Below are 57,671 nucleotides of genomic sequence, written 5' to 3'. Positions count from 1 at the left end.
TGCCTGAGCAGGTACGTGAAGGCCGACTGGCTGAAGAACAGCCTGGCCCTGCACGCGAAGCTGCTGTCGAACCCCAAGAACTACGAGCTCGGCCACAACCACGGGCTCGACCAGGACATCGGCCTGCTGCGCATCGGCTGCCGCTACGGGAACCCGAAGTGGAAGAACCTCGCGGTCAGCCGCATGGTGAAGTCGATGAAGCTCGACATCGACGGGCAGGGCGCGCTGCGCGAGCAGGCGCCGCGTTACGCCATCTACGTGCACGACCGGCTCAGGGTGGCGGTCGACACGATCAAGGACTGCACGATGAAGGTCCCCGCGGCGCTGGCCACGCGCTGGGAGAGCCTGCCGCGGCACATCAGCGCCGCCACCCAGCCCAACGGCTACATGGTGCCGATCGGCGACGGGCCCGCCGACGTCCAGCCGGCCGCCTTCGACCACGCCGACTCGACCGTGCAGGTGTTCAACGCCGGGTACGTCTTCGGCCGCACCGCCTGGGGCGACCCCAAGTCGGCCTACTACTCGATCCGCTTCGGGCCGGCGCTGAAGTTCCACGGCCACGAGGACCACATGGGCGTGACCTACTACGCCCAGGGCCGCTCGATCCTCACCGAGGCGGGCTTCATCTCGTACGAGAACACGCCGTACCGGCGGTGGACGCTCAGTCCTGAGGCCCACAACGTGCCGATCCTCGTGGGCAGGAAGTTCCGCGGGCACACCCCCACGGCGCTGGTGGCCAAGTCCGTGCGCAAGGACCGGCAGACGTTCACGTTCACCGACAGGGCGTACGGCGTGCCGCGCAAGCGGTCGGTGCTGGTGAACCACCGCGAGGACGTGATGGCGGTGCTCGACAGCGGCGGCGGGAAGCTGCGGAACCTGTGGCACCTCGATCCCGGGCTGAAGGTCGTGTCCAACTCGGGCGGGCAGGTCGTGGTGGGCGACGGCGGGTGGAAGGCGTCGATCGTCCAGCTCGCGATGCCGTCGTGCAAGCCGGTGGGCGGCCAGCGGGTGGTGCGCGGGCAGACCTCGCCCTACCAGGGCTGGATCTCGCCGGGCTACATGCGCAAGGAGCCGGCGCCGGTGATCGTCTCGCCCGTGGCGGAGTCGTTGCTGACCGTCGTGGTGCCCGGGACCGACCGGCCGGAGGTCAGCTGCTCGGGACGCACTCTGACCGTTCACACCCCGGCCGGTTCGGTCACGCTGCGCGCGAGTTCTTCCGGCACCCTGTCGTAACCTCCTCCCCCGGCAGGAGGGCGGCGGGCGGTTATCCGTACACCGACGGAGAGCCGCCCGCCAGTTGCTTGGCCTGGTCGGGCACGTGGCCGAGCTTGTCGACCTCGTGGGCCAGCCCCTCCAGGACCGCCCGCAACTGCACCTGCGTGACGTCCGCGAACGTACGCAGGTAGGCGATCCTGCGCTCCAGTTCCTCGGCCTCGGCGCTCTGCAGCCCGTTGCCGGAGGCACGGTAGGCGCCGACCGCCTGGTTGGCGGCCTCCTCGGCCTGCCGCTGCGCCTCCATCAGGAGTTCCTCGTACTGCTGGCGGGCCTGGCTTACGATGCGCCGCGCGTAGTCCTCCGCCTCCGCGATCTGCGCGTCGGCGGTCTGCTGGGCGCGGGACAGGATGTTGATGGCGTCGACGTTCAGGGTCTGGGGAGCGGCGGCCTGTTCCGGGTTCATGCCGTGTTCCTTGTACCACTGCTTCATGCGGTCGATGTACGCCCGCAGGTCCGCCTTCTCCTTGTCGCTGGCCGCCATGTCCTCCGCGACGCGGTAGAGGAACGAGCGCACCTCGTCCTCGCTGTAGCCGCGGCGCCCGAGCGATGTGCGCGTGAACTCCTGCTTGCGTACCCGATCCGGGGTGAGGGGCTGGCGCTCGCCCGCCGGGCTTCCCCAAGGCATGTCCGCCGTCATGACTCCCGACCTTTGTCGCTCGTGAACTCGTCGAAGTGGATCTGCTCGGTTGGCACACCGGCGTCAAGCAGCCGTCCGACGGTCGCCTGCGCCATCTCCTCCGAGCCGCAGACGTAGACGTGCTGGCCACGCCATCCCTGCAGCGCGACGTCCACGGCATAGCCGCGGGTGCCCCGGTAGAAGGGGTCGTGGGAGACGACCGGCACGACGTTGAGCCAGGGGTGCTCTGCGGCCATCTTGGCCAGCGCCTCGTAGTCGTACAGTTCCCTGGAGTTCCGGGCGCCGACGACGAGGTCCACCCTGCGCGTCGGGCCCTCGTAGGCGATCTGCTCCACGAGCGCCTTGAGCGGCGCGAGGCCGGTGCCGCCCGCGATCATGAGCAGGTCGCCCTGGACGTCCGGGGGGAGCGTCAGCCGTTCCCCCACCGCCGCACCCACGCGCAGCATGTCGCCCCGCCGCGCGCCCATGACGAGCGCGGAGCTGAGCACGCCGCCGTCGACCATGCGTACGTGCAGGTCGATGGTGTTGTCCTGGCGGGGCGCGTTGGCGAACGAGTAGAACCGCCAGATGCGCGGGCGCATGGCGTAGGAGATCGACGCCGACTGACCCGGCCGGAAGGGGTACTGGTAGTTCAGCCGGGCGCGGATGACGGCGATGCCGAGGGTGCGCATGTCGTGGCTGACGATCTCGGCCTCCCACCAGGGCGGGGAGGTCTTCGACGCGTCGTTCGCGGCCTCGACCATCACCTGGGCGACCAGGTTGTACGCCTGCGTCCAGTCGTGCGCGAGCTGAGGAGTCCACCGATCGCCCAGGAAGTGCTCGAGCGTGGCGAGCAGCGCCTGGCCGACGGCGGGGTAGTGCGTCGCGGTCACCGCGAACTTGCGGTGGTCGCGGCCGAGCTGCTGCAGGACCGGGACGACCTCTTCGATCCGGTCGACGTTGCTGATGACCTTCCCCAGCGCGGCCACGAGCTTGTCGCGCTGGCGTGCCATCGACACGGGGAACATGTCCCGCACGTCCGGGTTCATCAGGAAAAGAACCGAATAGAAGTACAGCGGCACCTGGTCGCCCGACCGGGAGACAAGGTGCCAGCTGTCCTTGAGAGCCTGCGTATCCACTCAGCCAGCCGTTTCCGTTGGCTCGGCGACGATGGACGACTTCACCTTGCCGAGGACGAGACCGACGTCGCGCAGGATGTCCTCGCCGACGCCGCCGGCCTGCAGGACCGCGAAGAGGTGCTCGCCCACCTTGTCGTAGTGCTCCGACGTGATGCCCATGCCGGCGTGGGCCTCGCCCAGGTCGCGGCCCTCGTACGGCTCGGGGCCGCCGAGGACCGAGCACAGCAGCATGACCATGTGCCGCTTCAGCCTGGGCATGTCGATACCGGTGAAGTACGGCTTCAGATCGTCGTCGCCGAGAACGCGCTCGTAGAACTGCTCGACGACGTCGCGCACCACTGGTGCGCCGCCGATCTGGTCATAGTAAGACGGCGAGGTGATCACAAGACCCTCCCATTCCGGGTGCACCAGCGGGGGGAATGACTGCGGGCCGAAAGTTTTCGAACTCCGCGCAGTCACGCGGCTGGTCATGGTGACAGTCGGTCGCTCGGCTCCCACGGCGCCGGCCGCCTCCGACAGAAAGATCAGAAGCCGACGGCAGGCGCCGCGACAGTACGGGGTTCGGTGCGCAGATACTTCTTGCCTTCACCCTCCGTTGAGCCAGAGCGGGGCGCTGAGGCCGGAACCGCGGCCGGGGTGGCCGATCGTGGCAAAGACCGCCTCAGGGCTTCGCCTATCTAAGCACCAACTAGACTAAATGTCACTAAAACCGCAGCATCCACGAGCGCAACGTGAGCGCCACTCGTACCACGGCAGGGAGGGCTCAGCGGCTGGTCAGGCGCTGTGCCCGGCCCGCAGCAGGCCGTATGTCACCGCCTGCTCGAGCGCCTGCCAGGACGCCTCGATGACGTTCTCGCCCACCCCGACCGTGGCCCACTCGCCGGTCGCGTCGCTCGACGTGATGAGCACTCGGGTCACCGCGTCCGTGCCGTGCGTGCCCTCCAGGATCCGGACCTTGAAGTCGATCAGCTCGACCCCGGCCAGCTCGGGGTAGAGCTTCTCCAGCGCCAGCCGCACCGCCCTGTCGAGCGCGTTGACCGGGCCGTTCCCCTCGCCGGTCGCGATGATCCGCTCGCCCTTCGCGTGGAGCTTGACGGTCGCCTCGCTGACCACGTCGCCGCCGGGGCGGCGCTCGACGATCACCCGCCACGACTCGACCGTGAAGTAACGCCGGTGCTCGCCGTCGACCGTGTCGCGCAGCAGCAGCTCGAACGACGCGTCAGCGGCCTCGAACGTGTGCCCCCTGGCCTCCAGCTCCTTGACCCGCTCGACCAGCAGCCTGGACTGCTCGCCGGTGAGCTCGTAGCCCAGCTCACGGCCCTTCAGCTCGACCGAGGCGCGGCCGGCCATGTCGGAGACCAGCATGCGCATGTCGTTGCCGACCTCGGCGGGGTCGATGTGCTGGTAGAGGTTCGGGTCCACCTTGATCGCCGACGCGTGCAGGCCCGCCTTGTGCGCGAAGGCCGACGTCCCGACGTACGGCTGGTGGGAGTTCGGCGTGACGTTGGTGACCTCGGTGATCGCGTGGGCGATGCGGGTCATCTCGCGCAGCGACTGCGGCGGCACGAGGTCGAATCCCCGCTTGAGCTGGAGGTTCGCCACCACCGTGAACAGGTTGGCGTTGCCGGAGCGCTCGCCGTACCCGTTGGCGCAGCCCTGCACGTGCGTGGCGCCGGCCTTCACCGCGGCCAGCGTGTTGGCGACCGCGCAGCCGGTGTCGTCGTGGCAGTGGATGCCGATGCGGGCCCCGGTGCCGGCCGCCTCGTACACCACGTCGGCCAGCTCGTCGGGGAGCATGCCGCCGTTGGTGTCGCACAGCGCGACCACCGACGCCCCGGCCTCCGCGGCCGTGCGCAGCACCTCCAGCGCGTACGCGGGATTGGAGCGGTAGCCGTCGAAGAAGTGCTCGGCGTCGAGGAAGACGCGCTGGCCCTCCGCGGTCAGGTGGGAGACCGTGTCGCGGATCATCGCGAGGTTCTCCTCCAGCGTGGTGCGGAGGGCCAGTTCCACGTGGCGGTCGTGGCTCTTCGCCACGAGCGTCACGATCGGCGCGCCGGATTCGCGCAGCGCGGCCACCAGGGGGTCGTCGGCGGCCTTCACGCCCGCCCGGCGGGTCGCGCCGAACGCGGCGAGCTGCGCGTGCTTCAGGTCGAGCTCGGTCCGAGCCCGCCGGAAGAACTCGGTGTCCTTGGGGTTCGCACCCGGCCAGCCGCCCTCGATGAAGCCGACGCCGAGGCCGTCCAGGTGACGTGCGATGGCCAGCTTGTCGGCGACCGTGAGGTTCAGCCCCTCCTGCTGGGCGCCATCGCGGAGCGTCGTGTCGTACACGTGGAAACGATCGTCGGCCATCTCTGTGTCTCCTTCGCGGGGTTGCGTCTCGCCGCGCGCTTATCGGCCCCAACCGGAAAGGTCGCTCAAACAAAAAGACCCCTCACGGACGTGAGAGGTCTGCGCGCCGGCGATGTCCTTCAGCCGGCGCGCCTGCCGATAATGAGCAGACCGTAGTACATGGTGCTGAGCAGTTTGCCACAGCCGGTCACCCTCTGGCACATCGATCTCATAGTACGAGATATCGGAGAGTGTTCACGCAGGTCAGGAGGGTCGACATCTAGTGTGATGACCATGAAGGCTGCCAATTTCATCGAACCGGCCGTCGCCGCGTACGCCGCGGCGCACACGAGCCCGCCCGACGACCTGCTCGCCGGCCTGGCGGAGGAGACCCACCGGCTGGTGGGCGACCGGATCAGCATGCAGATCGCGCCGGAGCAGGGCACCCTGCTCACCATGCTGGTCCGGCTCAGCGGCGCCCGGCGGGCGGTCGAGGTCGGGACCTTCACCGGCTACTCGTCGATCTGCATCGCCAGGGGCCTGCCCGCCGACGGGCGCCCGATCGCCTGCGACGTGAGCGAGGACTGGACGGCGGTGGCCCGCCGCTACTGGGAGAAGGCGGGCCTCGACGACCGCATCGACCTGCGCCTCGGCCCGGCCGCGGACACGCTGCGGGCCATGCCGCCGGGCGAGGTCTTCGACTTCGCCTTCATCGACGCCGACAAGGCGGGCTACCCGGTCTACTACGAGGAGATCCTGCCCCGGCTGAGGTCCGGCGGCCTGATCGCCGTGGACAACACGCTCCAGCACGGCGACATCACCGATCCCGCCGCCGGAGGCAACGTGCCCGCGATGCGGGAGTTCAACGACCTCGTGGCACGCGACTCCCGGGTGACGAGCGTGCTCCTGACCGTCGCCGACGGGCTCACTCTGATCAGGAAGAACTGAACTCCGGGTCTCAATGGACGTACGGCAATGATGGGGTAATAACCCGCCATTGAGGCGCGGGACACACGATCGGCGCCCCCTCGGTGAGTACGCTCGCGAAGCGATTCGCATCAGCGGATCGCTTTGCCCGGGGCTCGTCTTTATCACGCAGCGTCTGATGCAACCAGGCGTCTGATCCGAACAGGGGGCGGCGAATGACTTGTCGGCGCGGCGGCGGGGTGTTTCTCACCGGCAGGATCGCCGGTCTCCTTCTCGCCGGAACTTCGGCTTCGACCGCGTTCATCACCGGCGTCGCCCCGCTCGGGGCCGCCGCGGACAACGGGCACGGCCGCGCCGATCGCGCGGAGCGCAACGTCGCGACCAGCCAGGGGCGGGACCCGCGGGACCGGCCCGGGGACAAGCTCTCGGTATCCGGGGCCACGCGCAACCACGGCTACCAGCACACGTCCACCAACACCGCGGGCGGCTCCTCGAACGTGCAGAACGCGCTGTGCCGGCGCTCCCGGGTCTGCAACATCACCCAGCACGTGACCGTCGCCGGCCCGCGTGTGACCGTGACCCCGGCGCCCAGGGCCACTCCGGTGCCCACGGTCACCGTCACGGTGACCGCGACACCCGCGCCGTCTCCCGCCGCACTCCCGGTCGCCGCGCCGGCGCCGTGCCCGGCCCCGCGGCCCCTGATCGGGATCGACGGCAGGGCCGGCGAGGGTACCGCCCTGCTCGAAGGGCTGCTGTCGCTGTCGGTCCTCGCGACGGGCACGGCCTGCCCTGGCGCGTCCGGCTGACTCTGCCCGAGGGCAGGCCCTGCCTGCCCGGCCGTCAGCAGATCTTGTGGATCCAGTGGTGGGCGTCGGGGCGGCTGCCGTACTGGATGCCCACGAGCTCCTCGCGGATCTTCATCGTGACCGGCCCGGGGGTGCCGTCGCCGACGGTCCAGGCCCGGTCGACGCCCTTCACCGAGCCGACGGGGGTGACGACGGCGGCGGTGCCGCAGGCGAAGACCTCGGTGAGCTCGCCGGACTCGCAGCCCGCCTGCCACTCCTCGATGGAGATCTTGCCCTCCTCGACCGTGTAACCGAGTTCGCCGGCGAGGCTGAGGATCGAGTCACGGGTGATGCCGGGCAGCAGCGTCCCGGTGAGCGCCGGGGTGACGAGGCGGTCGCCGAAGACGAAGAACAGGTTCATCCCGCCCATCTCCTCGACCCACCGGTGCTCGAAGGCGTCGAGCCACACGACCTGGTCGCAGCCCTCCTCGACGGCCTGCCGCTGGGCCACGAACGCCGCCGCGTAGTTGCCGCCGCACTTGGCGAAGCCCGTGCCGCCGGGGGCCGCGCGGGTGTACTCGGTGGACAGCCAGACCGAGACCGGCTTGAGGCCGCCGGTGAAGTACGACGCGGCGGGCGAGGCGATCACCATGTACTTGTAGCTGCGCGAGGGGTGGTTCACCCCGAGGGCGGGCTGCGTGGCGATCATGAAGGGCCGCAGGTAGAGGCTGTGGCCCTCCGTGGGCGGCACCCAGTCGCGGTCGGACTGCACGAGGAGTTCGAGCGACTCGACGAACGCCTCCTCGGGAAGCTCGGGCATCGCCATCCGCAGTGCCGACTGGTTGAACCGCGCGGCGTTCGCGTACGGCCGGAAGGCGACGATCGAGCCGTTCGACTGCCGGTAGGCCTTGAGCCCCTCGAACAGCTCCTGGCCGTAGTGGAACACCGACGTGGCGGGGTCGAGGACGAGCGGGCCGTACGGCTGGAGCTTCGCGTCGTGCCAGCCCTCCCCCTCGGTCCAGTCGATGGAGATCATGTGGTCGGTGAAGACCTGACCGAAGCCGGGGTTCGCCAGCACCTGCTCACGCTCGGCCGCACTGCGGGCCTGCGGGTTGAGCTGCACGTCGAACCTGAGGTGGGTGGTCATGGCGAGGTCCTTCTCTCTTCGTCGTCGTAGTAATTGTGCGACGAGTCGGCTAAGGGAAAACTAGGGCATTTGGCAGGTATGAAAAAGCGCATGGCGGCCCATACCGGGCCGCCATGCGCGTGATGTCGGGATGAGCGGCCGGGATCAGCCGGCTACTCGGGCGGCGATGTCGTCGCCGATCTCGCGGGTGGAGCGCGCCGCCCACGCGCTCTGGCGCTCGATCAGGTCGTCGGCCACGGCCTGCTCGACGCGGGCCGACGCCTCGGCGTGGCCGAGGTGGTCGAGGAGCATGGCGACCGACAGGATCGTGGCGGTCGGGTCGGCCTTGCCCTGGCCCGCGATGTCCGGCGCGCTGCCGTGGACGGGCTCGAACATGGACGGCGCCGTGCGGGCCGGGTTGACGTTGCCGCTGGCCGCCAGGCCGATGCCGCCGGCGACCGCAGCGCCGATGTCGGTCAGGATGTCGCCGAACAGGTTGTCGGTGACGATCACGTCGAACCGCTGCGGCTGCGTGATGAAGAACATGGAGGCCGCGTCGACGTGGCAGTAGTCGGTCTCGACCTCGGGGAACTCCAGGCTGAGCCGGTCGACGGTGCGCGCCCACAGGTCGCCCGCGTACGTCAGCACGTTGGTCTTGTGGACCAGCGTCAGCTTGCGGCGCGGCCGGCTCAGGGCCTTCTCGAAGGCGTAGCGCACGACGCGCTCGACGCCGTAGGCCGTGTTCAGGGACTCCTGCGTGGCGATCTCGTGCGGCGTGCCGCGGCGCATCACGCCACCGGCGCCTGCGTACGGCCCCTCGGTGCCCTCACGGACGACGATCATGTCGATGTCCTCGGGGCGGGCCTGGCCGAGCGGGGTCGTCACGCCGGGGAACAGCTTGACCGGGCGGAGGTTCACGTAGTGGTCGAGCTCGAAGCGCAGGCGCAGCAAAAGGTCGCGCTCCAGGACGCCGGGCGGCACGCTCGGGTCGCCGACGGCGCCCAGCAGGATCGCGTCGTAGCCGCGCAGCTCGTCGAGCACCTCGTCGGGAAGCGTCTGCCCGGTCGCGTGGTAGCGCTTGGCACCGAGATCGTACTCGGTGGTCTCGGACTTGACGCCCGCGGCGTTGAGGACCTTGAGGCCTTCGGCGACGACCTCGGTGCCGATACCGTCACCGGGGATCACTGCCAGGCGGATGTTGCTCGACTCCATGCGTGTACCTTACCGGTTGTCTCGGAGATCGAAACACGATCTCACCATTCGGTCCATACCGGGCGTACGTGCCCGTCAGGCGGGTCCCGCCGCGACGGCACGCTCGAACACGAGGTCGCGCGCCGTCGACAGCCCGACCGCCAGCGCCCCGAGGATCACGGCGTCCGGCCCGAGCGTGGACACCTCGATCCGCGGCGGCGTGAGGGCCACCAGCGTCTCCAGCCGCTCCGCCACCGGTCCGGCGAGCAGGTCGCCGGCCTGTGCGCCGATGCCGCCGCCGAGCACGACCAGTTCGGGATCGAGCACGGCGATCACCCCGGCGAGGGCCCGGGCGACGTGGCCGGCCTCGGTAGCCACGACCTTGCGCGCGACCGCGTCGCCACCGCGCGCGGCGTCGAAGACCTCCTTGGCCGTGGCCGCCGTCATGCCGAGACGCGCCGCCGCCGCGACGACGCCGTCGGCGGACGCGACCGACTCGAACTCGCCGCGCCTTCGGTCCAAGCCCGGGCCGCCCTCGCCCTCGGGCAGGCCCACCGGCAGGTACGAGATCTCGCCGGCCGCTCCCCGGGCGCCCCGGTAGAGACCGCCGTCGATGACCACGCCCATGCCGACGCCCGTCCCGATGGACACGAGGACGAAGTGGGAGACCCCCTTGCCCAGGCCGTAGGCGCCCTCCCCCACCGCCGCGAGGTCGACGTCGTTCTCCACCGTGTACGGCGAGCCCGTCACGCCGGCCAGCGCGTCCACCGCGCCCGGACGTTCCCAGCCGGGCAGGTTCGGCGCGAGCCGGAGCGCCCCGCTCTCCTTGTCGTGGATTCCGGGGGTGCCGAACACGGTGACGGTGACGTCGCCGGGCTCGAGACCGGCCTCGGCGACGACCTCGGCCGCCATCCGCACCAGTTGCTCCAGCAGGCCGTCGTACGACCGCGCCGAGGAGGGCTCCTGCCTGCGGACGACGATGTCGCCCACGAGGTCGGCGAGGGCGAGCCGCACGGTGGTGCGGCCGATGTCGGCGGCGAGCACCCAGCCCGCCTCCGGCCTGATCTCGTAGAGCAGCGCGGCACGGCCGGTGCCGCCAGTGCGCAGCCCGACCGGGCGGACGAGCCTGGCACGCTCCAGGTCGGCCAGCGCCATCGAGATCGTCGGCTTCGACAGTCCGGTCACCTGGGCGAGTTCGGGGCGCGAGGCCTTGCCGAGGCGGAAGATCTCGGTGAACACCACCCGCTGGTTGATCGACCGGAGCAGGCTGGTCGTGTTCGCGGCCCCACCGCCGATGCTCACCACGCACTCAAGATTGGCACATCCGGAGGGTGGCCGGTCCCGCCGACGTCGGCCAGGTCAGCGCTGCGGTACGCCCCCGTTGTCGCGGCGGTCGAGCGCGATCTGCAGCGCCGCGGCCGCCTCGTCCTCAGCGTCCTCGGCACGGCCCCAGGGATACATGTCGTACATGGCGATTCTCACTTCGACGGAGGAATGCTGAGAACGGATCCGCCGGTCGCGGATCCGGAACGCCGGCCGCCGATGGAACGCGGATCACGCGTCACGGGCGAGCCGAAGGCCGTCGGCGCGTCGCTCCGCGACGGGCTGGCCTGCCCTGATCAGGCCCCGTCGCGGCAGGTAGAAGTGCGGGGCGCCTCGTCATCGCAAGAGTACCCCACAATCTCGTAGGACGACCTAGTATATCACTTGGTGAGACGCGGTCCACGGGACGGAAAACGCCGCACCAGACCATGGAGAACGCGAACGGCCCGGCGCGCGGGGCGCCGGGCCGTCCGATGAGCGGATGCCGGAGTGTCAGTCCTCCAGGTCGACCGTACGGCCGCTGTCGGCGCCGATCTCCGCCGCGATCTGCTCGACGACGTCGGACGGGATCGCCGTGTCGACCGTCAGCGCGATGAGCGCCTTGCCGCCCTTCACGTCCCGGGAGACCTGCATGGAGGCGATGTTCACGTTGTGCTCGCCGAGCAGGCGGCCGACGATGCCGACGATGCCGGGGCGGTCGGCGTAGGTGAAGAACGCCAGGTGCTCGGTCGGCTCGATCTCCATCGCGTAGCCGTTGACCTCGACGATCTTGGTGATCTGCCGCGGGCCGGACAGGGTGCCGGAGACCGAGACCGTGCGGCCGTCGGCGAGCACGCCGCGCACCGTGATGACGTTGCGCCAGTCGGGGCTCTCCGCGCTGGTGACCAGCTCGACCACGACCCCGCGGTCCTTGGCCAGCAGCGGCGCGTTGACGTAGGTCACCGCGTCCTCGACGACGTCGGTGAAGACGCCCTTGAGCGCGGCCAGTTCCAGGACCCGGACGTCCTGGGCGGAGATCTCGCCGCGGACCTCGACGTCCAGGCGGGTGGCCACCTCGCCCGCGAGCGCGGTGAAGATGCGGCCCAGCTTCTCGGTGAGCGGCAGGCCCGGCTTGACGTCCTCGGCGACCGCGCCGCCCTGGACGTTCACCGCGTCGGGCACGAACTCGCCGGCGAGCGCCAGCTTCACGCTGCGGGCGACCTGCGTGCCGGCCTTCTCCTGGGCCTCGTGGGTGGAGGCGCCGAGGTGCGGCGTCACCACGACCTGGTCGAACTCGAACAGCGGGCTGTCGGTGCAGGGCTCCTTGGCGAACACGTCGATGCCCGCGCCGGCGACACGGCCCTCCTTGAGGGCGGAGTAGAGGGCGTTCTCGTCGATGATCCCGCCGCGGGCGACGTTGATCAGCCGGACGGTCGGCTTGACCATGTGCAGCTCGCGGTCGCCGATGAGGCCGATGGTCTCCTTCGACTTCGGCAGGTGGACCGTGATGAAGTCGGCCTGCTGGAGCACCTCCTCCAGCGACGCCAGCCGCACGCCCATCGCCGCCGCGCGGGCCGGCTGCAGGTAGGGGTCGTACGCGATGATCTCGACGCCGAACGGCTGCAGGCGCTGCGCGACGAGCTGGCCGATCTTGCCGAGGCCGAGGATGCCGACGACCTTCTCGTCGAGCTCGACACCGGTGTACTTCGAGCGCTTCCACTCGCCGTCCTTGAGCGCGGAGTGCGCCTGGGCGACGTTGCGGGCGCTGGCGAGGATCAGCGCGACCGTGTGCTCGGCGGCGCTGGTGATGTTGGAGGTCGGGGCGTTCACGACCATGACGCCGGCCTTGGTCGCGGCCTCGACGTCGACGTTGTCGAGGCCCACACCGGCTCGGGCGACGACGCGCAGCTTGGGCGCCGCCGCGATGGCCTCCGCGTCCACCTGGGTGGCGCTGCGTACGATCAGGGCGTCCACGTCGGCGAGGGCGGGCAGCAGCTGCGACCGGTCGGCGCCGTCGGTGTGCCGGACCTCGAAATCCGCGCCGAGCACGGCGAGACCCGCTTCTGAGAGCTCTTCTGCGACAAGTACGACGGGCTTGTTCACTGGGTTGAGTCCTTCGTGAAGTGCGACAGCGCGGACGACGTGAGTCTATCCGCGCCTTGTGAAAGCTCTCACGAGCGCCCGGCATGCGAGACACCCAAGGTCTCGGCGGTGTCGCGACGGCACGACGACCCGGTCTCGGATTCTCGATCCGCGCCGCTTCGGCGCCGTTCCCGCGGCGTGTCGTCCGGAGGGTGCGGCGTGTCGTCCTGAAGGTTCGGATGGGACCTGCGGGGTTCATGAGACTCGCTCATGTACGCGCCCAGCCGGTCGGTGTACCCCACCTACGCGTGATCCATACGGACTGCCACCCATCTCGGTATTGATCGCACCTAATCTTCGGGATTAGCCTGATTCGCCATGGTCCAGTCCCTATCGTTCAGGCTATGAGCATCGGGAACCCCTCCCTGGGCGACGTTCTCGCGCGGCATGGCAGCCCCCGGCAACTCCTGGCGGCTCTCGCGGAGTGGGGCATCCTGGTGGCGGTCCGCCCCGACCGCTCCGTGGTGCTCGGCACGACGCAGAACGGCGAACGCGTTCTGCTGGGCTACACGGGGCCGGCGACCTACGCCCGGCACCGTGGCAGCCACTCGCTGTCGGCGTGCGACGCCGACACCATCCTCGACATCCAGCGCGTCACGGGCGTGCGCGAGATCGTGATCGACGCGGCCGGTCCCGCTGCCGCCGCCGTGCCGATCGACGACCTGCGGCGTCATCTGGAGCAGACCCGCACCGGTCCCGCTCCCGCGCTGTCGGCCATGGGCTCGGCCGCCCCCACGGCGTACGCCACGGGTGCGATGGCGACCGTGACCCGCGCGCAGGCCACGCGGCAGGCTCCCCCGCCGCCCGTGCCCGCCCCGGTTCCGGCCGCGCCCTCCGCACTTCCGTCGCAGTGGGTTCCGGCCCCCCGCCAGCACCTGTCGGGGGCGATGCAGGTCGTGGACCCCGGCTACCGCAGGACGCGTCATCCGATCCTGCCGGCGCTGCGGGTGGCGGTCGCCGAACTGCTGCCGGAGTATCCCTACGTCCACCACGTCTGGATCTCCGAAGCGCGGACGGCCGCCGGGCTGTGGGGGATCATGCTGCACGTCAAGGTGCACACCCTCGCCGCCGACGACATCGTCAAGGAACTGCACCGGCGGGTGCGCGCCCGGCTGCCGCAGTTGGCGGCCAGCGAGGCCCCGGTGCTCATGGCCCGGATCGCCGACGCGCACACCGAACGCCGCCTGATCGAGGTCGGCGCGCACGTCGTCTGCCCCGACGTGCGCGACTGAGCCGGAACCCCGTCGTCGATCTCCGCCGGCGTCGTCCGGCGGAGATCGGCAAGACAGAGATCGACGAGACATCGCGCAGCCGCCGAACCGTTGCCGGAGACCGCTTCCGAACGGACGCTTGCTCGGCTTGAATGTCGCCATGGTTTCCACGGCGGCGACGCCCTCCCCGTCGAAGGTCTCCCTCGGGGTTCGCCTCGGGTACGCCGTCGGCTCGTTCTGTACGGCCAACTTCTCCACGATCCCCGGGCTGCTGCTGCTCTTCTACATGACGAACGTGCTCGCGGTGCCGGCCGCGTTCGCGGGCGTCGTGCTCTTCCTGCCCAAGGCCTGGGACCTGATCGCCAACACCCTGGTCGGCCGGTGGTCGGACCGCACGGTCTCACGCTGGGGACCGCGCCGGCCCTGGCTGCTCGCCGGCGCCCTCGTGCTGCCGGTGTCGTTCGCCCTCATGTTCGCCGGGCCGCCGCTCACCGGCGTGCCCGCCGCCCTGTACGTGGGGGTCACCTTCCTGGCCGCCGCGACCGGATACGCCCTCTACGAGGTGCCGTACAAGGCGATGCCCGCGGAGATGACCACGGACTACCACGAGCGGACCTCGCTGCTGCAGTGGCGCATGGTCCTCATCGCGGTCGGGATCGCGATGAGCGGCATCCTCGCCCCGATGATCGCCGGCGAGACGGCCGACGGATATCGCACCATGGGCATCGCCTTCGGCGCGATCCTGCTCGTCGCGATGCTGGGCTCGTTCTTCGGCACCGCCCGCGCCCCCTTCACCGGCCAGCAGAAATCCGAGGGGACGCTGCGGGAGCAGCTCGCCGCCGCCCGCACGAGCAAACAGTTCCTGTGGCTGCTCGGACTCAGCTCCGCGCAGACGCTCGGGGCCGGCGTGATGCTCGCCGGGGCGCCCTACTTCGCCGCCTACTCGCTCGACGACACCTCCGCCACCACCACGCTCTTCGCGGCGCTCGTGGGGCCGATGCTGGTCACGATGCCGCTGTGGGTGTGGCTGGCCCGCAAGCTCGACAAGCGCGGCGCGATGATCCTGTCCGGCACGCTGTTCACGGCCGGCGCGCTGCTGATCCTCGCGACGCCCGCGCTCGGCGAGCTGTACGCGCACCTGTGCGTGATGATCGTGGGCGTCGGCTACGCGGGCCTGCAACTGCTGCAGTTCTCCATGCTCGCCGACGTCATCGCGTACGACGGCGCGGTGAGCGGCGAGCGCAGGGGCGGGATCTTCACCGGTCTGTGGACCGCGGTGGAGAACGCGGTGGCGGCGCTCGGGGCGACCGCGTACGGGTGGGTGCTGGGCGTGGGAGGCTTCGTCTCCTCCGATCCCGAGCATCCGGTGACCCAATCGGACAGCGCCCACGTCGCCGTGATGATCGGCGTGACCGTGGTGCCCGCCCTGATCACGTTCGCGGGCGTGCTGATGACGCTCAAATACAACCTGACCGCCGACCGCCTCGCCGCCGTCGGCGGCGCGGACGGGACCGGACCCGCGCCCACGGCCTCAGCGACCGCCGTCTCCGGTGGTGCGGACGGCGGGAAGGACGGCGGGCAGCCCGAAGCCGGCGAAGTGCTCCGCGCCGAGGAATGAGGCGATCTCGCAGATCCGCTCGTCCCGCAGGGTCAGCACGGTGATCGACCAGGCGGCGTGCGGGAGGGCGGCGCCCTCCCCGACGTAGAAGGCCACGGCCGGCTGGCCGTTCGCGCCGGTCAGGACATACCGCCAGCTCGGGCAGCGGGTGAGCGGCACCTGTACGGCGAAGTCGGCGACCGCCGCGATGCCGCGATACCAGTGCGGCAGCGGCGGCATCGACCAGGTGACGTCGTCGGTGAGCAGCGCGATCAGGGCGTCGGCGTCCCCGCGTTCGAGAGCGGACGCGAATCCGACCGCGATCTCCCGCACCCGGGGGTCGCCGATCGTGCGCGGCGCCCGCTGCCGGTCGAGGGAGGGCGCCTTCTCCGCGAGGATCCTGCGGGCCCGCGCCAGAGCCGAGTTCACGGAGGCGGACGAGGTCTTCATCATCGCGGCGATCTCGGCGGCGGAGAAGCCGAGCACCTCGAAGAGCAGCAGCGCCGCGCGCTGGTTGCCGGGCAGGTGCTGCAGAGCGGCGACGAAGGCGAGCTCCACGGCCTCGCGCCGCTCGTAGCGCCCCGCCGGGCCGTCCGTCGGGCCGGCGTCGGGATAGGGGCCCAGCCAGGCCACGTCGCCGAGCGGACCCTGCCCGTCCACGACCGCGCGCTCGCTCGACGGGCCCAGGTCCATCGGCAGCATCCGCCTGCCCCGGCTCTCCGCGAGGTCGAGGCAGGCGTGGGTGGTCACGGCGTACAGCCACGTGCGCAGCGAGGAGCGGCCCTCGAAGCGGGCGAGGCCCCGCCAGGCCCGCAGCAGAGCGTCCTGGAGGGCGTCGTCTGCGTCGTGGACCGAGCCGAGCATGCGGTAGCAGTGGGCGTGCAGCTCCGGGCGCAGCGGCCGGACCAGCCTGGTGAACGCGGCCTCGTCCCCGTCTCGCGCCCGCGCCAGGTCGCCGTCCGCCGCCGTCGGGGAAAAAGCCTCACCCACGAGCGACGATTCTGCCTCACATCGGGAGTCTCCCCTCCCGGGGAGCACGACCGGCTCCCGACCGTTCGTTCCCGAACAGGAGACACGCCATGATCACTGAGGCGGATCTGAAGGCCGACCTGCGCCGCTATCTGCAGGACGCTCGAGACGCCCTGCTGTGGAAGCTGGACGGACTCTCGGAATACGACGTCCGCCGCCCGTTGACGCCGACGGGCACCAACCTGCTGGGGCTGGTCAAGCATCTGGCCGGCGTCGAGCTGCTGTATCTGGGGTTCGTGTTCGGCCGTCACTTCGACGAGCCCGTGCCCTGGTTCCGTCCCGATCTCGGGCCCGCCGCCTTCGCCAGGAACGCGGACATGTGGGCCACCGCCGAGGAGTCCCGCGAGTACGTCACCGGGGTGTACCGGCGCGCCTGGGGACACGCGGACGCCACGATCGCGGAGCTGCCACTGGAGTCGGCCGCCGACATCGTGTGGTGGCCGGAGGAGCACCGGCGGGCGACCCTGCACCGCGTGCTGGTCCACATGATCGCCGAAACCCACCGGCACGCCGGCCACGCCGACATCGTCCGCGAGTCGATCGACGGCGCCGCCGGATACCGGGTCGGCGACGTGATGACGGCCGGCGATCCGTCCTGGTGGGAGAGCTACCACGAGGAACTGGAACGCGTGGCGCGGGGGGCCGCGAACGACCTTAAGCGCCCCTCAAGGCGATCCCCTCGCTGATCACGCGCCTGACCTGCGGATTATCGGACATTTAGGGCTTTGCGCAGCCTAAGGCATGTTTAAGAGAAGGTAGATACTTTCGGGATTGGACCGATTTATCACCACATGTCGGTCTCTGGCGCACCATAATGACGACTTCCCCAGCGTCTAACCCCCACTGGAGGAATGATCGTGAACAGAGCGCTCGGAGCGGTCCTGTGCCTCGGGAGCGTCGCGGCCGTCGGCATGGCGGCCGGACCCGCTCAGGCCGAGGCCCAGCACGCGGGCTGCCGGGTCGCCGCCGCGAAGCCCTACGTCACCGTGGACGGCAAGATCCGCGCGGCGGGCTCGCGGGCCGGTTGCGTCGACAACGCCCGTTTCCGGGTCCGGATCGTGAAGAGCACGCCGGGCCCCGACCGCGTCGTGAAGAGCGGCTCCAAGGTGGTCAGGAACGCCCGCGTCGTCGTCGCCCTGACCTGCGCGGACGGTGCCTACTACAGCGTCGTCACCGACTACCGCGGCCACCTGTCGCGGTCGAGGCCGGTGCGCCTCGACTGCGACATCCCCACCCCCGTCCCCACCTCCACCTCTTCCCCAAGCCCCACCGGCATCCCCACGACGAGCCCCTCCGCGGTCCCGAGCACGGCCCCCAGCGCGAGCCCCTCCGCGAGCGCCGCCGTCTCCACCGCTCCCAGCGCCTCTCCCACGAGCGGCTCGGCCGTGGGCACCGACATCGAGAACGAGGTCGTGCGCCTCACCAACGTCGAGCGGGCGAAGGCGGGCTGCGGCCCGCTCAAGCACGACGCGCGCCTGCGCGCCGCCGCGTACGCCCACTCGGCCGACATGTCCGCCAAGAACTACTTCGACCACACCTCGAAGGACGGCCGCTCCTTCTCCGACCGCATCACGGCCGCCGGGTACACCTGGCGGGCGGCGGCGGAGAACATCGCCAAGGGCTACGGCACGGCCCAGGCGGTGGTCCAGGGCTGGATGAACAGCCCCGGCCACCGGCAGAACATCCTCAACTGCAACTACACCGACATCGGGGTCGGGTACGTCGCCGCCGGCGGCCCGTACTGGACCCAGGACTTCGGCCGGCAGTAGAGACCGCCGGTCCGGCACGGAGCGGGGACGCCACGCCCGGCGGCCCCGCTCCCACGCCGGGATTGGCGGGGAATACGGCGGTCTTCTGGACACCTCGGACCACTGCGGCGGATACTCCAATCATGAGCTCTCCCCCGGTTCGCGCCTCGGACGGGGACCGCGAGCGCGCGCTCAGCGAGCTCCGCGACCGGGCCGCCGAAGGACGCCTGTCCATGGAGACCTTCGTCGGCCGGGTGGACCTGGCGCTTCGTGCTCGCAGCCGCAACGAGCTGGACGAGCTGGTCGCCGACCTCCCACACCGCGGGCGCTGGCGCAGAAGGATCACCGACGCGGTCGCCTCTGTGTCGGAGCTGAGCAGCCGGATCGAGTCCGCCTGGCGGCGTCCCCGGCTGCCCCGGCTCGCCCTGCCCGCCGACGGCCGGGCCCGCTACCTGGTCGGCCGCGGCTCCTCCTGCGACCTCGTCCTCGCCGACCTGACCGTCTCGCGGGTGCACGCCGAGCTGCGGCGCGAGCACGACTCCTGGCTCCTCGTCGACCTCGGCTCGATGAACGGCACCCGGCTGAACGGCTGGCGCCTGGTCGGGCCCGCGGCCGTACGGGCCGGCGACGAGGTGGCCTTCGGCGACTGCGTGTTCCTGGTCTCGATGCCGGCCTGATCGCTATACGTACATTTCCGTATTGATGCCCCGGCACGGCTCACCGACGATCGCGGAAAGCCACTCACCCGGGAGCGGACTGTGCGGTTGTCACGACGTATCACGATCATGCTGGCCGGTGCCGTTCTGGCCACCGGGATCGCGGGCTCCGGCGTTCCCGCCGGGGCGCGGGACCCGGCCCCCGGCGTCGCGGACCTGACCCGCGACCTCGACCAGATCCTCGCCGACTCCCGGCTGGCCCCCGCGCGGGCGGGCGTCGCCGTGCGGGTCGCGGCCACCGGCGAGGACCTCTACTCCCTCGACGCGGACAAGCTGTTCGCCCCCGCCTCCAACACCAAGCTGCTCACCTCGGCCGCCGCCCTCGACACGCTGGGCACCGGCTTCCGGTTCACGACCGACGTGCTCGCCGCGTCCAGGGTGGGCCACACGGTCGCCGGGGACCTCACGCTGCGGGGCACGGGCGACCCCACCATGCTCGCCGCCGACTACGACGCGCTCGCCGCCGAGGTCGCGGCGGCCGGGGTCAAGGTCGTCACGGGACGGCTGGTCGCCGACGACACCTGGTTCGACGATGTACGGCTCGGCACCGACTGGGCCTGGGACGACGAGCCGTACTACTACGCCGGGCAGATCTCCGCGCTGACCGCGTCGCCCGACACCGACTACGACGCGGGCTCGGTGATCGTCTCGGTCGCGCCCGGAGACGGCCCCGGCAAGGCCGCCAAGGTGTCCACCACGCCGGCGACCGGATACGTGAAGATCGTGAACAGGGCCGTCACCGGCGACGAGACGGACGTGCTCGTCGAGCGGCAGCACGGCACCAACACCGTCGTGGTCACCGGCACGGTCTCCGAGCCGTACGACGAGTGGGTCGCGGTGTGGGACCCCACGCTCTACGCGGCCACCCTGTTCCGGGAGGGGCTGACCCGGCACGGCGTGAAGGTGCTCGGGCCGACCGTGCGCGGGACCGCCCCGGCCAAGACGGCCACGGTCGCCTCACGCCAGTCGATGACCCTCGGCGACCTGCTCGTGCCGTTCCTGAAGCTGAGCAACAACATGCACGCGGAGATCCTCACCAAGACGATGGGACGCAAGGTCTCCGGCACGGGGACGTGGGCGGCCGGACTCGCCGTGACGACCGCGTTCGCGCAGGCGAACGGCGTCAAGACGCTGCGGCTGCGGGACGGCTCCGGCCTGTCCCGGGTGGACGCCCTGACGCCGGCCGGAATCACGGCCCTGCTCGCGGCGGTGCGCGGCAAGCCCTGGTTCCCCACCTGGTACGCCGCCCTGCCGATCGCGGGAGAGGCGGACCGGATGGTCGGCGGCACGCTGCGCAGCAGGATGGGCGGCACGCCGGCGGCCGGGAACGTGCACGCCAAGACCGGCTCGCTGACCGGCGTGACCGCGCTGTCGGGCTACGTGACCAGCGCGGACGGCGAGCCGCTGGTCTTCTCGGTCATCAGCAACGGCTACCTGTCCGGAGCGCCGCGGGACCTGGAGGACCGCGTCGCCGTCAGGCTGGCCCAGTTCACCAGGAAGGCCGCGGTGGACGAGACGGCGGCCGCCCGCAGCGTGACTCCCGGGTCGCCGCCGCAGGAGGCCGCCGAACCGGCTCCTTCCGCCGGAGACCTCGAGTGCTCCTGGCTCAAGCCCGCCCAGTGCTGATCCCTCTCGCCCTGGTGTCCTGAAACGCGACGCGGCGCCGCTCCCCACCTCGTCGGCGGGGCGCGGCGCCGCGGTCACGCAGCGGTTCGCGAACCTCAGGCCTGCTCGCCCTTGAGCCAGCTCATCATCGGGCGGAGCTTGCCGCCGGTCTGCTCGATCGAGTGGCCCGCCAGCTCCTCGCGGTAGCGCTTGAAGTTGGTCTGGCCGGAGTCGAACTCCTCGACCAGCTCGCGGGCGAAGCGGCCGTCCTGGATCTCGTCCAGGATGCGGCGCATCTCCTTCTTGGTCTCCTCGTTGACCACGCGCGGGCCACGGGTGTAGCCGCCGTACTCGGCGGTGTCGGACACCGACCAGTACATCTTGGAGATGCCGCCCTCGTACATCAGGTCCACGATCAGCTTCATCTCGTGGAGGCACTCGAAGTAGGCGACCTCCGGCTGGTAGCCGGCCTCGATCAGGGTCTCGAACCCGGCCTTGATCAGCTCGGAGACGCCGCCGCACAGCACGGCCTGCTCGCCGAACAGGTCGGTCTCGGTCTCCTCGGTGAAGGTCGTCTTCAGCGCGCCGGCGCGGGTGCCGCCGATGCCCTTGGCGTACGACAGCACGAGCGGCCAGGCGTTGCCGGTGGCGTCACGCTCGACGGCGACCAGACAGGGCACGCCGCGACCGGCGGAGTACTGACGGCGGACGAGGTGACCCGGGCCCTTCGGCGCCACCATGGCCACGTCGACGCCCGCCGGGGCCTCGATGAGCCCGTAGCGGATGTTGAGGCCGTGGCCGAAGAACAGCGCGTCGCCCTCGACGAGGTTCGGCGCGACGTGCTCGGCGTACAGGTGCCGCTGGATGTGGTCCGGCGCGAGGATCATCGTGAGGTCGGCCTCTTCGACGGCCTCGCCCGGCGACAGCACGCGCAGGCCGTCGGCCTCGGCCTTCTCCCGGCTCTTGGAGCCCTCGGGCAGACCGACCCGGACGTCCACACCGGAGTCACGCAGGCTCAGCGCGTGCGCGTGGCCCTGGCTGCCGTAACCCAGCACCGCGACGTGGCGGCCCTGGATGATCGACAGGTCGGCGTCGTCGTCGTAGAAGATCTCAGTCACTTGCTTGCCTTTCACGGGTTGTCCGTCGCGACGTGCCTGCCATAGGAGCTATGCGCTGCGGTCGAGGGCGCGAAGCGAGCGGTCGGTGATGGAACGGGCGCCGCGGCCGATGGCCACCATGCCCGACTGCACGAGCTCCTTGATGCCGTACGGCTCAAGGACCCGGACGAACGCCTCCAGCTTGTCGGTCGTCCCGGTGACCTCGATCGTGACCGCGTCCGGGGCCACGTCAACGCAGCGTGCCCGGAAGAGGTTCACGAGTTCGAGGACGTGCGACCGGCTCTCGGAGTCGGTCCGCACCTTGATCAACATCAGCTCGCGCTGCACCGACTGGCTGTTGTCGAGCTCGACGATCTTGATGACGTTGACCAGCTTGTTGAGCTGCTTGGTGACCTGCTCCAGCGGGAGGTCCTCCACGTTGACGACGATGGTCATCCGCGAGATGTCGTCGTGCTCCGTGGGCCCGACCGCCAGCGAGTCGATGTTGAACCCGCGGCGGCTGAACAGGGCGGCGACCCGGGCCAGCACGCCCGGCTTGTTCTCCACCAGGACGGACAGCGTGTGGCGGCTCATGCCATCTCCTCGCCTTCGGCTCGGAGCGGCATTCGCCAGGCGCTGTGCTTGCTGATTCGCTCGCTGCGCTCGCTCATGCCATCTCCTCGCACTGCTGGTCGTGATCGGGTCGGGCCGGGGCGGGGCTCATTCTCCACCCTCCCAGTTCGGCGCCATGTCGCGGGCGTACTTGATGTCGTCGTTGCTGGTGCCGGCGGCCACCATCGGCCAGACCATCGCGTCCTGGTGCACGACGAAGTCGACCACCACCGGCACGTCGTTGATCTCCATGGCCTTGCGGATCGTCTCGTCCACGTCCTCCGGACGCTCACACCGCAGGCCGACACAACCGTACGCCTCGGCGAGCTTCACGAAGTCGGGAATCCGCTTGACCCGCTGGAGGTCGGTGTTGGAGTACCGCTCGTCGTAGAACAGCGTCTGCCACTGGCGGACCATGCCGAGGTTGCCGTTGTTGATGACCGCCACCTTGATCGGCACACCCTCGATCGCGCAGGTCGCCAGCTCCTGGTTGGTCATCTGGAAACAACCGTCACCGTCGATCGCCCACACGACCTTGTCCGGGCAGCCCATCTTGGCGCCCATGGCGGCCGGGACGGAAAAGCCCATCGTGCCCGCACCGCCGGAGTTGATGAACGTCCCCGGGTGCTCGTACTTGATGAACTGCGCGGCCCACATCTGGTGCTGGCCGACGCCCGCGGTGTAGATCGCCTCCGGGCCCACCAGCGCGCTCAGCCGCTCGATCACGTACTGCGGGGCCAGCGACCCGTCGGCGAACTCCTCGTACCCCAGCGGGTAGGTCTCCTTGTAGCCGTTGAGGATCCGCCACCACTCGGTGTAGTCGCCCTTGCGGCCGTCGGCCTGCTCGGCCCGCACCGCCGTGATCAGATCCCCGATCACCTCGCGGCAGTCGCCCACGATCGGCACATCCGCGTGCCGGTTCTTGGAGATCTCGGCCGGGTCGATGTCGGCGTGGATCACCTTCGCGTTCGGCGCGAAGCTGGACAGCTCACCGGTGACCCGGTCGTCGAAGCGGGTGCCGAGCGCGATCAGCAGGTCCGAGCGCTGCAGCGCGCCGACCGCGGCCACGCTGCCGTGCATGCCGGGCATGCCCATGTGCTGGGGGTGGCTGTCGGGGAAGGTGCCCCGCGCCATCAGCGTGGTGACCACCGGGATGCCGGTCAGCTCGGCCAGCTCCAGCAGCTCGGCCGAGGCCCGCGCCTTGTGCACGCCGCCGCCGACGTAGAACACCGGGCGCTTCGCCTCGGTCATCAGCCGGGCCGCCTCGCGGATCTGCTTGGAGTGCGGCCGGGTCACCGGACGGTAGCCGGGCAGCTGCATGACCGGCGGCCAGGAGAAGGTGGTCGTGGCCTGCAGGGCGTCCTTGGAGATGTCCACCAGGACCGGTCCCGGGCGCCCGGTGGAGGCGACGTGGAACGCCTCGGCGATGGTCCGCGGGATGTCATCGGCGTTGGTGACCAGGAAGTTGTGCTTGGTGATCGGCATCGTGATGCCGGAGATGTCGGCCTCCTGGAAGGCGTCGGTCCCGATCAGCGGCGAGGCCACCTGCCCGGTGATCGCGACGATCGGCACCGAGTCCATGTAGGCGTCGGCGATCGGGGTGACCAGGTTGGTCGCTCCCGGGCCGCTGGTGGCCATGCACACCCCGACTCTGCCGGTCGCCTGCGCGTACCCCTCGGCCGCGTGGCCGGCGCCCTGCTCGTGCCGTACAAGCACGTGCCGGACCTTGGTCGAGTCGTAGAGGGGATCGTAGGCGGGGAGAATGGCCCCGCCGGGGATCCCGAACACCGTGTCGACCCCGACCTGCTCCAGCGCCCGCACGAGGGCCTGGGCACCTGTCATTTTCTCGGTCATCGGCTCGTTCCTTGTGGCTGAGCTTGCTTGTGGCTGGGCTGCTTGGCGTGACTCCTGGCATAAAAAATGCCCCATCCGCTGGGCGGAGCTGGGGCGCGCGCAGGACCGAGTGCTTCGTCAGGCTGCGCGCCTGCGAAGTACTACGAGGATCCCACCGCTATGCATGGCTACAACGATGTCCGATGGAGCGCCTCCACGTCAAATCATCTGGGACGCCCGTCTCGCCATCCAAGACACCCACAACGGACTCCCAGGTTATGCCACCCGGCGCCCCTCCAGCGCCCCGGGACACCGAGCGAGCCGGATGGGCGCGCCGCCGGTCTGGACTGAGGAGCGCGCGGGAGCGAAGCGACCAAGCGCGACGAGGAAGTGCCCATGGCGCGCCTCCGGCACGACCCGGCGGATCTAAGCGCCCATACGAGCGACGCGGGGAACGCGGCTAAGCCGTGTTCTGGAGGGTGGTCGTGGGCATCAGGGAGTCGACGCCGCGTGCGGTCATGGGGCGGGCCACCAGATAGCCCTGGCCGCGTGTGCAGCCCATCTTGCGCAGCAGGTCGAGTTGCTCGGGACGCTCGATGCCCTCGGCGACGACGATCAGGCCGAGGTCGTTGCCGAGTTGCACGATCGTCTTCGTCAGCAGGGTCAGCGTGTCGTCGCGGCCGAGCCCGGAGACGAACGACGGGTCGATCTTGATCATGTCGACCGGCAGCTGGCGCAGGAACGCGAGCGACGCGTAGCCGGTGCCGAAGTCGTCGATGGCCAGCCGTACGCCGAGGGTCCTCAGCTCCGAGAGCCTGCTGATCATCTCCCCGGCGTCCTCGACCAGCATCTCCTCGATGACCTCGAGGGTCAGCGCGCTGGCCGGCAGCCCGCTCTCGCTCAGCGCCTCCGCCACGGTCTCCACGAAGCGCGGGGCCATGATCTGCCGTGCGGACAGGTTGAGCGCCAGCCCGATGTCCCAGGACGACGCGCGCCAGGCCGCCACCTCGCGGCACGCCTCGCGCAGGATCCACTCGCTGAGCGGCACGATGATCCCGGTGTCCTCGGCGGGCCCGAGGAACTGCTCCGGCGGCACGAACGTGCTGCCCCGCCACCAGCGCACCAGCGCCTCGACGGCGGTCACCCGCGACGTGGCCAGGTCGACCACGGGCTGGTACTCGATCGCGAACTGGTTCTCCAGCAGCGCCCGCTGCAGGTCGGAGGCTATCTCCAGGCGGCGCAGGACGTCGGCGTGCATGTGGGTGGCGAAGACCTCCACCCGCCGCCCGCCGAGTTCCTTTGCCCGCGACATCGCCACGTCGGCGTTGCGCAGCAGGTCACCGGGAGGCAGGTCCTCCTCGGCGAACGCGACGCCGACGCTGGCCGTCAGCGCGACGTCCCGGTCCGCGACCCGGAACGGCTCGTTCGAGACCGCGCGTACGAGCCGCTCGGCCAGGTCGATGGCGGTCTGCGCGTCGGCTCCGCCGGACGCGCCGCCCTCAAGCAGCACCGCGAACTCGTCCCCGCCCCACCGGGCGAGCGTGTCGTCGGCCCGTACGGCCGAGCGCAGGCGGCGGGCGGCCTGGCCGAGCAGGTGGTCGCCGCTGGCGTGGCCGACGGAGTCGTTGACGGAGGTGAAGCCGTCGAGGTCCAGGAAGATCACCGCGGTCCCGCCGGCACCGCGGCGGCTGAGCACGTCCCTGGCGCGTTCCTCGAAGTAGGCCCGGTTGGGCAGCCCGGTGACCCCGTCGTGGAAGGTCAGGTGGGTGACCTGGTTGCGCAGGGCCACCTGGTCGCTGAGGTCGCGGATCGTGACCAGGACGAGGTCGTCGTCGCGTACGTGCCGGGCGGCGACCGACTCGGTGGGACGCCAGGTGCCGTCGGAGGCGCGGAACCGGCAGGAGATGCGGGTGCCGCCCTCCTGCCCGGGCCCGTCGTCCTCGTCCGTCATGCGGTCGAGCAGAGCCTGTACGGCCGGCAGGTCCTCGGGGTGGATGTAGTCGAAGATCGGCCGGCAGGCGAGGTCCTCGGGGCGGTAGCCGTACGTCGTCTCGAGGCCTGGACCCACCTCCTGGATGACGCCGCCGGGGTCGCACACGAGCACGACGTCGCCGGTGTTCTCGGCGAGCCTGCGCAGTTGCTGCTCGCCGACGTCGACGAGGCGGCGCATGCCCGCGGTCTCGACCAGGAGCACGAACAGCCGGCCGAGCAGGACGAGAACGACCGAGGAGGCCACGACGACCAGGGCGGCGTCGCGGCTGCTCCCGATCGCGTACAGGGTGGCGACCAGCGTGGCGGCGGCGACCAGCACGAGCGGGGTGGCGGCCGTCAGCGCGGCGGGCAGCGGCCTGGCCGGCCGGTCCTCCTGTACCCACGGGGCGACGGCGAGGACCAGCAGCATGGCCGGGACGACGAGCCCCGCCGCGAGCGGCGGGGTGTCGCCGTCGAGACGGGCGAGGGCCGTGGCCATCTCCGCCACGGTTATCGCGGTGAGCACCCCTACGCCGGTGAGCCCGACCACCCGGTTGCCCGACCGGGACGCCGCCACGGCCGGTGTCACCGCGCACGTCGCGAGCAGGCAGACCAGGGGCAGCGCGAGCGCGACGAAGAACGCTCCGGTGTCCTCCGCCTTCCTGAACGCCGGGCCGAGCACGGCGACCCAGGCCACGGTGAAGACCGACGCCGCGCCCAGGTAGGCGTCGGCCGCCTGACGTATCACCCCGCGCGTGAACGCGGGTGGTTTCACGGACAGGCCGCAGCCGATCGCGAGCAGCACCGACCCGACGAGCAGGAGCAGGTCGGCGAACGTGAGCACGAACGGCGTGCCGTCGGCCACGGGACGTACGCCGACGCCGAGGAGCCAGGTCAGCGACCCGGCGGCCATCCACCGCCACGCGCCCGGCTGGCGCCGGTGGGCCGGGACGACGCGGGAGGCGGCCATGATCAGCGAGATGGCCGCGAGCAGGCCGGTGACGACCCCCGCGATCGCGGTCACGACCGGCGCCGAGCCTCCGGTGACCAGGGCCACGACGACCGCCACCGCGCCGAGCCCGGCCGCGGTGGTGAGTGGGACCCGGGGGTCACGCCTGACTTTCACGCGCGTCGCCTCTGCACCTGTCGCCGCTTCACCGCCGGCCGTCGTGTCCTCCGGGGTTTCGGTGGAGGCCGGAGTCGCATAAGCGTCGCCGGGTTCGGTGGGGTGTGTCGTCACTGCCCCTCCCGTTCTCGACTCGGCTTTACTCTCCCTGTCACATGGCCAGTGTGCGCACTGCCGCTGATCGAGAGGGGGACAACGAGCGAGTCGTCACCGATCTGATAACCAGCCGCGCACGCTGAGCTTCACCGTACGCACCCCAGGTCACGAGGCAGCCACGTTCCGGAATCCTTAATGGAGCGGTCAGTAATGCCCGGTGATCATGTTATCGAGTGGACGGCCCGTCAGATGACGGATGACCTGTTCCCGCACCAGCCTCCGTGTACGCCGTACGGACGCGGGCGTGCTGCCGGCGACGTGCGGGGTGATGAACACCCCCGGCGCGGTCCAGAGCGGGTGATCGGACGGCAGCGGTTCGACGGGGGTGACGTCGAGCGCCGCCCGCAGCCTGCCCGCCCGCAACTCGGCGAGCAGCGCGTCCATGTCCACGACCGACCCGCGCGCGGCGTTCACCAGCAGCGCGCCGTCCTTCATCCGGGCGAGGAACCGGGCGTCCACCAGACCGGCCGTCCCGGCCGTGGCGGGCACCAGCAGCACGACCACGTCCGCGGCGGGCAGCAGCGCCGGCAGTTCGTCCTGTCCGTGGACGTTGTCCCTGGCCGTGCGCGCCACCCGGACGATGTCCACCTCGAATCCGGCCAGACGCCGTTCGAGCGCCTCGCCGATCGAGCCGTACCCGACGATCAGCACGGTGGAGTCGGCGAGGACGCCGGTGTGGTGGTAGGTCCACTCGCGTCTGGCCTGGGCGGCCGCGAAACCGGGGAACTCCCGCAGCATCGCGATCATCGCGCCCACCGCCCACTCGGCCGTGCCCGCGTCGTGGACGCCCCGCGCGTTGCACAGGACCGCCTTCGGCGGCACGTGCGGCAGGTAGGGCTCGACCCCCGCGGTCACGGTCTGCAGCAGGCGGAGGTTCGTCATGCGGCCCAGAAGGCCGGGGATGTCCGGCACCGGGACCAGCGGCGGCACCCAGATCTCCACCTCCTCGGGCGGGCCGGGCGGCGGCGTCTTCCCGTCGTACACGGCGCAGTCGAGGGCAGGGAGCCCTTCGGGCAGTTCCGTGAGCGCGTCGGCGATGTCCTGTGATGCGACCCAGATCTTCACGAGGAACAACCTAGGGAACCATCGCCCCCGCCAGCGAGTATGGGTAGGTGAGGAGGTCATCGGGGATGGCGAACAGGCATGGCGTGGGCGCGGCGCTCCTGGGTGCGGCCCTTCTGACGGCGACCGTGGCGTGCGCGCCGGGGCAGGAGGGCGGGGGCAGGACTCCCCCGCCGCTGCCCGCCGCGAGCGACGTCACCGGCACCGCCGCGAGTGCCCCTGCGAGTGCCGGCGCGGGCGCGACTCCGGGCACGGCTTCGGGCACGGCTTCGGGCAACGGTGAGACGAACGTCACGCCGGCCGCGCCGCGCACGCTGGTCACCGGTCTCGCGGTGCCTTGGGCGATCGCGTTCCTGCCCGGCGGCGACGCGCTGGTGACCGAGCGCGAGTCGGCGCGGCTGCTGCGGGTCACGCCGCGCGGCGAGGTCCACGAGGTCGCCGTGATCCAGGGCGTGTCCGCGAGCGGCGAGGGCGGCCTGCTGGGTGTGGCCGTATCGCCCCGCTACGCCACCGACCACCTCGTCTTCGTCTACTTCACGGCAGAGCACGACAACCGGATCGTCCGCTACCGCTACGACGGGCGGCTCTCCGACCACCGGGTGATCGTCACCGGCATCCCGAAGGGGGCCATCCACAACGGGGGCCGCCTCGCCTTCGGCCCCGACGGCTACCTGTACGCCTCGACGGGGGAGACCGGCGAACGCGGCATGGCCCAGGACAGGAACTCGCTGGGCGGCAAGATCCTGCGCATGACGGCCGACGGCCGGCCCGCCCCGGGCAACCCCTTCGGCACCCTCGTGTGGACCTACGGGCACCGCAACGTGCAGGGCCTGGCCTGGGACGACCGGGGGCGCATGTACGCCACCGAGTTCGGCCAGAACACCTATGACGAGATCAACCTCATCGAGAAGGGCCGCAACTACGGCTGGCCGGAGGTCGAGGGGGTGGGCCACCGGCCCGGATACACCGACCCGCTGCTCACCTGGTCGACCGCCGAGGCGTCGCCGTCCGGCCTCGCGTACGCCCGGGGGGCGCTGTGGGCCGCGGCGCTGCGCGGCGAGCGCCTGTGGCGCGTGCCGGTGGACGCCTCGGGCCGCGTCGGCCGTCCCACCGCCCTGTACACGGGCGAGTACGGCAGGCTGCGCGCTGTGGCCACCGCGCCCGACGGCACGTTGTGGGTGAGCACCAGCAACCGGGACGGGCGCGGAACCCCCAGGGACGGCGACGATCGGATCCTGGTGGTGCGGCCCTCCTGATCAGCGCCTCCTCTTGATCAGCGCCTCCTCTTGATCAGCGCCTTGCTCTTGATCAGCCGCAGACCACCCCGGCCCGGGCGCGGTAGGAGGCGCGGAAGGTCTGCCGGGAGACCACCTGACCGTCCTGCCGCAGCACCCGCGTCACCGCGGCGGTGAAACCGGGCTGCCCCTGCGTCGCCACGCAGCCGGACCCGTGACCGGTCACTGCGGGCAGCGACACCCGCTGCCCGACGACCGGCCCCTGCAGGTCCACGTCGTACCGCTTGGTGCTCCACAGCGTCACGGTCAGCGAAGTGCCGGTGGCGGACGCCTGGACGAGCACGCCGTACGGCGAGTCGTTCTTCCACCGCAGGTCGGGGCCGGGGAACGACACCGTGGCCTCGGTGCCGATCGGCAGGTGAGAGGCGTGGACCTCCGGCGGGGTGTGCTCGGCGACGCGAAGCCCCGCCCGGATCACGGCGTTCATCAGGGTGGTCGCGACCTGGGTCATCCCCGCCGCCTCCGTGCCGGCCCGGCCGTGAATCATGGTGGGGCCGATGCCGTCGAAGCCCGCCGCCGCGGTGCGCGGGCCGACGACCTCGTTGAACGAGAACGTCTCCCCCGGTTCCACCAGGCGGCCGTCGAGGAGCGCGGCGGCCGCGCGGATGTTGCCCGCGCTCTGCGGGCAGCAGGCGTAGGAGGTGGTGAAACGGCCGACCTCCTCCCGGACCCCCATCCGCTGCGCCGCGTCGTCGGTGACCCGCGGCGGCCCGTTCACGACCGCCACGGCCACCGTACGGCTGCCGCCGTCGAGGGCGGTCAGCACGTCCGCGGCGAGGCGGTCGGTGTCCACCCGGTCGCCCGGCCTGCCGGGCACCAGGACAGGCCGGCCGTCCTTGACCGTGAAAGTGGCGTCGCGGGCCGCCCGCGCGGTGCCGACCAGCGCGGGCTCGACGCCGGCGACCGCCCCCTCGGCATCGAAGCGCGGCCGCAGGACCGCGCCGTCGGGCGCGAACGTCAGGTGCCGCGCCAGTGTGGCCTGCGACAGGCTGACGGAGGCGGTTCCGTTGGTCAGCGTGAGCGGCGCGGCCACCGCACGTCTCGCCCAGCGCAGGGCGCGCCGCACCTCGGCACGGGTGATGTGCGGCAGGTCCGTCGACGTGGGCACCACGACGACGGCCTCGGGGTCGAGGTATCCCCTGACGATCTGGTCGGCCGTCGCTCTCCTGTCGATGACGCGGCCCTCTCGCGGATACCTCGCGACCGGGGTGACCCCGTCGAACGAGACGTCGCCCTCGCGCCCCGGGCGCTCCAGTGGCGCGGCGATGTGCCTGGCCACCACCTCGTCGAGTTTGCGGCGGTCCACCGACACGACCGGCTTCACCTCACGGCTGCCGGTCAGCGCGCTCCACACTTCCAGCGGGCTGGGGAAGCCTCCCGGCGCGGCGCGGACGGTGGCCTCGGCGTCGAGCATCAGACCGGCCTGCTGCGGGTCCACGGTCAGCCGCCGCGTGCCCTGCCGCACGATCAGCGGCGTCCTGACCTGGGCGTACAGCCGTTCGCGCAGCGTGGCGACGGCCTCGGCCCTGCTCTGCCCGCCGATGTCCACGCCGAGCACCATCGTGCCGGGCAGGACCTTCCCCGCCATCGAGACGGCCGGCACGAGATAGAGCGCCAGGAGCAGCACCGCCAGGCCGATCAGCGCACGGCGGAGCGTACGGCTCCGGGGAACGGGGTCCAGCAGTTCGAGGTCCGGCGGCGGGACGACAACGGGTTCGTCGGACGCCGGGCGCTCCGGGACCCGCCACGGCTCGACCGGCGGAGCCGGCGGCGGGAGGTTTCCGTTACCGGACGGCTTGACCGCCGGAGCGGCGGGAGCGGGAGGCTCGGCGAAGATGTCGGCCGACACCCCTCGCGGGAGGGCCGAGACCCCGCGGGGCAGCGAGGTGACGCGGCGCACCGGGTGTTTGTGCGGAGGAACGGACGCCGCCCCGGACGGATCCGTGGGCGGGTCGACGGACGCTCCGGCGTTACGCACGCCTCGGTCTCCTCCGGCTCAAGGTCAACTCCGATCAGTTAACCCTAAAACACCCTCCGCTGGATATGTCATGAAGCAACACCTTCCACGCTCGTGTCGGGAGCGATCCGGCCGGGACAGGCCGACGGCCGGCCACGCGGAACCGTGACCGGCCGTTTCACGCCCTGCTACAGGTGGCGTCCCGACGGCGCCTCACCGGATCCTTGCAAGGCGGCGCTCGTCAGGCATTCCCGTCAGGCATTCCCTAGCCCTGGACGCCGAGCTTCTCCAGGATCAGCTCACGGGCCCGGCCCGCGTCCGCCTTGCCCCGGCTGGCCTTCATCACGCCGCCGACCAGCGCGCCCACGGCAGCGATCTTCCCGCCGCGCACCTTCTCCGCGGCGTCGGCGTTGTCCGCCAGCACCTTGTCGATGATCGCCGACAGCTCGCCCTCGTCGCTGACCACCTGGAGACCGCGCTTCTCCACGACCTCGTCCGGGCCGCCCTCGCCGGCGAGCACGCCCTCGAGCACCTGGCGGGCCAGCTTGTCGTTCAGCGCGCCGGAGGCGACCAACTCGGTCACCCGGGCGACCTGCGCCGGGGTGATCGGCAGGTCGGCGAGCGCCGTGGCCGACTCGTTGGCCCGCCGGGCCAGCTCGCCCATCCACCACTTGCGCGCGTCGGCGGCGGGGGCGCCCGCGGCCACCGTGGCCTCGACCAGGTCGATCGCGTCGGCGTTGTGCATGGCGGCCATGTCCAGGTCGGACACGCCCCACTCCTGCTGGAGCCGCTTGCGCCGCGCCGACGGGAGCTCGGGCAGCGCCGCCTTCAGCGACTCGACCCAGGCCGGGTCGGGCGCGATCGGCAGCAGGTCGGGCTCGGGGAAGTAGCGGTAGTCCTGCGCCTCCTCCTTCGACCGCCCGGAGGTCGTCTGCCCGGTGTCCTCGTGGAAGTGGCGGGTCTCCTGCACGATCCGGCCGCCCTCGGCGAGGATGGCCGCCTGGCGCTCGATCTCCCCGCGGACCGCCCGCTCGACGCTGCGCAGCGAGTTGACGTTCTTGGTCTCCGTACGGGTGCCCCACTCGGCCGAGCCTCGCGGCATCAGCGAGACGTTCACGTCGCAGCGCAGCGAGCCCTGCTCCATCCGCACGTCGGACACGCCGAGGGAGCGCATCACCTCGCGCAGCTCGGTGACGTACGCGCGGGCGACCTCCGGGGCGAGCCGGTCGGTGCCCGCGATCGGCTTGGTCACGATCTCGACGAGCGGGATGCCGGCCCGGTTGTAGTCGACGATCGAGTAGTCCGCGCCGTGGATCCGCCCGGTCGCGCCTCCGACGTGGGTCGACTTGCCGGTGTCCTCCTCAAGGTGCACCCGCTCGATCTCCACGCGGACGATCTTCCCATCCACCTCGACGTCCAGGTAGCCGTCCGTGCACAGCGGCTCGTCGTACTGGCTGATCTGGTAGTTCTTCGGCATGTCCGGATAGAAGTAGTTCTTCCGGGCGAACCTGCACCACTTCGCGATGGTGCAGTTCAGCGCGAGGCCGATCCGGATCGTCGACTCGATCGCCTTCTCGTTGGCCACCGGCAGCGAGCCGGGCAGCGCCAGGCACACCGGGCAGACCTGCGTGTTCGGCGGCGCGCCGAAGGTCGTCGGGCAGCCGCAGAACATCTTCGAGGCGGTGCCCAGCTCGACGTGCGTCTCCAGCCCCAGCACCGGCTCGAAGCGCTCCAGCGCCTCGTCGTACGGCATGAGCGTCTCAGTGCTGCTCACAGGTAACCAAGTCCCTTCAATGCGTTCCTCGCGTCGGAGACCCAGTCCGCGTACGCGGGCACCTGGGCGAGGACGTCGAGGTCGATGTTACGAGCGATGTATTCGAAGTAGTCACGAACGGGTTTGCCGCGGCGCGGCGCCACCTCGGCAAGCACCTTTTTGGGATCCGCGATCTTCTCGACGTCCCGCGGGCGGGCGGGCAGCCGTCCGTGGTCGCTCCCGCTCAACCGGCGCCACACGCCGACGTCCGCGAGGAGCCACGCCTCGGTCTCCTGGATCGGCACCAGCGCGATCACCGGTGTGGGCAGTCCCGAGTTCCTCACGACGCGGTCCGCCTTGTCCCGCTCCCTGTGGTCGTTGTGCACGAAGAGCAGATGGCAGTCGCTCGCCAACTCGCGCAGTGCGCCGGTCATCCTGTCGTGATCGTAGATCGATCGGCAGGCGCCGATCTCGGTGCTCTCCACGTCGACCGCACAGCGAGAAGACTGCACGGTGAGTTCGCGAAGCTGCCGCGAGATCACGACGCCGAGGAAGACCTCGTCGGTCTCCCCCTCGGCGATAAGTCCGGGCACCAGGGGCCTGCTCATGGCACCTCGCCCACCGCGCTCAGATACTTGCGCACCTGGCGCGGAGAGACGAACGTGCCGGGCTCTCCCTCCGACCGTACCGGCTTGGCCACGGTGACCCGGGAGATCCGGTCGTTGTCGGGATCCACGCGTACGGCGGTGTCGAGGAAGACCAGCGCGTCCGGCCGGAGGCGGTACAGCTCAGAGACGACCACCGGCGAGTGCGTGGTGAGGATCACCTGCCGCAGCGGCCGGTTGACGCACTCCGGATCGTTGAGATCGGTGACCCTGCCCTGGATCCTGCGAAGCAGTTCCGCGAGGCGGCTGGGGTGCAGACCGTTCTCGATCTCCTCGATGAGTAGCACCCCCGCGTGATCCGGGTCGTGGAGCGCGGCCAGCAACGCGATGACCCTGAGCGTTCCGTCGGACAGCAGCGTGCTTGGTATCGCCCCCTGGCCGTCCACGAGCACGTCGAACGTCCACTCCTGGCGCCGCTCGTCCAGAATCGGCTCGATCCCGGTCAGATCCGGGATCAGCGCCACGAGGTCCACCAGCAGTTCCTCGATCGCCCCCTGCGTTTTGAGTCGCCCGAGGACGGTAGCCAGATTGCTCCCGTCCGCCCGCAGCGGTCCGTGATCCGCCGCCGACGACCAGCCCCTCAAGCGATCGGGGTCGGGCTGGTGCAAACGCCAGCTATCGAGTTCCGAACGCTGCAACCGCAGGTAGTGCCGAGGGCCGGATTTCTCCTCGTCGAGAACCCGCAGTGCCCGGGCCATCTCCAGCGCGGCCTCGGCGTGCTTCTCGATCCTCCACGGGGACAACCCGTCAAGAACGTCAACGGACTCTGGGCGGTCGAGCGCCAGCGATATCGGGATGCCGTCTTCGCCCAGATCCGCGCCGCTTCCGTGCCAGTCCGTGAAGAGCCCGTTCCCTATGGTCGTGACGGTGAGGGCATGAACCTCGAACCACGTCACCGGCCTGCCCTTGCTCACTCTGTGAAACAGCTCGTGCGGCCGTCCACGGCGGGACGCGAGCAGGGAATCCTCGTCGCCCCAGTTCGTATTGCGCAGGTACTCCAGCGCGTCGAACAGGTTGGACTTGCCGCTGGAGTTGGGGCCGACGAGGGCGAGGAACGGCGGGACGTCGAGCTTGAAGTCCAGGAAGGACTTGAAGCCGTCGATCTCGATGCGGGTGATCATGCCGCCGTTCCCCTCCCCTCGGCGACTAGAGCGCGGGCGCGCGGGACAGCAGCGGGCCGCCCCACCGGCTCTCGAAGGCCTTCTCCACGGCGGCGCCGACCCGGTAGCAGCGGTCGTCGGCCAGGACCGGGGCCATGACCTGCAGTCCGACCGGCAATCCGTCCTCGTCGGCCAGGCCGCACGGCACCGAGATCGCCGCGTTGCCGGCCAGGTTGGTCGGGATCGTGCACAGGTCGGCGAGGTACATCGCCATCGGGTCGTCGGCCCGCTCCCCGATCGGGAACGCGGTGGTCGGCGTGGTCGGCGAGACCAGCACGTCCACCTGCTGGAAGGCCGCCTCGAAGTCGCGCATGATCAGCGTGCGGACCTTCTGGGCCTGCCCGTAGTAGGCGTCGTAGTAGCCGGACGACAGGGCGTACGTGCCGAGCATGATGCGCCGCTTGACCTCGGGCCCGAAGCCGGCCGCCCGGGTCAGGGCCATGACCTCCTCGGCGCTGCGGGTGCCGTCGTCGCCGACGCGCAGGCCGTACCGCATGGCGTCGAAGCGGGCCAGGTTGGACGAGCACTCCGAGGGCGCGATCAGGTAGTACGCGGGCAGCGCGTACGTGAAGGTCGGGCAGGAGACCTCGACGACCTTGGCCCCGAGCGACTCCAGCAGTTCGACGGCCTCGTTGAACCGGGCGAGGACGCCGGGCTGGTAGCCCTCCCCGCCGAACTCCTTGACCACGCCGACCCGCATGCCCGCCACGTCGGCGTGCAGCGCGGCCTCGACGACCTGCGGGACCGGCGCGTCGATCGAGGTCGAGTCGAGCGGGTCGTGGCCCGAGAAGGCCTCGTGCAGCAGCGCCGCGTCGAGCACGTTGCGGGCGAACGGACCGGGCGTGTCGAGCGAGGACGCGAACGCGATCAGCCCGTAGCGGGACGAGCCGCCGTACGTCGGCTTCATGCCGACGATGCCGGTCACCGCCGCGGGCTGCCGGATCGAGCCGCCGGTGTCGGTGCCGGTGGACAGCGGGGCCTCGTAGGCGGACACCGCGGCCGACGAACCGCCGGAAGAACCGCCGGGGATCCGGGACAGGTCCCAGGGGTTGTGCGTCGGGCCGTACGCCGAGTTCTCCGTGGACGACCCCATGGCGAACTCGTCCAGGTTGGTCTTGCCGAGGATCACCAGGCCCGCCTCGCGCAGGCGGCGGGTCACGGTCGCGTCATACGGCGGCTGCCAGCCTTCGAGGATCTTCGAGCCGGCGGTCGTCGGCATGCCGGTCGTGGTGAACACGTCCTTGTGCGCGATCGGCACCCCGGCGAGCGGCCCGAGGGTCTCACCGGCGGCGATGCGCTCGTCGACCGCGCGGGCCTGCGCCAGCGCGGACTCCGCGTCCACGTGCAGGAAGGCGTTGACCCGGCCGTCGACCTCGGCGATCCGGTCGAGGTGGGCCTGGGCGACCTCGACGGCGGTGACCTCTCGGGAGGCGACCAGCGCGCCGAGCTCGGCGGCGGTCTTGCGAATCAAGCTCATTCTTCCTCCCCGAGGATCCGCGGCACGCGGAAGCGGTCGTCCTCCACGGCGGGCGCGCCGGACAGGGCGCCCTCGGGCGTGAGGCCGGGCCGTACGTCGTCGGGCCGGAACACGTTGGTCAGCGGAAGCGCGTGCGAGGACGGCGGGATGTCGTCGGCCGCCACCTCCGCGACGCGGGCGACGGCGCCGACGATCTGGTCGAGCTGGGCGGCGAAGTGGTCGAGCTCGTCGTCGGCCAGTGCCAGCCGGGACAGCCGGGCGAGGTGAGCGACCTCATCGCGGGTTATGGCGGACATGAGTCGTCGAACCCGTTTCATGATGGAGATTGGACCTACCCATCCTAGGGCTCGACACCGAGCGCGGCCGACCCGACGACGCCGCGTCACATGGTCTTAATGCGGCGCCCGCGTCGTGGCCCGTTCGGTGTGGGGGCTCAGTGTTGGGGCTCAGTGCGGCGCGAGACGGGCGCCGCCGCCCTCGCGGTCCCGGAAGGCGGCGCTGAGCCGGCCGCGCAACCAGGTGGTCGCCTCGCTCGCGGGCATGGGCTTGGCCAGCCACCACCCCTGGCCCGCGTGGCAGCCCATCTCCCGCAGCAGCGTCGCGACCTCCGGTGACTCGACCCCCTCGGCGACCGACCTCAGCCCGAGGGACCGTACGAGGTCGATGATCGAGCGGACGATCCGCTCGTCGTCCGGCGACTCCCCGAGCCGCCGTACGAACGACGCGTCGATCTTGACCTCGGAGACCGGGAGCCGCTGGAGCCGGACCAGGGAGGAGTAGCCGGTGCCGAAGTCGTCCAGGGCCAACTGGATGCCGAGGCCGGCCAGGGTGCGGATGGCCTCGGCACTGTAGGCCTGGTCGGTCATGAGGATGCGCTCGGTGACCTCCAGCCGGATGGCCTCGGGAGGCAGGTCGAGCTTCTCCAAGCCGGACTCCAGTTGCTCGGGCAGGCTCGAATCCAGCAGATCGCGGGCCGACACGTTGACCGAGACCGGCACATCGATGCCCGCGTGCCACCACCGGGCCGCCTGCCGCAGCGCGTGGCCGATGACGTGCTGGGTGAGCTCGCGCATCAGGTACGACTGCTCGGCCAGCGGGATGAACTCGGCGGGCGAGATCGGCCCGCGCACCGGGTGCCACCAGCGCAGCAGCGCCTCGATGCTCTCGACCCTGCCGTCCTCCAGGCTCACCTTGGGCTGATAGTGGAGCTCCAGCTCGTCGGCGTCGATCGCCCGGCGCAGGTCGCCGAGCAGGCTCAGCCGTTCCGGCGAGTTGCGGTCCTTGCCCGGCAGGTAGAACTCGACACCGGTGCGGCCCTCCTTGGCCAGGTACATCGCCACGTCGGAACGTTGCATGAGCAGCTCGAAGTCCGGCGCGTGGTCCGGGTAGAGCGCGATGCCGATCGACGCGTCGAGGTCGAAGGTCATGCCCTCGAGGCGTACCGGCTCGGTCAGTGCGACCCGCAGCCGCGAGGCGACCTCCTTGGCCGCGTGGGCGTCCCTGATCGACGGCAGCAGCACCGCGAACTCGTCCCCGCCGAGGCGGGCCACCACGTCGCCGGGCCGCACGCTGTGGGTGAGCCGGTGGGCCACGATCTGCAGCAGCCGGTCGCCGACAGGATGGCCGAGCGTGTCGTTGACCTCCTTGAAGCGGTCGAGATCGAGCAGCAGCAGCCCCACCCGCTCGTGCTCGCGCGCCTCGGCGAGGGCCTCCTCGGTGCGCAGGATGAGCATCTTGCGATTCGGCAGGCCGGTGAGCCCGTCGTGGGTCGCCTGGTGGTCGCGGCGCAACGAGAGCGTCGCGGTGAAGTAGACCGCGGTCAGCGGCGCGACGAACAGCGGCACCAGGGCCGTGGAGTGCGCCATGACGACCACGACCAGCGGCGCGAGGCCGAGCAGCGCCCCGTAGACGAGGGCCTGCGGGCCGATCGACGCCTTCATCACCCGGACCAGCGGCCGGCGCTCGTGCAGCGCCACCGCCTGGCAGACCAGGATCGCGCGGACCGCGAAGTACGCCGCCGCGGCCAGCGCGATGGCGGGGATGTCCCCGCCGTCGGGCGTCCAGGGCGCGCGGGGAGCCGGATGCGCGCCGAACGCGGCGAAGGCCGCCGCGGCCGCCGTGCAGGCCAGGGTCACCTGCGCGAGGTTGAACAGCACCCGGTGCCAGGCTCTGCGGTGCACCAGCCCGCTGACCACCACGGCGACCGCCTGCATCAGCACCGCCGTCGGCAGGCCCTGGTACATCAGCACGGCGAAGGTGAACATCGTGGAGGTCGGCGTGCCCCCGACCAGCGTCGAGGAGCTGAACATGACCGGGCGCAGCTCGCCCAGCACCACCAGGACGGTCAGCATCCAGAACAGCGGAGTGCGGGCCACCTCGCTCAGCTCGCCGAAGCCGAGCCGTACCTGCGTGATCACCAGAGCGGTGACGCCGACGGCGGTGACCGCCGTGAGGTAGGCCCACAGGGGCGAGCCAGGGCGCGGTCCGGTGTCCCGGGTGTCGACGGGCGTGGACATTTCGCCCAGGTCGACGGCGGGCAGGAGGACGCGTGGCACCCCGGCAAGCGGCATAAGACCGCGTGAAAGCGTCATCGGTAAGAAACCCCCCAAGAGGTCACTATGGGAGGGTACGGCCTCTGGGCCACTTCGCGAAACCGCTTGGGCACACTGCGTCACCATGATTTCTGGAGATATCACGGTCTGACCGGACTTGCGGTGAAAGTTTCAAATGCTCCACAGGTCCGATCCCCCGCCCGCCTGCGCCGATTAGGTTGGCCGTCCAGACAAACCCCAGGCGACCCTTCTTGGACCCGCCATCGGCTCCCTACCATCCGAGAGACCTGTGGGAGCGCTCCCACACTACCGGACGGAGTATTTCCATGTCTCGCAGATTGACGGCGGCTGTGCTCACAGCGGTCGCCACGGCCGCGGTGGGAGCGTCCGTGCTCACCTCCTCCGCCGCACAGGCCGCCGACTCCGCCTTCTACGTGGATCCGACGACCAACGCCGCCAAGTGGGTGGCCGCCAACCCCGGTGACAGCAAGACCCCGGTGATCAGGGACCGCATCGCCGCCGTCCCGCAGGGCCGGTGGTTCGCCAGCTACAACCCCTCGACCGTGCGCGGCCAGGTCGACGCCTACGTCGGCGCCGCCGCGTCCGCCGGAAAGATCCCGATCGTCGTCGTGTACGAGATGCCGAACCGCGACTGCGGCGGCGCGAGCGCCGGCGGGGCGCCCGACCACGCGTCGTACCGCGCCTGGATCGACCAGGTCGCCGCGGGTCTCGGCGGGCGGCCCGCCTACATTATCCTGGAGCCCGACGCCCTGTCGATCATGCCGAACTGCATGAGCGCCTCCCAGCAGGCCGAGGTCCAGGCCTCCATGGCGTACGCCGGGAAGAAGTTCAAGGCCACCTCCCCGAACGTCAAGGTCTTCTTCGACGCGGGCCACGACGCCTGGGTGAGCGCCTCCGACATGGCCAACCGGCTGAGGGGCGCCGACATCGCCAACAGCGCGGACGGCATCTCGCTCAACGTCTCCAACTACCGCTTCACCTCGGGCCTGGTCTCCTACGCCAAGAGCGTCCTGTCGGCCGTCGGCGCGCCGAACCTGAAGGCCGTGATCGACACCAGCCGCAACGGCAACGGCCCGGCGGGCAGCGAGTGGTGCGACCCGGCCGGCCGCGCCACCGGCACCTGGAGCACCACGAACACCGGCGACTCGGCGATCGCGGCATACCTGTGGGTCAAGCCTCCGGGCGAGTCCGACGGCTGCATCGGTCCCGCGGGCCAGTTCGTGCCGCAGCGGGCCTACGACCTGGCGATGGCCGCCCCGTACACCCCCTCGCCGTCCCCGTCACCGTCCCCGACCCGGTCCCCGTCGCCCTCGCCGTCGCCGTCCCCCTCGGCGTCGCCGTCGCCGTCCCCGTCTCCGTCGGCCTCGCCCTCCGCGTCGCCGTCGCCGTCTCCGTCGCCGACCTTCACCGGCGACCGGGGCTGTACGGCGGTCTACAAGGTCGTCAGCTCGTGGCAGGGCGGCTTCCAGGGTGAGGTCACCGTGACCAGCGCGGGCGCCTCGGCGATCAACAACTGGACCGTGAAGTGGACGATGCCCGGCGGGCAGTCCATCAGCCAGTCGTGGAACGCCAACCTGACCGGCAGCACCGGCAGCATCACGGCCTCGAACCTGAGCTGGAACGGCAGCCTCGCGCCGGGTGCGAGCGCCACGTTCGGCTTCCTCGCTAGCTCCAGCGGGACCCCGTCCACCCCGTCCCCCCTGGTCTGCACCACCTCCTGACCCTCACCGCACAGTCCAGGCGTGCCGTACGGCTCCCCAGCCGTACGGCACGCCTTTTGTTGAATGAGGAGGGCGCGGTCTCGGCCTCTGTGAAAGCCCGCTGCCAGGACTGCAGGACGCACACAATGTAAGATCGCATCTACGTTAGATTGATTCTACGTATGATCGAGGCGACTAATGGAGTTCAAGGGGAGAGCCGCCGATCTCGAGCTACTCGATCGGCAGTTGCGGCAGGTGACGGAGGGGTCAGGCGGCACTCGCGGGCGCGCTGTGATCATGACCGGCCGACGCCGGGTGGGGAAATCGCGACTGGTTCAGGAGTTCTGCGACCGCGTCGGCGTGCCGTATGTGGTCTTCCAGGCCACCCGGGGCCGCAACCCAGTGGCAGAGCGCTCCGACTTCCTCGCCATGCTTGGGCAGTCCGCCCTACCGGGGGCCGAGTTGATCGCCGGGGTACAGGCCGGAGACTGGAACCAGGCACTACGCGCGCTGGCCGTGGCCGTGCCCGACCAGGCACCCAGCATCGCGGTGATCGACGAGGTGCCGTGGCTGGTGGAGCAGGACCACGAATTCGAGGGGGCATTGCAGACGATCTGGGATCGGCACCTGTCCGCCAAGCCGGTGCTGCTCATCCTGGTCGGCAGCGACCTGTCGGTGATGGAGGCGCTGCAGTCCTATGGCCGCCCCTTCTTCGGTCGCGCCGCGAAGATGACCGTCCAGCCACTTCACCCTGCGGATGTGGCCGTCATGACCGGACTGGATGCTGCCGACGCCATCGACGCCTTCCTGATCACCGGCGGTTTTCCCGAGGTGGTCCAGGCGTGGCAGCCCGGCATGAACCGCGTCGATTACCTGCGGGAATCGTTGGCCAATCCGCTGTCCGCGCTGCTGATGGCCGGTGAGCTGTCGTTGCTCGGCGAGTTTCCCGAGACCTCCCACTCGCGTGCGGTCCTGTCGGCGGTGGGCAGCGGGGAGCGCACGTTCTCCGCCATCGCGACCGAAGCGGGTGGTGCCACCCCCCTGGCCTCCGGCACGCTTTCCCCGCTGCTGTCCACTCTCATCGACAAGCGGGTGCTGGCCGTAGACACCCCGCTGTCGACCAAGCCGGACACGAAGAACAAGCGTTATCGCATCGCCGATCCGTATCTGCGATTCTGGCTCGCCTTCCTCGACCGCGGCATTCCGCTGGTCGAACGCGGCCGGGGCGAACGTGTCCTGGCCGCCATCGAACGCTCCTGGACCTCCTGGCGTGGCCGCGCTGTCGAGCCCGTCGTCCGTGAGGCCCTGCTGCGGCTGTTGCCCGACGACCGATGGCCCGAGACCGAGGCCATCGGCGGATGGTGGAACCGCCGGAACAACCCCGAGATCGACCTCGTCGGGGCGGACCGCGAGCCGGTCGCGCGGCGCGTGCACTTCCTCGGCTCGATCAAGTGGCTGGAGAACGGGTCCTTCGGCCGCCATGAGTACGAGAGCCTGGTGCGCGACATGCTCGCCGTCCCCGGCGCCGACCCCACGACTCCGCTGGTGGCCGTTTCCCGCTCCGGTGTCGATGACGCCCTGCCGCTCGCCGCGCGTTGGGGCCCCGAAGACCTGCTGGCCGCCTGGCCGTGACAGCGGCGGTTCGCTCATCGCTCGACTGGATTCGTCTCCCGATGGCGCTGATCCGCCTCACGGTCGTCGCGATCCCGCCCGCACCGGGGCTGCGCCCTGATCCGCCGGCGCCGCCCCAGCCCGCTCCCATCGCCTCAGCAGCTCCGAGGCAGGTCGTCACTCCTCGGGGGTGACGGCGACGGCGCGGGCGGCGTCGGGGCCCTTGTCGAGGAGGACGTGGAAGCCTTCCTCGTCGAGGATCGGAACGCCGGCCTTGACCGCCTTGTCGTACTTCGAACCGGGGTTGTCCCCCACCACCAGGAAGCTCGTCTTCTTCGACACCGACGAGGTGACCTTGCCGCCCCTGGCGCCGATGGCCTCGGCGGCCTCGTCGCGGCTGAAGTCGGTCAGCGTCCCGGTGACGACGAAGGTGAGTCCCTCCAGCGGACGCGGCCCCTCGTCGGCGGGCGACTCGTCGGCCATCCGGACCCCGGCGGCCCGCCACCTCTCGATGATCTCCCGGTGCCAGTCGACCGCGAACCATTCCTTGATGGTCGCGGCGACCCTCGGGCCGATGCCCTCCACCGCCGCCAGCTCCTCCTCGGACGCGTTGGCGATGGCGTCGATCGAGCGGAACTCCGCGGCCAGCGCGCGGGCCGTGGGCGGCCCGATGTGCCGGATCGTCAGCGCCACGAGCACCCGCCACAGCGGCTGGTCCTTCTTCTCCTTCAACTGCTGGAGGATCAGCTCGGCGTTCTTGCTCGGCTCACCCGAGATGTTGGCGAAGAAGGAGACGACCTTCGGCTCGCCGGTCTCCGGATCGGTCTTCGGCAGGCCGGTGTCGGGGTCGCGGACCACCGACCTGATCGGCAGCAGCTTCTCGATGGTCAGGTCGAACAGGTCGGCTTCCGTGCGGACCGGCGGCTCCTGCGGCGGCAACGGCTGGGTCAGCGCGGTCGCCGCGACGTAGCCAAGACCGTCGATGTCGAACGCGTTGCGCCCGGCCGCGAAGTAGATGCGCTCACGCAGTTGCGCGGGGCAGGAGCGGGCGTTCGGGCAGCGCAGGTCGGCGTCGCCCTCCCGCTCGTAGGCCAGTTCTGTGCCGCACTCGGGGCAGTGCGTGGGCATGACGAACTCCCGCTCGCCGCCCTGCCGCAGGTCCACCACCGGACCGACGATCTCGGGGATGACGTCGCCCGCCTTGCGCAGCACCACGGTGTCGCCGATGAGCACGCCCTTGCGCGCGACCTCCGAGGCGTTGTGCAGCGTCGCGCGCTCCACGGTGGACCCGGCCACCACCACCGGCTTCATCACGCCGAACGGCGTGACCCGGCCCGTCCTACCCACTCCGACCTGGATGTCGAGGAGCTTGGTGGTGACCTCCTCGGGCGGGTATTTGAACGCGATGGCCCAGCGCGGCGCCCGGCTGGTCGAACCCAGCTGCCGTTGCACCGGAATCCGGTCGACCTTGACCACCACGCCGTCGATCTCGTACTCCGGGTCGTGGCGATGGTCGTTGTAGTAGGAGATGAACTCGCGGATCTCGTCGAGGCTCTCGACCACCTTGTAGCGGTCGCTGACCGGGAGTCCGAAGTCACGCAGCCGCTCGTAGACGGCCGACTGGGTGGCGGGCAGCGGGCCGCCGCCCTCCCACTTGCCGACGCCGTGCACGATCATCCGTAGCGGCCGCTGCGCGGTGACGCGCGGGTCCTTCTGCCGCAGCGAACCGGCGGCCGAGTTGCGCGGGTTCGCGAACGGCGGCTTGCCCGCGTCCATGAGCTGCTCGTTGAGCTTCTTGAAGCCCTCGACCGGCAGGAAGACCTCGCCGCGCACCTCCAGCAGGTCGGGGACGTCGTCCCCGTTGAGCCGATGCGGCACGTCGCCGAGCGTGCGGATGTTGGGGGTGATGTCGTCGCCGGTGCGCCCGTCGCCGCGGGTCGCGCCCCGCACCAGGCGACCCTTCTCGTACACGAGTGCCACGGCCAGGCCGTCGATCTTCAGCTCGCACAGGTAGGGCCCGGGGTCGGCCTCGATCAGCCGCTCGGCCCTGGCCTGCCAGCCGGCGAGGTCGGCGTCGTTGAAGGCGTTGTCGAGGCTCTCCAAGCGCTGGAGATGGGTGACGGGGGCGAACTCCGTGGAGATCGGCGCCCCCACCTTCTGGGTGGGCGAGTCCGGCGTGCGCAGGTCGGGATGCGCCTCCTCCAGCGCGAGGATCTCCCGCATCCAGCCGTCGTACTCGGCGTCGCTCACCGTGGGCGAGTCGAGCACGTAGTAGCGCCAGTTGGCGTTCTCGATCAGCTCCGCGAGCTCGGCGTGCCGTTCCCGCGCCTCGGCCGGTGCGCTCTGTGCTTCTCCGCCGGCGCTCCCGGTGGTCTCGGCGGCACCCGTCACGCTCTCGACCTCGCTCGCGGCCTCCGCGTGCCCGGCGGCCTCGTCCGCGAGCTCGGTGCCGTCGAGCTCAGTGCCATCGAGCCCGGTGCCGTCGAGCTCAGTGCCGTCGAGCCCGTCAGTCCGGTCAGCCCTGTCGGTCACGTCGCCCGTCTCCCCTCGTCAGACACCCAGGGCAACCGTATCTCCGGCGACCGACAGTTCGCGAAGGACGGGGCGGGAGCCGCACCGAGGACGTGGGCGACTCCCGCCGGACCGCTCCGGCGAGAGAGCCGCTCCAGACCGCGCGGCCCCTCGTTTCAGGAGCGATCGAGAATTACGGTAGACCGCTTGCAGCCCACTTTCATTCCTTTTTGTCCGGGTGTACTCGGGCCGGTCGCCGTGGATGGAGAGAGACCGGCCCGAGGGTCAACCTCCCTGGGTCCAGACCCGTTCCCAGCGAGAGCACTTGCCGGTGATCCGGGTCGCGCTGCCCCGGCAGACCATGGCCTTGGCCAGCAGCATGTACCCGGCGTTCACCGTGAACGTCCGCGAAGTGGACTGGGAGCAGTTGCGGTAGGTCGCCGTGCGGTACTTCCCGCGGTCGGTGAGCCACTTGATCTTCACCCACGAACAGGTCCTGGCCCCGCCCGCGTCGTAGAGGTCGCCGACGACGCGCAGGCCCGACGAGCCCGACCGGACGTACCCGTTCGCCCAGCCCTTGGTGTCGGTGGACGCCGTCGGCCCCCATTCCCAGGTCTCCGCCGCGGACACGGACGACGCCGCCGACGACCCGGAGGCCGCGGCGGGCGCCGCGACGAGACCGGCGGCCAGAGCGGCGGACAGCCCGGCGGCGGCGAGAGGGAGCAGAAGGCGCGGGGCGCTTCGCATGGTCTTTCTCCTGAACGTCTGAACTTCCAGCACGTCAAGAGATACGTGACAAGGCTTGTGAATCACTTGGGGATGAGCTGGGAGGCCGCTTGGATCACCTCGCACACCCCTCGCGCGTGTGCTCGTCCGTTCAGACGGTGAGGTGTGGCCCGAGCCGGGCCAGCGCCTCGGCGGGCCCGGGCTCGGCCGCAAGGGCGGCGGCGAGCAGCAGCCGGGCCTTGGGCGCGGCGAGCGATCCGGCGAAGACGGCGCCCGCCTCCCGCAGGGTGGCTCCGCCTCCCGCCCCGTACACCGGTAGCGACGGACCGGCATGGCAGCGCGAGGTTACGAGCACGGGGATGCCCGCCGCGACACACGCGCGGACCTCGCCGAGCAGGCCGGAGGTCGGGTTGCCCGCTCCCAGTGCCTCCAGGACGAGCCCGCGTGCGCCCGCCGCCCGGGAGGCGGCCACATGGACGCCGTCGGCGCCGAGGTAGGCGGGCACGATGTCCACCCGGGCCTCCAGGCCCCCGAGCTCCGCCAGGGTGAACCCGGGGAGACGTTCGGGCCTGGCGGCGATATGGACGCGCTCGCCGTGCACGCGGCCGACGGGACCGTAGCCGGGCGAGTCGAAGGCGTCGAGCGCCACCGTGTCGGCCTTGGTCGCGTGCCGTGCGGCGTGGACCCGTCCGGCCATGACGATGACGGCGCCCAGCCCCCTGCCCGCGGTCGCGGCGGCGACCCGCAGGGCGTCCGCGAGGTTGCGCGGCCCGTCGCCGTCCGGCTCGCCCGCGTGCCGCTGCGCCCCGGTGAACACCACGGTCCGGCCGGCGCCCAGGAGCAGGTCCACGAAGAACGCGGTCTCCTCCATCGTGTCGGTGCCGTGGGTCACGACGACCCCGTCCACATCCGGGTCGGCGACCGCCGCGGCGACCCGTTCCGCGATCCGCAGCATGCCGTCCAGCGTGAGGTTGAAGCTGTGGACGAGCATCGCCTCGTCCACCTCGACGGTCACGGCCGGTCCTCCGGCCGCGCCGACCAGGTCACGGCCGGAGACGGCCACGCTTACCGCGCCGCCGCCCGGCACGGAGGCGATCGTGCCTCCGGTGGTGATGACGCGGATCCGCGCGCTCATCGGGACAACGCCTCCTCCCGCTGCGGGGACGTACGGCCGGTCCTGGCCCGGGCGAGCAGGTAGTAGAGCCCGCCCGCGACGAGGCCGCCGGCGAGCCACGAGAAGTCGGTGTCGTTCAGCGCCCGGGCGATGGGGCCCTGGGTCGCGGGCACCATGCCGAACTGCCAGCTCCACGCCGCGAGCAGGCCCAGCCCGAGACTGATCAACGCGGGCCGGCCGGTCCCGCCGCCGGACAAGGCGTCGTCGCGGTAGAGGGAGAGCACGTCGATCCGGCCACGGCGCAGGAGGAAGAAGTCGACCAGGACGATGCTCGCCCACGGGCTGATCCACACCAGGATCGAGACCATCCAGTTGTCGAAGGCGTGGGCGAAGCTGTCGGCCCGGACGAACACCGCGAGCACGACGGACGCCACGAGGCCCGCGATGAGGGTGAGCTTCCACCGTGCGATCCGGATGCCGACGGACAGGGCGGCGAGCGAACAGGAGTAGAGGTTGAGGATGTTGGTGGCGACCGGCCCATGCATGATCAGCAGGAGCACGGGAATCGCCATCACCCCGAAGGTGCTCGTCACCAGGCCGGCGGGGTCCGCTCCGCTGCCCGAGGCGGCCAGGTACGCCCCGAGCGCGGCCAGCCACACGGTCGGCACGTACATGCCGAGCGCGGTTGACCAGAACACGGACCGGGCGGACGCACCGGCCCGGACGAAGCGGCTGTAGTCGGCGGAGTAGGGCAGCCAGGTGATCCCCCAGCCGACGCCGATCGCGGTGAGGAGCTGCGTGACCGCGGTGATCTTCGATTCCGGCGCCGCCGCGGCGGTCGTCCACTGCGGGTCGGCCTGGCTCACCGCGAGGACGGTCATGAGGGCCATGAGCGCCACGGTGGCCGGCACGGTGTACTTCTCGAAGGTGCGGATGGCGTAGAAGCCGTACAGCGCCAGGACGAGCTGGACGCCCATGATGACGGCGGCCACCAGATACTTCAGGCCGGTGCCGCCCTGGATCCCCATCTGCGCGAGGGTCGCCAGCACGAGGTCGAGCACGACCCAGGTGTTGACCCCGACCCAGCCCATGGTCAGCAGACCCTGGACGAGGCCCGGCACGATCGCCCCCCGGCGCCCGAAGGCCGCGCGACCGAGCACCATCTGGTTGACCCCGGTGCGATGTCCCATGACGTTGAACAGGCCGAACACGGCGCAGCCCACCAGGTTGCCCACGGCCACGACGACGATGGTCTCGATCAGGCTGAGGCCCAGGGTGACGCCGAGGGCGCCGAGGACCCAGTTGATAGGCGCGATGTTGGCGCCCGTCCAGATCCAGAACTGTTGCCACGGCGTGGAGTCGCGTGCCGAGGGGGAGATGGGCTCGATGCCGTGGGAGTCGAAGCGGACCGAGTCCGCCGAGCCGGAAGGAGAGGGGCCGGTAGGAGGGGGGTTGTGCATGGCTGCTCCTGATAGTGCTGGCGTCACACGCTGGTGTGACACCCACCACACAAGCAGGTGGGACAGAGGCCGGTAAGTGGACGAAGCTCTAGTAATCAACCCGACCACTGTGTACATTCACACGGTGTTCACGCTGCGGTCCCTGGTCGCGAACGCGTCGCTGAAGCTGAAGGTGCTGGTGCCCGGCCCGGAGGGCGCCCTGGACGAGCCCGTCGCGTGGGTCCACAACACCGAGCTCCCCGATCCCTCCCCGTACGTCAGGGAGCGAGAGCTGGTGCTGACCAACGGCCTGTGGGCGGGGCAGGCGAGCGCCGCCGAGTTCGTGGCGAACGTACGGCTGGCGAGGGCCGCGGGAATCGTCTTCGGGCTGCGCCCGCAGACCCCGAGCACGCCGCCGGAGCTGGTGAGCGCCTGCCGGGACGCCGGCCTGCCGCTGCTGGAGATCGCCCCGGCGGTGCCGTTCACGGAGGTCTCCCAGGCGGTCTCCGCCATGTACACGGACCAGCGCCAGCAGGCCCTGGTCGGAATGGTCCGCAGGGGCGACGCCCTGGCGACCGCGATCTCGCGTGGGGCGGGCCCCTCCGGCGTGCTCGACGTACTCCGGCGGGACCACGACCTGCCTCTCGCCGTGGTCGACCGGATGGGCCGGGTGCTGGCGGCGGCGGGGGCCGACCTCGACGACGCCCAGGCGCGAGCGGTGGCCGCCGGGCTGGCCCGCAGGCCGCCGCCCCTGGAGCTGAAGCTGGAGCTGGACCGAGGCGAGACCCTCGCCGCGCTCTTCCCCGTGGGAGCGGTGGGCGACGTCGACGCGGCACTCATCTGCCTGCGCCCGTTGTCCGGCCTCGAACCTGCCGAGCAGGCGGCGCTGGAGCAGGCGGCCAGGTTCCTCAGCCTCGAGGTGGCCAAGCAGCAGGCGGTGCAGGCCATCGAGATGCGCTTCGCGGGCGAACTGCTGGAGATGGTGCTGTCCGGCGGGCGCACGGCCGAGGTGGCCGGCAGGCTGCAGGCGTTCGGCGTGGACGCGGCGGGGCCGCTGGCCGTGTTCGCGCTGGCCTTCTCCGGGCCGGAGCCCGCCACGACGCACGGCCTTGCCGAGCTGGCCGGCGAGTTCCTCTCCGCCGCCGGGATCCCCGCGTTGGTGGCCGGAGGGACGCAGGACGTCGTGTCCGTGCTCTCCTGGCGGCATCCCGAGCCCGAGCTCCCCCTGCTCGCCGAGCGCCTTCTGGCGGCCGTGAACAGGCGTTTCCCGGGCCGGCGGGCGGTCGCGGGGCTCGGCGGGGTGGCTCCGCACGCGGCGGGGCTCCGGCAGCCGCTGCTGCACGCGCGGGAGGCGTGCCGGGTGCTCCGGCGATCCCCCCACGGACCGGCGGTTCGCGGCTTCGCCGAGCTCGGCACACACCGGCTGCTGCTCGGGCTGGTGGACTCCGAGACGCTGCGCGGCTTCTCCCGCGACTTGCTCGGTCCCCTCCGGGAGCACGACGATCGCCGCGGGAGCGACCTGGAAGCGACGCTGCGTACTTTCCTCGATCACGACGGGCAGTGGGCGGCCACGGCGGCGGCCCTGCACATCCACGTCAACACCCTGCGCAACCGGCTGGCGAAGATCGCCGAGTTGACCGGCAGGGACGTGGGACGCACAGAGGACCGCGTCGACCTGTTCCTCGCCCTCGCCGCCGAGACGAGCTGAGCAACACTGCCGACCGCGCCCGCGAACGGCGCCTACGCGGGATAGACCTCGGGGTCGACGACCGGCGGGGAGGGGCGGCGCGTGGTCAGATCCGGGTCGGCCGCCGCCAGTTCCGCCACCTCGCGGCACCGGGCGAACCGCACGTCCCCGCACTCCAGCGCGTACTCGACGAATCGGCGCAGCGCCAGGGCACGCCCCGGACGACCGGACAGGAACGGGTGCACGCACAGGTTGAACAGGCATCCGTAATGGCGCATCCCGTCGAGCTCGGCGCGCCACAACTCCAGCACCTTCCCCGGAGACTCGATCACCGATCCGACGTGCGGCGCGGGGAGGTAGGCGTACTGCTCCCAGTCGTCGAGCGACCAGTGCACGGGCAGCTCGACGATGTCGCGGGACCCGGTGACCAGCCGGTACGGCCGGTCGTCACCCATCAGGGAGGAGTCGTAGAGCAGGCCGTGCTCGGCGACGAGGCCGGCGGTCTGCCACGATGCCTCCCACAGCGCGGCCCGATGCCCGGCGATCTCGATGCCCTGGCGGGCGAAGACCTCGAGGGCACGCTCGAAATCGGCGCGCTCCTCCTTCGCGGTCATCGACGTGGGCGGGCGGTGGCTGTAGGAGTGATGTGCCACCTCGTGCCCGCGCTCCACGATCGACGCGGCCAGCCCCGGCCGCTGCTCGGCGACCCAGCCCGGGACGAAGAACGTCGCCGGAACGCCGAGTTCGCCGAGCAGGTCCAGGATGCGCGGCAGGCCCACCTCCGGGCCGTACGCCTGGTGCGACATGGTGCTCGCGTGCCGGGCGTACTCGCGTCCGTGCGCGAGCACCGGCGTCTCGGCGTCGACGTCGAAGGTCAGGGTCGCCACGGCCGCGGCGCCGTCACGCCAGTTCGCGCTCATCCCGCGTCCTTCCTCTCCCGGCCGGTCGCGCGGCCGTCATTCCACCGTCCCCCGCGTGCCGAGTGTCGCATCCCGGCGATCAGGACATCGCCCGCGCCGTACGCGACCACCGGCGCGCGTTGCCGAGCGTCGCCATCGGCTCCAGCATCCCGTGATCGAACCGGTCCAGCGGCAGGCCCTGGGCGAGACGCCGCGGGAGATCGGGGTTGGCCAGCGCGCCCCTGGCGACGGACAGCATGTCGGCATGGCCGTCCGCGAGCACCCGCGCCGCCTGGGCGAGGTCGTGCATGCCGCCGTTCGCGAGTACCGGAAGGCCGGTCACCTCGCGGGCCAGGGCTGTGATCGTGACGTCGCCGTCGAGGCGGGCGGTCTCGATCCAGTCGCGGCCCTCGCTGGCGACGTGCAGGTACGTCGCACCCGAGTCGGCGAGCGCGGAGAATATGATCTTCGCGTCCTGGGCGCCCCCGGCCCAGCGGTGCGTGAAATCGTTGACCTTGCCCTGGGACAGCCGCACCCCCACGCAGAAGCCGGGACCCAGTTCGGCCCGGATGCCGGCCACCACCTCGGCCGTGAGGCGCACCCGGTTGGCCACGTCGCCTCCGTACGAGTCGGTACGGCGGTTGGTGTAGTCGGTGAGGAACTGGTCCAGTAGGTAGCCGTTGGCCGCGTGCACCTCGACGCCGTCGAAACCCGCCTCCCGGGCCCGTACGGCCGAAGCCGTGAACCCGGCGATCGCCGTCTCGATGTCGGCCGTGCTCATCTCCCTGGGGATCGGCCACCTGCCCGATCCTCCGTACTCGGGCATCATCTCCCCGCGGGGCGGCACGGCGGACGGCCCGGCCGTCTCGTCGCGATAGCGGTTGCCCTGGGACAGCGCGCCGGCGTGCATGAGCTGCAGCAGGATCCGTCCGCCCGCGGCGTGCACGCGGCGGGTGATCTCCCGCCAGGCCGCGACGTGGGCGTCCGACACGATGCCCGGCTGGTTGCGGTAGCCCTGGCTGTAGACGGTGTCCGTGTAGGTACCCTCGGTGATCACCAGACCGAAGCCGCCCTCGGCGAACTCGGTGTAGTAGTCGGCCATCTCCGAGGTCGGCGTGCCGTCGGGGGCCGCGGAGACCCGGGTCATCGGCGCGACCGCGAGCCGGTTGGGCAGGTCGAGGCCGGCGAAGCGGAAAGGCCGCAGGGCCGGATGATCCGGGGTGAACGCGCTCATCGGAAACGCACTCCTCGAAACGTGGGTTTCAGTCGGATTCGGGCAGGACGTCGATCGCCAGCGACGTCGGCACGCCGCCGTTGATGTCCACCAGGTCCTGCGGGCAGGCGGAGACCACGAGAACGCAGTCCATGTCCGCCCGGAAGGTGATCGCGTCTCCCGGTCGGCTGACCGCGGGCAGCCAGTCGAGCCGCCCCTCCTCGTCGACGGGGATCCGCATGAACACGTTGACCGGTTGCGGAGTGAAGGGAAGGGCCAGACCCATCGAGGCGAGCGCCCGGTGCAGGTTGCTCGCGCACGAAGCGTGTGACGGCTGCGCACCCAGCGCGGCGTACCGCTCCGGATCGCACGCGGCGATCAACATGTCGTGCCGGCCCGGGGACGTGTCGGAGACGAGCGTCAGGATCGGCCGGCGGCGATCGGTGAAGAACCGCTCCCCCACCGCGGGGAACAACCGGTTCGTGGCACTGCGCGTGTGCGAGGCGCTGAGGTGCTCGGTGACGTCATCGGCGGCGAAGGCGAAGACGTCGCCCACCTGGCCGCCTTCGAGATCGACGACGCTGACGCGCCGGCCCTGCGGCACCCGCACCGCCCTCGCCTCCCGGGCCGGTACGACGGTCCGCTCTACGGCGGTGATCGGATTCATGCCTCAAGGCAACCATCGGAACCCCACGCGATGCCATGGAGCTTCCTTCAGTGAATCTCACTGTGGCTGTGTGAACATCCATCCCCGCTGCGAGCCGCAGCGCCCGTCACTCCCCGGGGTCCTCGCGCAGCACGCGGGCCGCCTCCCGGCACCGGGCCAGCGCCGCCTTCGCGTACGCGGGCGAGGCCCCGGCCAGGCCGCAGGCGGGGGTGAGCACGACCTGCTCGGCGAGCCGGGCGGGCGGGAACCCGAGGCGGCGCCACAGCTCGACGGCCGGCTTGGCCACCACGCCGACGTCCGGCAGCCGGGTGTCGACCCCGGGCACGACGCCCAGCAGCAGCGCGAGCCCCTTCTCGATGGTCTCCCCGATGGCGTCCTCGTCGCGGCGGCGCAGCAGCGCCGCGTCCACCGACACGCCCCGCGCTCCCGCCGTACGGATCACCTCGTACGGCACGCCCGGCGCGCAGCAGTGGACGACCGGGAAGGCGGGCTCCAGCGCGGAGAGCACGGTTTTCAGCCGCTCGGCCGCGATCGGGGACTCGACGGCGGGCAGCCGCCCGAAGCCGGACGCGGTCGGCACCGTGCCCGCCAGCACCCCCGGCAGCCCCGGTTCGTCGATCTGGACGACGAGGTCGGCTCCCGGGACCCGGCGCCGGACCTCCGCCACGTGCTGCGCCAGCCCCTCGGCCAGCGACTCGGTCAGGTCGCGTACGGCTCCCGCGTCGGCGAGCACCTTGTCGCCGTGCCTGAGCTCGATCGCTCCGGCGAGCGTCCACGGCCCGCATGCCTGGATCTTGAACGGCCCCTCGTAGCCCTGGGAGACCTCCTCCAGGCCGTCGAGGTCGCGGGTGAGGTGATCCCTGGCCCGCTTGAAGTCCCGTCCCGGCCGGTCGGCGAGCCGCCAGCCGGACGGCTGCACCTCCACGGGCAGCTCGACCAACAGTGACGCCGTACGGCCGATCATGTCGGCGCCCACGCCCCGGGCGGGCAGCTCGGGCAGGTAGGGCATGGGCAGTTCACCGAAGGCCGTCCTGACCGCCTCCAGATGGTCCTCACCCGGGTAGGACCCCACCCCGGTGGCTGTGGCCTCGCTCCACGGATAGTCGCTCACGGTGACTAGCTTAGGGATTATGAAACTCACCAAACTCGGTCACGCGTGCTGGCGGCTGGAGAAGGACGGGCGGACGCTCGTCATCGACCCCGGCTCGTTCAGCGGCGAGGGGCTCATCGAGGGCGCGGACGCCGTGCTCATCACCCACGAGCACTTCGACCACGTGGACGCGAATCTGCTCAGGAACGCGAGCCCCGACCTGGAGGTCTACACCTGCCGGGCCGTCGCCGACCAGCTCGGCGAAATCCCGGCGAAGGTCCAGGTCGTCCACCACGGGGACGCCTTCGAGACGGCGGGCTTCCACGTGCGGGCGGTCGGCGAGTGGCATGCGCTCAACCTGCCCGACGTTCCGCCCGTGCAGAACGTCGGTTTCTTCGTGGACGACGAGGTGTTCTACCCCGGTGACGCCCTGACGCCGCCGGGCGCCGAGGTTCCCACACTGCTCGTGCCGACCAACGGCCCATGGCTCAAGGCGGCCGAGACGATCCTCTACCTGCGCTACGTCCGGCCCGCCCGGGCCTACTCGACCCATGACGGGCTGGTCAACGAGATCGGCGCGAAGCTGATCGACAACTGGCTCGGCATGGAGGCGGACAAGCAGAAGGCCGACTTCCGCCGCATCCCGGCCGGGGAGTCCGTCGAGATCTCCTGATCTCAGGCGGCCGAGGCGATCGTGGCGGAGCCGATGACCGTCTCGCCGTCGTACAGGACGGCGCCCTGCCCCGCCGCGACGCCGGTCGCCGGGCGGTCGAGCTCGATGTGCAGCTCGCCTCCGGACACCTGGGCGCGGCAGCCGTACACCTCGCCGTGCGCCCGCAACTGGACCGTGCAGGTGATCGGCTCGTACGGCTCCCGCACCGGGCCGTTCCACACCGGCCGCTCCCCCACGATGCTCCGGACCTCCAGGGATGTGCGGGGGCCGACCGTGACCGTGTTGGACACCGGCTCGATGGACAGCACGTAGCGCGGCCTGCCGTCGGCGGCCGGGCGGTCGATGTGCAGGCCCTTGCGCTGCCCGACCGTGAAGCCGTACGCCCCCTGGTGGCTGCCGACCACCTGGCCGGTGAGCGCGTCGACGATGGGCCCCTCGGACGCGCCGAGCCGATCCGCGAGGAACGCCCGGGTGTCGCCGTCGGCGATGAAGCAGATGTCGTGGCTGTCGGGCTTGTCGGCGACGGTCAGCCCGCGCCGCGCCGCCTCCTCGCGTACCTGCGCCTTGGTCGAGCCGCCCAGCGGGAAGATCGCGTGCGCGAGCTGCTCGCGGGTGAGCACGCCCAGCACGTACGACTGGTCCTTGGCCTCGTCGACGCTGCGCCGCAGCACGCCGTCCTCCAGCCGCGCGTGGTGGCCGGTGGCGACGGCGTCGAAGCCGAGCGCGAGCGCCCGGTCGAGCACCGCCTCGAACTTGATCTTCTCGTTGCAGCGCAGGCAGGGGTTGGGGGTGCGCCCGGCGGCGTACTCGCTGACGAAGTCCTCGACCACGTCGCGGTGGAACCGTTCCGCCATGTCCCACACGTAGAAGGGGATGCCGATGACGTCGGCCGCCCGGCGGGCGTCGCGGGCGTCCTCCAGCGTGCAGCACCCGCGGGCGCCGGTGCGGTAGGACTTCGGGTTGGACGACAGCGCCAGATGGACGCCGGTCACGTCGTGCCCCGCCTCGGCGATCCGGGCGGCGGCGACCGCGGAGTCGACGCCGCCGGACATGGCGGCGAGGACGCGGAGCTTTCGTGTGGGACCCATAACAGTTCGAGGTTACCGCCCACCGGGCCGCGCCCGCGTTGGCATCGGGGCGGGCGGGCTGGGAGGATGCGGGGTCATGCGACTGTTCGGGCGCAAGAGCGAGTCCGCCGACCCCACCGAGGCCATCGCGGCCTTCTGGACCTGGTGGGACCAGGCACGTCCCCAGATCGACGCGCACGTCGAGGCGGAGGACCCCGAGGCCCTGGCCGAGATGATCGGCCCCGCCGTCACCGCGCTCCATCCGTCCCTCGTCTGGGAGATCGCTCCCGGTCGCATGGCCGTGAACGCCCTGGTCGTCAGCGCGTCCGGCGACCCGGAGCTGCGGCCGTTCGCCCACCGCTGGGCCCTGGCCGCGCCGCCGGCGGACGCGATGTGGGAGTTCCATCCGTCGCGGCAGGCGAACCCGCAGGCCGCGGATCTGACGGTCGACGTCGGCGGCCGGGAGTTCGGCCTCGACCGGCTGGTGGTGGCGCTGCGCGTGCCGCCCGGCACGCCGCGCGTGGACGTCACCGCCTTCCACCCGATCTTCCCCGACGTCGACGACGACACGCGGATGGAGGCGACCCTCCTCGCGCTCGACTGGCTGCTGGGCGAGGACGAGGTGGCCCGCTGGGTGGGCGAGATCGTGGCCGCGGAGTTCGAGCCGATCGACGCCCTTCCCGCGATCCACCTGCCCTCCGTCGTCGCCGACGTGGCGGAGGGCTTCGCGGAGGAGCAGTGGGCGCTCCTCGAAGGCCACACCGCCACTGGCGGCCGGCTGACGGCCGCCGCCCGCTATCCCCTCAGGCCGGTCGACTTCCCGCTGTTCGACCAGCACATCGCGGTCACGCTGCCCTACCAGGAGGCCGACGGCGACGGGCTGCCCACGGGAGCCTCCCTGGACGCGCTGCGCGACTTCGAGGAGCGGCTGACCGGACGGCTGGCCACGCTCGGCTCGGCCGTACTGACGGCCCACCTGAGCGCCGACCGCAGCCGGGTGCTGCACGTCTACGCCGACCCCGCGGCGGCCGTGCCGCCCGTGGTCGAGGAGATCGCCGCCGAGTGGAAGGAGGGGCGGGCCCGCGTCGACGTGGCCGAGGACCCCTCATGGAGTGCGGTGGCCCCCTTCCTGACCTGAACCGGATATTCGGCGCGTTTCACCACATTTGAGCACGGGCACGTCGCGATAGACGCAACGCGCGGGCGAGCGCCCGCGTTCCGCCCGTTCCCGCAGGCTGCGGGGCCGATCCGGCGATGGGATTGGGGTCGGACATGGCTCAGCGCGCACTGGACCGGTTGCTGAACGCGATCGAAGGCGATGACCGCCTCGACCGGGCGGGTCATCGGCTCGAACAGGGCCTCGCGTTCACCGAGAACCTCCTCGGGATCACCGGCGGCCGCACCCGCGGCTTCCTGCACGGCGTCTGGCTGGGGCACCCTCTCCACCCGGTGTTCACCGACCTTCCGATCGGCTCCTGGACGACGGCGCTGGTCCTGGACCTCGCCGGGCAGAAACGCGCGGCGCGGGCAGCCGTGGGAGTCGGCCTCGCCGGAGCGCTGGCCGCGGCGGTGACGGGCCTACACGACTGGCAGCACACGCACGACCACGCCCGGCGCGTCGGCATGGTCCACGGCACGCTGAATACGCTCGCCCTCGGCCTGTACGGCTGGTCGTGGGTGCAGCGGGGCCGAGGGCACCACCTGCGGGGGCGGCTCGCCGCCCTGCTCGGCTATCCCGTCATCATGGTCAGCGGCTTCCTGGGCGGCACGCTCGTCTACCGCCACCGGATCGGGGTCGAC

General features: G+C 71.1%; 46 protein-coding genes (2 of these 46 only partly in view). 16 read left to right on the top strand and 30 right to left on the bottom strand.

Features of this window, described 5'->3' with window-relative positions:
• Positions 1-1,233, top strand: the 3' portion of a protein-coding gene (locus Msi02_RS05110; RefSeq protein ID WP_239108137.1) for a heparinase II/III family protein. 438 nt of this gene lie to the left of the window's left edge; 1,233 of the gene's 1,671 nt are visible here — the last part of the coding sequence; its start codon lies beyond the left edge, outside the window; the stop codon is at positions 1,231-1,233.
• Positions 1,234-1,264: 31 nt separating this feature from the next.
• Here the strand turns inward: Msi02_RS05110 and Msi02_RS05105 are convergent, their stop codons facing one another.
• From Msi02_RS05105 to cimA, 4 genes are all read right to left on the bottom strand, one after another.
• Positions 1,265-1,912, bottom strand: a complete 648-nt coding sequence (locus tag Msi02_RS05105; RefSeq protein ID WP_204047291.1) for a DivIVA domain-containing protein — start codon at positions 1,910-1,912, stop codon at positions 1,265-1,267.
• Positions 1,909-3,030: a globin domain-containing protein gene (locus Msi02_RS05100; RefSeq protein ID WP_204047290.1), complete on the bottom strand. Its 1,122-nt coding sequence runs from the start codon at positions 3,028-3,030 to the stop codon at positions 1,909-1,911. Before Msi02_RS05100 ends, Msi02_RS05105 begins: the two co-directional genes overlap by 4 nt.
• A complete protein-coding gene (locus tag Msi02_RS05095; protein ID WP_143736833.1) occupies positions 3,031-3,501 on the bottom strand; it encodes a group I truncated hemoglobin in 471 nt (156 codons plus the stop codon). It abuts the gene before it with no gap.
• A 303-nt stretch (positions 3,502-3,804) separates the two neighbouring features.
• Positions 3,805-5,379 (bottom strand): citramalate synthase, encoded by a 1,575-nt coding sequence (gene cimA / locus Msi02_RS05090; RefSeq protein WP_204047289.1) that lies wholly within the window; start codon positions 5,377-5,379, stop codon positions 3,805-3,807.
• Between the two features lie 273 nt (positions 5,380-5,652).
• Between cimA and Msi02_RS05085 the strand changes: the two genes are divergently transcribed.
• Both Msi02_RS05085 and Msi02_RS05080 read left to right on the top strand, forming a co-directional pair.
• Entirely contained in the window at positions 5,653-6,306 is a 654-nt protein-coding gene (locus tag Msi02_RS05085; protein ID WP_308441783.1) for an O-methyltransferase, read from the top strand.
• A gap of 194 nt (positions 6,307-6,500) precedes the next feature.
• Entirely contained in the window at positions 6,501-7,091 is a 591-nt protein-coding gene (locus Msi02_RS05080) for a hypothetical protein (RefSeq protein WP_204047287.1), read from the top strand.
• Positions 7,092-7,125: 34 nt separating this feature from the next.
• On the opposite strand, the gene Msi02_RS05075 is transcribed toward Msi02_RS05080, so the two are convergent.
• The 4 genes from Msi02_RS05075 to serA form a co-directional block, all read right to left on the bottom strand.
• On the bottom strand, positions 7,126-8,217 hold the full coding sequence (locus Msi02_RS05075; RefSeq protein ID WP_204047286.1) for a branched-chain amino acid aminotransferase: 1,092 nt from the start codon (positions 8,215-8,217) through the stop codon (positions 7,126-7,128).
• A gap of 144 nt (positions 8,218-8,361) precedes the next feature.
• Positions 8,362-9,408, bottom strand: coding sequence for a 3-isopropylmalate dehydrogenase (locus Msi02_RS05070; protein WP_204047285.1), 1,047 nt, complete (start codon positions 9,406-9,408; stop codon positions 8,362-8,364).
• Between the two features lie 75 nt (positions 9,409-9,483).
• Complete coding sequence (locus Msi02_RS05065) at positions 9,484-10,692, bottom strand: ROK family transcriptional regulator (RefSeq protein ID WP_204047284.1); 1,209 nt, start codon at positions 10,690-10,692, stop codon at positions 9,484-9,486.
• A gap of 510 nt (positions 10,693-11,202) precedes the next feature.
• Positions 11,203-12,792, bottom strand: coding sequence for a phosphoglycerate dehydrogenase (gene serA / locus Msi02_RS05060; RefSeq protein WP_079312789.1), 1,590 nt, complete (start codon positions 12,790-12,792; stop codon positions 11,203-11,205).
• Between the two features lie 383 nt (positions 12,793-13,175).
• Between serA and Msi02_RS05055 the strand changes: the two genes are divergently transcribed.
• Positions 13,176-14,063, top strand: a complete 888-nt coding sequence (locus tag Msi02_RS05055) for a hypothetical protein (RefSeq protein WP_079312793.1) — start codon at positions 13,176-13,178, stop codon at positions 14,061-14,063.
• A 139-nt stretch (positions 14,064-14,202) separates the two neighbouring features.
• On the top strand, positions 14,203-15,660 hold the full coding sequence (locus Msi02_RS05050; protein ID WP_239108136.1) for an MFS transporter: 1,458 nt from the start codon (positions 14,203-14,205) through the stop codon (positions 15,658-15,660).
• On the opposite strand, the gene Msi02_RS05045 is transcribed toward Msi02_RS05050, so the two are convergent.
• Positions 15,574-16,629, bottom strand: a complete 1,056-nt coding sequence (locus tag Msi02_RS05045; RefSeq protein ID WP_239108135.1) for a sigma-70 family RNA polymerase sigma factor — start codon at positions 16,627-16,629, stop codon at positions 15,574-15,576. The genes Msi02_RS05050 and Msi02_RS05045 overlap by 87 nt on opposite strands.
• Positions 16,630-16,718: 89 nt before the next feature.
• Here Msi02_RS05045 and Msi02_RS05040 point away from each other — a divergent pair, with 89 nt between their 5' ends.
• The 4 genes from Msi02_RS05040 to dacB all read left to right on the top strand — a co-directional run bounded on the left by Msi02_RS05040 (position 16,719) and on the right by dacB (position 20,758).
• Positions 16,719-17,354: a DinB family protein gene (locus Msi02_RS05040; protein WP_204047282.1), complete on the top strand. Its 636-nt coding sequence runs from the start codon at positions 16,719-16,721 to the stop codon at positions 17,352-17,354.
• Between the two features lie 171 nt (positions 17,355-17,525).
• Positions 17,526-18,437: a CAP domain-containing protein gene (locus Msi02_RS05035; RefSeq protein WP_239108134.1), complete on the top strand. Its 912-nt coding sequence runs from the start codon at positions 17,526-17,528 to the stop codon at positions 18,435-18,437.
• A gap of 122 nt (positions 18,438-18,559) precedes the next feature.
• A complete protein-coding gene (locus Msi02_RS05030; protein ID WP_079312803.1) occupies positions 18,560-19,093 on the top strand; it encodes an FHA domain-containing protein in 534 nt (177 codons plus the stop codon).
• A gap of 81 nt (positions 19,094-19,174) precedes the next feature.
• Complete coding sequence (gene dacB / locus Msi02_RS05025; protein ID WP_204047281.1) at positions 19,175-20,758, top strand: D-alanyl-D-alanine carboxypeptidase/D-alanyl-D-alanine endopeptidase; 1,584 nt, start codon at positions 19,175-19,177, stop codon at positions 20,756-20,758.
• A 95-nt stretch (positions 20,759-20,853) separates the two neighbouring features.
• Here dacB and ilvC read toward each other — a convergent pair whose 3' ends face one another.
• The 5 genes from ilvC to Msi02_RS05000 all read right to left on the bottom strand — a co-directional run bounded on the left by ilvC (position 20,854) and on the right by Msi02_RS05000 (position 28,597).
• A complete protein-coding gene (ilvC, locus tag Msi02_RS05020; protein ID WP_079312901.1) occupies positions 20,854-21,846 on the bottom strand; it encodes a ketol-acid reductoisomerase in 993 nt (330 codons plus the stop codon).
• Between the two features lie 57 nt (positions 21,847-21,903).
• Complete coding sequence (gene ilvN, locus Msi02_RS05015; protein ID WP_030506098.1) at positions 21,904-22,428, bottom strand: acetolactate synthase small subunit; 525 nt, start codon at positions 22,426-22,428, stop codon at positions 21,904-21,906.
• A gap of 126 nt (positions 22,429-22,554) precedes the next feature.
• Positions 22,555-24,375 (bottom strand): acetolactate synthase large subunit, encoded by a 1,821-nt coding sequence (locus tag Msi02_RS05010; RefSeq protein ID WP_204047279.1) that lies wholly within the window; start codon positions 24,373-24,375, stop codon positions 22,555-22,557.
• A 364-nt stretch (positions 24,376-24,739) separates the two neighbouring features.
• Positions 24,740-27,376 (bottom strand): putative bifunctional diguanylate cyclase/phosphodiesterase, encoded by a 2,637-nt coding sequence (locus Msi02_RS05005; protein WP_239108132.1) that lies wholly within the window; start codon positions 27,374-27,376, stop codon positions 24,740-24,742.
• A gap of 300 nt (positions 27,377-27,676) precedes the next feature.
• Positions 27,677-28,597, bottom strand: a complete 921-nt coding sequence (locus Msi02_RS05000) for a 2-hydroxyacid dehydrogenase (protein WP_239108131.1) — start codon at positions 28,595-28,597, stop codon at positions 27,677-27,679.
• Between the two features lie 65 nt (positions 28,598-28,662).
• On the opposite strand from Msi02_RS05000, the gene Msi02_RS04995 reads away from it, so the two are divergent.
• On the top strand, positions 28,663-29,850 hold the full coding sequence (locus tag Msi02_RS04995) for a PQQ-dependent sugar dehydrogenase (protein WP_204047277.1): 1,188 nt from the start codon (positions 28,663-28,665) through the stop codon (positions 29,848-29,850).
• Positions 29,851-29,902: 52 nt separating this feature from the next.
• On the opposite strand, the gene Msi02_RS04990 is transcribed toward Msi02_RS04995, so the two are convergent.
• The 7 genes from Msi02_RS04990 to Msi02_RS04960 form a co-directional block, all read right to left on the bottom strand.
• Complete coding sequence (locus Msi02_RS04990; protein ID WP_204047276.1) at positions 29,903-31,867, bottom strand: VanW family protein; 1,965 nt, start codon at positions 31,865-31,867, stop codon at positions 29,903-29,905.
• Between the two features lie 244 nt (positions 31,868-32,111).
• Positions 32,112-33,620, bottom strand: a complete 1,509-nt coding sequence (gene gatB, locus Msi02_RS04985; protein WP_275414082.1) for an Asp-tRNA(Asn)/Glu-tRNA(Gln) amidotransferase subunit GatB — start codon at positions 33,618-33,620, stop codon at positions 32,112-32,114.
• Entirely contained in the window at positions 33,617-34,207 is a 591-nt protein-coding gene (locus Msi02_RS04980; RefSeq protein WP_204047275.1) for a DUF4276 family protein, read from the bottom strand. The genes gatB and Msi02_RS04980 overlap by 4 nt, the downstream gene beginning before the upstream one ends.
• Complete coding sequence (locus Msi02_RS04975) at positions 34,204-35,385, bottom strand: AAA family ATPase (RefSeq protein WP_204047274.1); 1,182 nt, start codon at positions 35,383-35,385, stop codon at positions 34,204-34,206. Before Msi02_RS04975 ends, Msi02_RS04980 begins: the two co-directional genes overlap by 4 nt.
• 25 nt (positions 35,386-35,410) lie before the next feature.
• On the bottom strand, positions 35,411-36,901 hold the full coding sequence (gene gatA / locus Msi02_RS04970) for an Asp-tRNA(Asn)/Glu-tRNA(Gln) amidotransferase subunit GatA (protein WP_204047273.1): 1,491 nt from the start codon (positions 36,899-36,901) through the stop codon (positions 35,411-35,413).
• A complete protein-coding gene (gatC, locus tag Msi02_RS04965; protein WP_030506108.1) occupies positions 36,898-37,197 on the bottom strand; it encodes an Asp-tRNA(Asn)/Glu-tRNA(Gln) amidotransferase subunit GatC in 300 nt (99 codons plus the stop codon). The genes gatA and gatC overlap by 4 nt, the downstream gene beginning before the upstream one ends.
• A gap of 150 nt (positions 37,198-37,347) precedes the next feature.
• Positions 37,348-39,417 carry a putative bifunctional diguanylate cyclase/phosphodiesterase gene (locus Msi02_RS04960; protein WP_204047500.1) on the bottom strand — a complete coding sequence of 690 codons (2,070 nt, stop codon included), beginning with the start codon at positions 39,415-39,417 and terminating at the stop codon, positions 37,348-37,350.
• 362 nt (positions 39,418-39,779) lie between these two features.
• Here Msi02_RS04960 and Msi02_RS44755 point away from each other — a divergent pair, with 362 nt between their 5' ends.
• Both Msi02_RS44755 and Msi02_RS04950 read left to right on the top strand, forming a co-directional pair.
• Complete coding sequence (locus tag Msi02_RS44755; protein ID WP_204047272.1) at positions 39,780-41,195, top strand: glycoside hydrolase family 6 protein; 1,416 nt, start codon at positions 39,780-39,782, stop codon at positions 41,193-41,195.
• Positions 41,196-41,372: 177 nt separating this feature from the next.
• Positions 41,373-42,806: an ATP-binding protein gene (locus Msi02_RS04950; protein WP_204047271.1), complete on the top strand. Its 1,434-nt coding sequence runs from the start codon at positions 41,373-41,375 to the stop codon at positions 42,804-42,806.
• A 156-nt stretch (positions 42,807-42,962) separates the two neighbouring features.
• Here Msi02_RS04950 and ligA read toward each other — a convergent pair whose 3' ends face one another.
• From ligA to Msi02_RS04930, 4 genes are all read right to left on the bottom strand, one after another.
• Positions 42,963-45,176 (bottom strand): NAD-dependent DNA ligase LigA, encoded by a 2,214-nt coding sequence (gene ligA / locus Msi02_RS04945; protein ID WP_204047499.1) that lies wholly within the window; start codon positions 45,174-45,176, stop codon positions 42,963-42,965.
• A gap of 405 nt (positions 45,177-45,581) precedes the next feature.
• Entirely contained in the window at positions 45,582-46,043 is a 462-nt protein-coding gene (locus Msi02_RS04940; protein WP_204047270.1) for a hypothetical protein, read from the bottom strand.
• Positions 46,044-46,173: 130 nt separating this feature from the next.
• Entirely contained in the window at positions 46,174-47,157 is a 984-nt protein-coding gene (locus Msi02_RS04935) for an asparaginase (protein WP_204047269.1), read from the bottom strand.
• Positions 47,154-48,596, bottom strand: a complete 1,443-nt coding sequence (locus Msi02_RS04930) for a purine-cytosine permease family protein (RefSeq protein ID WP_204047268.1) — start codon at positions 48,594-48,596, stop codon at positions 47,154-47,156. The genes Msi02_RS04935 and Msi02_RS04930 overlap by 4 nt, the downstream gene beginning before the upstream one ends.
• A 124-nt stretch (positions 48,597-48,720) precedes the next feature.
• Between Msi02_RS04930 and Msi02_RS04925 the strand changes: the two genes are divergently transcribed.
• Positions 48,721-50,283: a PucR family transcriptional regulator gene (locus Msi02_RS04925; RefSeq protein WP_204047267.1), complete on the top strand. Its 1,563-nt coding sequence runs from the start codon at positions 48,721-48,723 to the stop codon at positions 50,281-50,283.
• A 32-nt stretch (positions 50,284-50,315) separates the two neighbouring features.
• On the opposite strand, the gene Msi02_RS04920 is transcribed toward Msi02_RS04925, so the two are convergent.
• The 4 genes from Msi02_RS04920 to Msi02_RS04905 form a co-directional block, all read right to left on the bottom strand.
• Positions 50,316-51,182 carry a polysaccharide deacetylase family protein gene (locus tag Msi02_RS04920; protein WP_204047266.1) on the bottom strand — a complete coding sequence of 289 codons (867 nt, stop codon included), beginning with the start codon at positions 51,180-51,182 and terminating at the stop codon, positions 50,316-50,318.
• Positions 51,183-51,261: 79 nt separating this feature from the next.
• A complete protein-coding gene (locus Msi02_RS04915) occupies positions 51,262-52,395 on the bottom strand; it encodes an oxidoreductase (RefSeq protein ID WP_204047265.1) in 1,134 nt (377 codons plus the stop codon).
• Between the two features lie 28 nt (positions 52,396-52,423).
• Positions 52,424-53,041, bottom strand: a complete 618-nt coding sequence (locus Msi02_RS04910; RefSeq protein ID WP_079312835.1) for a DUF1989 domain-containing protein — start codon at positions 53,039-53,041, stop codon at positions 52,424-52,426.
• A 106-nt stretch (positions 53,042-53,147) separates the two neighbouring features.
• Positions 53,148-54,152, bottom strand: a complete 1,005-nt coding sequence (locus Msi02_RS04905) for a methionine synthase (protein ID WP_204047264.1) — start codon at positions 54,150-54,152, stop codon at positions 53,148-53,150.
• Between the two features lie 19 nt (positions 54,153-54,171).
• Here Msi02_RS04905 and Msi02_RS04900 point away from each other — a divergent pair, with 19 nt between their 5' ends.
• Positions 54,172-54,804: an MBL fold metallo-hydrolase gene (locus Msi02_RS04900; protein ID WP_204047263.1), complete on the top strand. Its 633-nt coding sequence runs from the start codon at positions 54,172-54,174 to the stop codon at positions 54,802-54,804.
• A 2-nt stretch (positions 54,805-54,806) separates the two neighbouring features.
• Here the strand turns inward: Msi02_RS04900 and mnmA are convergent, their stop codons facing one another.
• Positions 54,807-55,892: a tRNA 2-thiouridine(34) synthase MnmA gene (mnmA, locus tag Msi02_RS04895; protein WP_275414081.1), complete on the bottom strand. Its 1,086-nt coding sequence runs from the start codon at positions 55,890-55,892 to the stop codon at positions 54,807-54,809.
• A 76-nt stretch (positions 55,893-55,968) separates the two neighbouring features.
• Between mnmA and Msi02_RS04890 the strand changes: the two genes are divergently transcribed.
• Entirely contained in the window at positions 55,969-57,009 is a 1,041-nt protein-coding gene (locus Msi02_RS04890) for a DUF695 domain-containing protein (protein WP_204047262.1), read from the top strand.
• A 134-nt stretch (positions 57,010-57,143) separates the two neighbouring features.
• Positions 57,144-57,671, top strand: partial view of a Rieske (2Fe-2S) protein gene (locus Msi02_RS04885; RefSeq protein WP_204047261.1) — the 5' portion only. 393 nt of this gene lie beyond the right edge of the window; the window shows 528 of its 921 coding nt (coding positions 1-528); the start codon lies at positions 57,144-57,146; its stop codon lies beyond the right edge, outside the window.

It is taken from the genome of Microbispora siamensis (genome assembly GCF_016863095.1).
Lineage (GTDB): Bacteria > Actinomycetota > Actinomycetes > Streptosporangiales > Streptosporangiaceae > Microbispora > Microbispora siamensis.
Note: the sequence above shows the minus strand (reverse complement) of the source record. Positions and strands in the feature narration are given on the sequence as shown.

Coding starts and splice junctions, on each gene's coding strand:
- Msi02_RS05105 (WP_204047291.1), bottom strand. CDS start 1,912: ATGACGGCGGACATGCCTTGGGGAAGCCCGGCGGGCGAGCGCCAGCCC.
- Msi02_RS05095 (WP_143736833.1), bottom strand. CDS start 3,501: ATGACCAGCCGCGTGACTGCGCGGAGTTCGAAAACTTTCGGCCCGCAG.
- cimA (WP_204047289.1), bottom strand. CDS start 5,379: ATGGCCGACGATCGTTTCCACGTGTACGACACGACGCTCCGCGATGGC.
- Msi02_RS05085 (WP_308441783.1), top strand. CDS start 5,653: ATGAAGGCTGCCAATTTCATCGAACCGGCCGTCGCCGCGTACGCCGCG.
- Msi02_RS05080 (WP_204047287.1), top strand. CDS start 6,501: ATGACTTGTCGGCGCGGCGGCGGGGTGTTTCTCACCGGCAGGATCGCC.
- Msi02_RS05075 (WP_204047286.1), bottom strand. CDS start 8,217: ATGACCACCCACCTCAGGTTCGACGTGCAGCTCAACCCGCAGGCCCGC.
- Msi02_RS05070 (WP_204047285.1), bottom strand. CDS start 9,408: ATGGAGTCGAGCAACATCCGCCTGGCAGTGATCCCCGGTGACGGTATC.
- Msi02_RS05055 (WP_079312793.1), top strand. CDS start 13,176: ATGAGCATCGGGAACCCCTCCCTGGGCGACGTTCTCGCGCGGCATGGC.
- Msi02_RS05050 (WP_239108136.1), top strand. CDS start 14,203: ATGGTTTCCACGGCGGCGACGCCCTCCCCGTCGAAGGTCTCCCTCGGG.
- Msi02_RS05040 (WP_204047282.1), top strand. CDS start 16,719: ATGATCACTGAGGCGGATCTGAAGGCCGACCTGCGCCGCTATCTGCAG.
- Msi02_RS05030 (WP_079312803.1), top strand. CDS start 18,560: ATGAGCTCTCCCCCGGTTCGCGCCTCGGACGGGGACCGCGAGCGCGCG.
- ilvN (WP_030506098.1), bottom strand. CDS start 22,428: ATGAGCCGCCACACGCTGTCCGTCCTGGTGGAGAACAAGCCGGGCGTG.
- Msi02_RS05010 (WP_204047279.1), bottom strand. CDS start 24,375: ATGGGGCATTTTTTATGCCAGGAGTCACGCCAAGCAGCCCAGCCACAA.
- Msi02_RS04995 (WP_204047277.1), top strand. CDS start 28,663: ATGGCGAACAGGCATGGCGTGGGCGCGGCGCTCCTGGGTGCGGCCCTT.
- Msi02_RS04980 (WP_204047275.1), bottom strand. CDS start 34,207: ATGAGCAGGCCCCTGGTGCCCGGACTTATCGCCGAGGGGGAGACCGAC.
- Msi02_RS04975 (WP_204047274.1), bottom strand. CDS start 35,385: ATGATCACCCGCATCGAGATCGACGGCTTCAAGTCCTTCCTGGACTTC.
- gatA (WP_204047273.1), bottom strand. CDS start 36,901: ATGAGCTTGATTCGCAAGACCGCCGCCGAGCTCGGCGCGCTGGTCGCC.
- gatC (WP_030506108.1), bottom strand. CDS start 37,197: ATGTCCGCCATAACCCGCGATGAGGTCGCTCACCTCGCCCGGCTGTCC.
- Msi02_RS04960 (WP_204047500.1), bottom strand. CDS start 39,417: ATGTCCACGCCCGTCGACACCCGGGACACCGGACCGCGCCCTGGCTCG.
- Msi02_RS44755 (WP_204047272.1), top strand. CDS start 39,780: ATGTCTCGCAGATTGACGGCGGCTGTGCTCACAGCGGTCGCCACGGCC.
- Msi02_RS04950 (WP_204047271.1), top strand. CDS start 41,373: ATGGAGTTCAAGGGGAGAGCCGCCGATCTCGAGCTACTCGATCGGCAG.
- Msi02_RS04940 (WP_204047270.1), bottom strand. CDS start 46,043: ATGCGAAGCGCCCCGCGCCTTCTGCTCCCTCTCGCCGCCGCCGGGCTG.
- Msi02_RS04935 (WP_204047269.1), bottom strand. CDS start 47,157: ATGAGCGCGCGGATCCGCGTCATCACCACCGGAGGCACGATCGCCTCC.
- Msi02_RS04930 (WP_204047268.1), bottom strand. CDS start 48,596: ATGCACAACCCCCCTCCTACCGGCCCCTCTCCTTCCGGCTCGGCGGAC.
- Msi02_RS04920 (WP_204047266.1), bottom strand. CDS start 51,182: ATGAGCGCGAACTGGCGTGACGGCGCCGCGGCCGTGGCGACCCTGACC.
- Msi02_RS04915 (WP_204047265.1), bottom strand. CDS start 52,395: ATGAGCGCGTTCACCCCGGATCATCCGGCCCTGCGGCCTTTCCGCTTC.
- Msi02_RS04910 (WP_079312835.1), bottom strand. CDS start 53,041: ATGAATCCGATCACCGCCGTAGAGCGGACCGTCGTACCGGCCCGGGAG.
- Msi02_RS04900 (WP_204047263.1), top strand. CDS start 54,172: ATGAAACTCACCAAACTCGGTCACGCGTGCTGGCGGCTGGAGAAGGAC.
- mnmA (WP_275414081.1), bottom strand. CDS start 55,892: ATGGGTCCCACACGAAAGCTCCGCGTCCTCGCCGCCATGTCCGGCGGC.
- Msi02_RS04890 (WP_204047262.1), top strand. CDS start 55,969: ATGCGACTGTTCGGGCGCAAGAGCGAGTCCGCCGACCCCACCGAGGCC.